Source organism: Streptomyces sp. NPDC037389 (genome assembly GCF_040636475.1).
In the GTDB taxonomy this organism is placed as follows: domain Bacteria; phylum Actinomycetota; class Actinomycetes; order Streptomycetales; family Streptomycetaceae; genus Streptomyces; species Streptomyces hesseae.
This window is the reverse complement of record NZ_JBEZUS010000008.1, coordinates 66,978-123,983: the sequence shown is the minus strand read 5'-3', so window position 1 is coordinate 123,983 and position 57,006 is coordinate 66,978. Positions and strand designations below refer to the sequence as shown.

General features: G+C 72.3%; 48 protein-coding genes, 3 pseudogenes and 1 riboswitch (1 of these 52 cut by a window edge). Of the genes and pseudogenes, 31 read left to right on the top strand and 20 right to left on the bottom strand.

All coding sequences use genetic code 11. The annotated features are described in order from the left end of the window. Positions 1 to 1,226, bottom strand: the 5' end (the start) of a protein-coding gene (locus AB0E98_RS19290; RefSeq protein ID WP_361703922.1) for an ATP-binding protein. The gene continues 2,449 nt to the left of window position 1, outside the view; 1,226 of the gene's 3,675 nt are visible here — the first part of the coding sequence; it begins with the start codon at positions 1,224 to 1,226; its stop codon lies off the left edge, out of view. A 321-nt stretch (positions 1,227 to 1,547) separates the two neighbouring features. Between AB0E98_RS19290 and AB0E98_RS19285 the strand changes: the two genes are divergently transcribed. Together AB0E98_RS19285 and AB0E98_RS19280 are read left to right on the top strand one after the other, a co-directional pair. Beyond that, on the top strand, positions 1,548 to 2,159 hold the full coding sequence (locus tag AB0E98_RS19285) for a hypothetical protein (protein WP_361703919.1): 612 nt from the start codon (positions 1,548 to 1,550) through the stop codon (positions 2,157 to 2,159). Positions 2,160 to 2,211: 52 nt separating this feature from the next. Next, positions 2,212 to 2,967, top strand: a complete 756-nt coding sequence (locus AB0E98_RS19280; RefSeq protein ID WP_361703917.1) for a hypothetical protein — start codon at positions 2,212 to 2,214, stop codon at positions 2,965 to 2,967. Here AB0E98_RS19280 and AB0E98_RS19275 read toward each other — a convergent pair. Then, a complete protein-coding gene (locus AB0E98_RS19275; protein WP_361703915.1) occupies positions 2,945 to 4,267 on the bottom strand; it encodes a cytochrome P450 in 1,323 nt (440 codons plus the stop codon). The two genes, AB0E98_RS19280 and AB0E98_RS19275, sit on opposite strands and share 23 nt — an antisense overlap. Positions 4,268 to 4,449: 182 nt before the next feature. Between AB0E98_RS19275 and egtA the strand changes: the two genes are divergently transcribed. The 9 genes from egtA to AB0E98_RS19230 all read left to right on the top strand — a co-directional run bounded on the left by egtA (position 4,450) and on the right by AB0E98_RS19230 (position 14,765). Further along, on the top strand, positions 4,450 to 5,733 hold the full coding sequence (gene egtA, locus AB0E98_RS19270) for an ergothioneine biosynthesis glutamate--cysteine ligase EgtA (protein WP_361703912.1): 1,284 nt from the start codon (positions 4,450 to 4,452) through the stop codon (positions 5,731 to 5,733). Continuing rightward, positions 5,676 to 7,061, top strand: a complete 1,386-nt coding sequence (gene egtB, locus AB0E98_RS19265) for an ergothioneine biosynthesis protein EgtB (protein WP_361703910.1) — start codon at positions 5,676 to 5,678, stop codon at positions 7,059 to 7,061. The genes egtA and egtB overlap by 58 nt, the downstream gene beginning before the upstream one ends. After that, positions 7,061 to 7,861, top strand: a complete 801-nt coding sequence (gene egtC, locus AB0E98_RS19260) for an ergothioneine biosynthesis protein EgtC (protein ID WP_361703907.1) — start codon at positions 7,061 to 7,063, stop codon at positions 7,859 to 7,861. Before egtB ends, egtC begins: the two co-directional genes overlap by 1 nt. Then, positions 7,858 to 8,820 carry an L-histidine N(alpha)-methyltransferase gene (gene egtD, locus AB0E98_RS19255; protein ID WP_361703905.1) on the top strand — a complete coding sequence of 321 codons (963 nt, stop codon included), beginning with the start codon at positions 7,858 to 7,860 and terminating at the stop codon, positions 8,818 to 8,820. Before egtC ends, egtD begins: the two co-directional genes overlap by 4 nt. A gap of 121 nt (positions 8,821 to 8,941) precedes the next feature. Continuing rightward, on the top strand, positions 8,942 to 10,900 hold the full coding sequence (locus AB0E98_RS19250; RefSeq protein ID WP_361703902.1) for a serine/threonine-protein kinase: 1,959 nt from the start codon (positions 8,942 to 8,944) through the stop codon (positions 10,898 to 10,900). Positions 10,901 to 10,952: 52 nt separating this feature from the next. Continuing rightward, positions 10,953 to 13,058 (top strand): serine/threonine-protein kinase, encoded by a 2,106-nt coding sequence (locus tag AB0E98_RS19245; protein WP_361703900.1) that lies wholly within the window; start codon positions 10,953 to 10,955, stop codon positions 13,056 to 13,058. A 91-nt stretch (positions 13,059 to 13,149) separates the two neighbouring features. Continuing rightward, the gene (locus AB0E98_RS19240) at positions 13,150 to 13,599 is read left to right on the top strand and encodes a universal stress protein (RefSeq protein WP_361704502.1); all 450 of its coding nucleotides are present in this window, start codon (positions 13,150 to 13,152) and stop codon (positions 13,597 to 13,599) included. 89 nt (positions 13,600 to 13,688) lie between these two features. Then, positions 13,689 to 14,174 (top strand): SgcJ/EcaC family oxidoreductase, encoded by a 486-nt coding sequence (locus AB0E98_RS19235; RefSeq protein ID WP_361703898.1) that lies wholly within the window; start codon positions 13,689 to 13,691, stop codon positions 14,172 to 14,174. Between the two features lie 15 nt (positions 14,175 to 14,189). Beyond that, positions 14,190 to 14,765, top strand: coding sequence for an isochorismatase family cysteine hydrolase (locus AB0E98_RS19230; protein WP_361703896.1), 576 nt, complete (start codon positions 14,190 to 14,192; stop codon positions 14,763 to 14,765). A 4-nt stretch (positions 14,766 to 14,769) separates the two neighbouring features. Here the strand turns inward: AB0E98_RS19230 and AB0E98_RS19225 are convergent, their stop codons facing one another. Then, entirely contained in the window at positions 14,770 to 15,555 is a 786-nt protein-coding gene (locus AB0E98_RS19225; RefSeq protein WP_361703893.1) for an SDR family NAD(P)-dependent oxidoreductase, read from the bottom strand. 118 nt (positions 15,556 to 15,673) lie between these two features. Here AB0E98_RS19225 and AB0E98_RS19220 point away from each other — a divergent pair. Continuing rightward, positions 15,674 to 15,865 (top strand): annotated as a pseudogene (locus tag AB0E98_RS19220) (helix-turn-helix domain-containing protein); the annotation flags it as partial. 120 nt (positions 15,866 to 15,985) lie between these two features. On the opposite strand, the gene AB0E98_RS19215 reads toward AB0E98_RS19220, so the two are convergent. Then, the gene (locus AB0E98_RS19215) at positions 15,986 to 16,171 is read right to left on the bottom strand and encodes a hypothetical protein (protein WP_361704533.1); all 186 of its coding nucleotides are present in this window, start codon (positions 16,169 to 16,171) and stop codon (positions 15,986 to 15,988) included. A 75-nt stretch (positions 16,172 to 16,246) separates the two neighbouring features. Here AB0E98_RS19215 and AB0E98_RS19210 point away from each other — a divergent pair, with 75 nt between their 5' ends. Beyond that, positions 16,247 to 16,459, top strand: coding sequence for a dodecin (locus AB0E98_RS19210; RefSeq protein ID WP_361703890.1), 213 nt, complete (start codon positions 16,247 to 16,249; stop codon positions 16,457 to 16,459). A gap of 21 nt (positions 16,460 to 16,480) precedes the next feature. Here AB0E98_RS19210 and AB0E98_RS19205 read toward each other — a convergent pair whose 3' ends face one another. The 3 genes from AB0E98_RS19205 to AB0E98_RS19195 form a co-directional block, all read right to left on the bottom strand. Further along, positions 16,481 to 17,392, bottom strand: a complete 912-nt coding sequence (locus tag AB0E98_RS19205) for a squalene/phytoene synthase family protein (RefSeq protein ID WP_361703887.1) — start codon at positions 17,390 to 17,392, stop codon at positions 16,481 to 16,483. Between the two features lie 78 nt (positions 17,393 to 17,470). Continuing rightward, positions 17,471 to 18,232, bottom strand: a complete 762-nt coding sequence (locus AB0E98_RS19200; RefSeq protein WP_361703885.1) for a lysophospholipid acyltransferase family protein — start codon at positions 18,230 to 18,232, stop codon at positions 17,471 to 17,473. A gap of 115 nt (positions 18,233 to 18,347) precedes the next feature. Beyond that, the gene (locus AB0E98_RS19195; protein ID WP_361704531.1) at positions 18,348 to 18,662 is read right to left on the bottom strand and encodes a hypothetical protein; all 315 of its coding nucleotides are present in this window, start codon (positions 18,660 to 18,662) and stop codon (positions 18,348 to 18,350) included. Positions 18,663 to 18,783: 121 nt separating this feature from the next. On the opposite strand from AB0E98_RS19195, the gene AB0E98_RS19190 reads away from it, so the two are divergent. Continuing rightward, positions 18,784 to 20,142, top strand: coding sequence for a tetratricopeptide repeat protein (locus AB0E98_RS19190; RefSeq protein WP_361703883.1), 1,359 nt, complete (start codon positions 18,784 to 18,786; stop codon positions 20,140 to 20,142). Between the two features lie 24 nt (positions 20,143 to 20,166). Beyond that, positions 20,167 to 20,844: a (2Fe-2S)-binding protein gene (locus AB0E98_RS19185; RefSeq protein ID WP_361703880.1), complete on the top strand. Its 678-nt coding sequence runs from the start codon at positions 20,167 to 20,169 to the stop codon at positions 20,842 to 20,844. Here the strand turns inward: AB0E98_RS19185 and AB0E98_RS19180 are convergent. Beyond that, complete coding sequence (locus AB0E98_RS19180) at positions 20,826 to 21,479, bottom strand: PAS domain-containing protein (RefSeq protein ID WP_361703878.1); 654 nt, start codon at positions 21,477 to 21,479, stop codon at positions 20,826 to 20,828. The genes AB0E98_RS19185 and AB0E98_RS19180 overlap by 19 nt on opposite strands. 130 nt (positions 21,480 to 21,609) lie before the next feature. On the opposite strand from AB0E98_RS19180, the gene AB0E98_RS19175 reads away from it, so the two are divergent. The 5 genes from AB0E98_RS19175 (at position 21,610) to AB0E98_RS19155 (ending at position 30,947) form a co-directional block, all read left to right on the top strand. Further along, a complete protein-coding gene (locus tag AB0E98_RS19175) occupies positions 21,610 to 24,816 on the top strand; it encodes a cytochrome P450 (RefSeq protein WP_361703876.1) in 3,207 nt (1,068 codons plus the stop codon). Positions 24,817 to 24,940: 124 nt separating this feature from the next. After that, on the top strand, positions 24,941 to 25,708 hold the full coding sequence (locus AB0E98_RS19170; protein WP_361703874.1) for a hypothetical protein: 768 nt from the start codon (positions 24,941 to 24,943) through the stop codon (positions 25,706 to 25,708). A gap of 83 nt (positions 25,709 to 25,791) precedes the next feature. Further along, on the top strand, positions 25,792 to 26,817 hold the full coding sequence (locus tag AB0E98_RS19165) for a phosphatidylinositol-specific phospholipase C domain-containing protein (protein WP_361703872.1): 1,026 nt from the start codon (positions 25,792 to 25,794) through the stop codon (positions 26,815 to 26,817). 272 nt (positions 26,818 to 27,089) lie between these two features. Then, a complete protein-coding gene (locus tag AB0E98_RS19160) occupies positions 27,090 to 29,381 on the top strand; it encodes a GH92 family glycosyl hydrolase (protein WP_361704499.1) in 2,292 nt (763 codons plus the stop codon). 123 nt (positions 29,382 to 29,504) lie between these two features. Continuing rightward, positions 29,505 to 30,947 carry an amino acid permease gene (locus AB0E98_RS19155; protein ID WP_361703869.1) on the top strand — a complete coding sequence of 481 codons (1,443 nt, stop codon included), beginning with the start codon at positions 29,505 to 29,507 and terminating at the stop codon, positions 30,945 to 30,947. Between the two features lie 16 nt (positions 30,948 to 30,963). On the opposite strand, the gene AB0E98_RS19150 is transcribed toward AB0E98_RS19155, so the two are convergent. From AB0E98_RS19150 to AB0E98_RS19135, 4 genes and pseudogenes are all read right to left on the bottom strand, one after another. Continuing rightward, entirely contained in the window at positions 30,964 to 31,914 is a 951-nt protein-coding gene (locus tag AB0E98_RS19150) for a hypothetical protein (RefSeq protein ID WP_361703866.1), read from the bottom strand. 81 nt (positions 31,915 to 31,995) lie between these two features. Continuing rightward, positions 31,996 to 32,217, bottom strand: a pseudogene (locus AB0E98_RS19145) (zinc ribbon domain-containing protein); the annotation flags it as partial. Continuing rightward, positions 32,207 to 32,512, bottom strand: a pseudogene (locus AB0E98_RS19140) (DNA-formamidopyrimidine glycosylase family protein); the annotation flags it as partial. The pseudogenes AB0E98_RS19140 and AB0E98_RS19145, both read right to left, overlap by 11 nt. Positions 32,513 to 32,586: 74 nt before the next feature. Beyond that, positions 32,587 to 33,789: an FAD-dependent monooxygenase gene (locus AB0E98_RS19135; RefSeq protein ID WP_361703865.1), complete on the bottom strand. Its 1,203-nt coding sequence runs from the start codon at positions 33,787 to 33,789 to the stop codon at positions 32,587 to 32,589. Positions 33,790 to 33,948: 159 nt separating this feature from the next. Here AB0E98_RS19135 and AB0E98_RS19130 point away from each other — a divergent pair, with 159 nt between their 5' ends. Further along, positions 33,949 to 34,197 (top strand): SCO4226 family nickel-binding protein, encoded by a 249-nt coding sequence (locus AB0E98_RS19130; protein ID WP_361703862.1) that lies wholly within the window; start codon positions 33,949 to 33,951, stop codon positions 34,195 to 34,197. A 42-nt stretch (positions 34,198 to 34,239) separates the two neighbouring features. On the opposite strand, the gene uvrA is transcribed toward AB0E98_RS19130, so the two are convergent. Next, entirely contained in the window at positions 34,240 to 36,648 is a 2,409-nt protein-coding gene (gene uvrA, locus AB0E98_RS19125; RefSeq protein ID WP_361703860.1) for an excinuclease ABC subunit UvrA, read from the bottom strand. Positions 36,649 to 36,814: 166 nt separating this feature from the next. On the opposite strand from uvrA, the gene AB0E98_RS19120 reads away from it, so the two are divergent. The 3 genes from AB0E98_RS19120 to AB0E98_RS19110 all read left to right on the top strand — a co-directional run bounded on the left by AB0E98_RS19120 (position 36,815) and on the right by AB0E98_RS19110 (position 38,960). Beyond that, positions 36,815 to 37,522 carry a response regulator transcription factor gene (locus AB0E98_RS19120; RefSeq protein WP_361703859.1) on the top strand — a complete coding sequence of 236 codons (708 nt, stop codon included), beginning with the start codon at positions 36,815 to 36,817 and terminating at the stop codon, positions 37,520 to 37,522. After that, positions 37,515 to 38,654, top strand: a complete 1,140-nt coding sequence (locus tag AB0E98_RS19115) for a HAMP domain-containing sensor histidine kinase (RefSeq protein ID WP_361703857.1) — start codon at positions 37,515 to 37,517, stop codon at positions 38,652 to 38,654. Before AB0E98_RS19120 ends, AB0E98_RS19115 begins: the two co-directional genes overlap by 8 nt. A 93-nt stretch (positions 38,655 to 38,747) precedes the next feature. Continuing rightward, entirely contained in the window at positions 38,748 to 38,960 is a 213-nt protein-coding gene (locus AB0E98_RS19110; protein WP_361703855.1) for a hypothetical protein, read from the top strand. A gap of 31 nt (positions 38,961 to 38,991) precedes the next feature. On the opposite strand, the gene AB0E98_RS19105 is transcribed toward AB0E98_RS19110, so the two are convergent. Continuing rightward, complete coding sequence (locus tag AB0E98_RS19105) at positions 38,992 to 40,110, bottom strand: HoxN/HupN/NixA family nickel/cobalt transporter (RefSeq protein ID WP_361703853.1); 1,119 nt, start codon at positions 40,108 to 40,110, stop codon at positions 38,992 to 38,994. Positions 40,111 to 40,139: 29 nt separating this feature from the next. After that, a riboswitch (cobalamin riboswitch) is annotated at positions 40,140 to 40,353 on the bottom strand. A 162-nt stretch (positions 40,354 to 40,515) separates the two neighbouring features. On the opposite strand from AB0E98_RS19105, the gene AB0E98_RS19100 reads away from it, so the two are divergent. Next, positions 40,516 to 42,120: an APC family permease gene (locus AB0E98_RS19100; protein ID WP_361703850.1), complete on the top strand. Its 1,605-nt coding sequence runs from the start codon at positions 40,516 to 40,518 to the stop codon at positions 42,118 to 42,120. A 72-nt stretch (positions 42,121 to 42,192) separates the two neighbouring features. Further along, positions 42,193 to 42,783, top strand: coding sequence for a YIP1 family protein (locus AB0E98_RS19095; RefSeq protein ID WP_361703848.1), 591 nt, complete (start codon positions 42,193 to 42,195; stop codon positions 42,781 to 42,783). A gap of 106 nt (positions 42,784 to 42,889) precedes the next feature. On the opposite strand, the gene AB0E98_RS19090 is transcribed toward AB0E98_RS19095, so the two are convergent. From AB0E98_RS19090 to AB0E98_RS19075, 4 genes are all read right to left on the bottom strand, one after another. Continuing rightward, positions 42,890 to 44,110: a cytochrome P450 gene (locus tag AB0E98_RS19090; RefSeq protein WP_361703846.1), complete on the bottom strand. Its 1,221-nt coding sequence runs from the start codon at positions 44,108 to 44,110 to the stop codon at positions 42,890 to 42,892. Positions 44,111 to 44,323: 213 nt separating this feature from the next. After that, positions 44,324 to 45,535 carry an MAB_1171c family putative transporter gene (locus AB0E98_RS19085; RefSeq protein WP_361703843.1) on the bottom strand — a complete coding sequence of 404 codons (1,212 nt, stop codon included), beginning with the start codon at positions 45,533 to 45,535 and terminating at the stop codon, positions 44,324 to 44,326. Then, a complete protein-coding gene (locus AB0E98_RS19080) occupies positions 45,528 to 46,178 on the bottom strand; it encodes a hypothetical protein (protein WP_361703840.1) in 651 nt (216 codons plus the stop codon). The genes AB0E98_RS19085 and AB0E98_RS19080 overlap by 8 nt, the downstream gene beginning before the upstream one ends. Then, complete coding sequence (locus AB0E98_RS19075; protein ID WP_361703837.1) at positions 46,175 to 46,663, bottom strand: helix-turn-helix transcriptional regulator; 489 nt, start codon at positions 46,661 to 46,663, stop codon at positions 46,175 to 46,177. The genes AB0E98_RS19080 and AB0E98_RS19075 overlap by 4 nt, the downstream gene beginning before the upstream one ends. A 423-nt stretch (positions 46,664 to 47,086) precedes the next feature. Here AB0E98_RS19075 and AB0E98_RS19070 point away from each other — a divergent pair, with 423 nt between their 5' ends. From AB0E98_RS19070 to AB0E98_RS19055, 4 genes are all read left to right on the top strand, one after another. Then, a complete protein-coding gene (locus AB0E98_RS19070; protein ID WP_361703835.1) occupies positions 47,087 to 48,727 on the top strand; it encodes a hypothetical protein in 1,641 nt (546 codons plus the stop codon). Between the two features lie 30 nt (positions 48,728 to 48,757). Then, on the top strand, positions 48,758 to 50,080 hold the full coding sequence (locus tag AB0E98_RS19065; protein WP_361703832.1) for an MFS transporter: 1,323 nt from the start codon (positions 48,758 to 48,760) through the stop codon (positions 50,078 to 50,080). Further along, on the top strand, positions 50,077 to 52,476 hold the full coding sequence (locus AB0E98_RS19060; RefSeq protein WP_361703829.1) for a phosphotransferase: 2,400 nt from the start codon (positions 50,077 to 50,079) through the stop codon (positions 52,474 to 52,476). The genes AB0E98_RS19065 and AB0E98_RS19060 overlap by 4 nt, the downstream gene beginning before the upstream one ends. Positions 52,477 to 52,638: 162 nt before the next feature. Further along, positions 52,639 to 52,980, top strand: a complete 342-nt coding sequence (locus AB0E98_RS19055; RefSeq protein WP_361703827.1) for a hypothetical protein — start codon at positions 52,639 to 52,641, stop codon at positions 52,978 to 52,980. Positions 52,981 to 53,047: 67 nt separating this feature from the next. On the opposite strand, the gene AB0E98_RS19050 is transcribed toward AB0E98_RS19055, so the two are convergent. Beyond that, the gene (locus tag AB0E98_RS19050; protein WP_361703824.1) at positions 53,048 to 55,156 is read right to left on the bottom strand and encodes a hypothetical protein; all 2,109 of its coding nucleotides are present in this window, start codon (positions 55,154 to 55,156) and stop codon (positions 53,048 to 53,050) included. After that, a complete protein-coding gene (locus AB0E98_RS19045; protein WP_361703822.1) occupies positions 55,146 to 55,532 on the bottom strand; it encodes a hypothetical protein in 387 nt (128 codons plus the stop codon). The genes AB0E98_RS19050 and AB0E98_RS19045 overlap by 11 nt, the downstream gene beginning before the upstream one ends. A 241-nt stretch (positions 55,533 to 55,773) precedes the next feature. On the opposite strand from AB0E98_RS19045, the gene AB0E98_RS19040 reads away from it, so the two are divergent. Next, the gene (locus AB0E98_RS19040; RefSeq protein ID WP_361703820.1) at positions 55,774 to 56,745 is read left to right on the top strand and encodes a trypsin-like serine protease; all 972 of its coding nucleotides are present in this window, start codon (positions 55,774 to 55,776) and stop codon (positions 56,743 to 56,745) included. Positions 56,746 to 57,006 lie beyond the last annotated feature (261 nt).

Sequence of the window (57,006 nt, the reverse complement as noted above, 5' to 3'; positions counted from 1 at the left end):
AGTTCGTCGAACCTGACCTCCAGCCGGTCCTGGAGCAGTCCTATCCCGGCCAGTGCGGAAATGACCTCGATGGTGGTCTCACGGTCCTCGGAGGACAGCGCGACATTGCCCCGGACATGCCCTGATCTCAGGGCGCTCCGCCAGGTCTCCAGCAGTTGCAACCGCAAGCCCGCCCGGTCGGAGTCGCGGGTGTCCAGTTTCTCCGAGCGCTTGGCTCCGCCCAGGTGGTCGAGCAGATGGCTGTCCCGTAGCTGTCGTGCGATCTGGAGGTACAGGGGGGATTCCGCCACGCACGCCGTTTCGACGATCCAGTCCAGCCGGTGGTCGTCCGGGTCGTCACTGTCCTTCTCCAGGTATTCCAGCGCCGCCTCCTCGCTGAGCGGTTCCAGATCGATGATCGCCGCCTGTGTGTTCTCCAGTGGCGAGTGGGGTCTGGAGGCGATGACCAGGGGGAGTCTCTGGCGCCGCGCCCGCTCGATCGCATGGCGGATCCGGATGTCCCGCTCCTTCTGTTCCTCCCCTTCGGCGAAGGTCTCCTCAAGGCCGTCGGCGAGGATCACCACCTTGTCGTCGATGCACAGTTGCCGCCACACCCGTTCGCTCTGGTGGCTGGACAGCACACCGCGGTCCACCAGCTCGGCGAAGCGCTTCATGCCCATCTCGCGGAAGTCCAGCCGTGCCCCGTCCAGTTCGGCGTCCCGCAGCCGTACCGGCACAGGGGTGACTCCCTTCCTGGCCAGCAGCTGGGTGAGCTGGACGAGCACCGACGTCTTTCCCGCCCCCACACCGCCTACCAGCAGGTAGGGCCGTCTGGTGCGCCGGTCGTGCAGTGCCCGCGCGATGATGAGGCACACCTCTTTCCGCCCGACCACATCCGCCATCGTCGGGCCGGCCGTCGGTACGAGCCGACGGGGCTCCTTCTTGGCCGCCCTGTTCAGCGGTCTCCGAACCGACCAGTACTGTCCGAGCAGAAAGATGCCGGTCGCGAGCCCGAGGCTCAGGAACGGCGCGAGGAAGCCGTACACCACCGTGCAGCCGTTGCTTCCACCCTGATCGCAGAATCCCTGCACGGGGGACTTGCTGTGGGTGAACATCCCGTACAGGCCTTCGGCGACCCAGCCCAGGAGGACCAGGGTGGCGATGTAGGACAGCCGCTGCAGGAGCATCGCGGTCGACGGCTTGGCCCACCAGCGCCGGGCCGGGGCCACCAGGCTGCGGGCGGCCATGCGGACGCGCAGTCTTCGGACGAACCGTTCGACGGCACAGACACTACGGAGGAGCCAGCGCCGGACACGGACCAGCGGCGGTCGAGTCGGCGGCGATACTTTTCCCTTGGGATGTCTGATGGCGTAGTTCATGGTGTCCCAGCCCTTGCTGATGGGCCCTGAACCGTCCGTCCCCTCCATCGTGCGCTGGGCCTCCGCCACTGTCGAACGCTGCCGAACGCCGGGTGTCACGGAAGCCGGGCCACCCCCACGCTCACCCGATCGGAGTAATTCCGCCGGACAGGTGGAAAACAGGGCCACCGCCCCCGCAAGATCCACGTCGTGAATGCATGGCGCCGAGCGGGACGGACCGGATGCGCGACCTTGGTGGTCGCCTTCGCGACGGTGGGGGCCGGGGTGCTCCCGGAGCCGCCCGACGCGGTGGGGCCCGCGAGCGGGATCGTCGTCACCGACGAGCTCGTCGAATCCCGCACCGCCGAAACCTTCGTGCACGCCGGGCCCGGCTGTCTGATCGCCCGTGCGGAAGGGACGCTCGGCGTGTCGTTCGCCGCGCTCTGCCCGGCGGCCCCGGCACCCGCACCGCCACCGCCCCCTCCCCCGTCGCCGTCCCCGACGCCCGACCCCCCGCTCCCGCTGAAGGCCGCGCCCGCGCCCCCGGCCGCGCCGCTCGCCTCCCCCGAGCCGCCGCCGGGCAAGGAGCCCCCGCCGCCGACGCCCGCTCCCCCGGCCCGGCCCGAGCCCGCGCCCACCCCGCCGCCACCGGCTCCCGCGCCCACGCCGCACATCGCGCGGCGGCCCTACCACCAGGCCGTCGCCAAGCCGGCCCAGAACGGGGCCTCGCTCGTCACGCTCACGCTGGTGATCACCGCCCCCGCCGTGCTCGCCGCCGCCCTGCTGCGTCCGCGCGGCAGCGGTGGCGGGGGCGGCAGCTGACCACCCGGTTCCAGGATCCGCCCCGCCGACCTACCCTCCTTGGAGGTATCCCTTGTCCGAGTGGCTGGTTCTGGCCCTCGCCATGGCCGCCGCGTGCGCGGTCGTCCTGTCCATCACCGTCCTCCGGCAGCGCCGGATCAGCGTGAACGACAACCCGCACGAGACCCCCGATGTCATCGAGTACATGACCATGATGGTCGGGGTGGTCTATGCCATCGTGCTCGGCCTGGCCATCGCCGGTGTCTGGGAGGCGCGCAACGGCGCGCAGGACACCGCCCGGGCCGAGGCCCAGGCCCTCCACGAGGTGAGCGAACGGGTCCAGGCCTACGCCCCGACCGAGCGCGAGCAGGTGCGCGCGGACGTGAACTCCTATGTGAGCTACACGGTCAAGAAGGAATGGCCGTCGATGCTCAAGACGGGCGAGCTCACCGACAAGGGCGCCGAGCTGCTCGACAAGGTGCGCGCCGACCTCACCTCGTACCAGCCGCGCGACGACCACGAGGGCCAGTCGTACCAGCCGCTGCTCGACCAGATCGGCGCGGCCGACGCGGCGCGCAACACGCGGGCGGCCAACGCCGGGCCGGCGATGCCGGGCGTGGTCTGGTTCGGGCTGATCGCGGGGGCGCTGGTGGCGGTGGGGCTGATCTTCACGCTCCAGATCCGGCGGTCGCCGCGCGAGCTGCTGCTCGCCGGGCTCTACAGCGCGCTGATCGCCTTCCTCCTCTTCCTCATCTGGGACTTCAACTCCCCCTTCGGCCATCACGTGGCCGACACGGCGGGCCCGTTCAGCGATCTGTTCTCCATCTGACGGGCAGGTGCTTGAGGCCGTTCTGGAAGTTGGACGTCAGCCGGACCGGTTCGCCCGCCCGTTCGAGGCCGGGCAGCCGGTCCAGCGTCGCCCGCAGCATGGCCCGGATCTGGGTGCGGGCGAGGTGGGCGCCCAGGCAGAAGTGCGGGCCGAAGCCGAAGCTGACGTGGTCGTTGGGGGTGCGGGTGATGTCGAAGCGGTCGGGGTCGGGGAAGACGCGCTCGTCGCGGTTGGCGGAGGCGTGGTAGACGACGACCTTCTCGCCGCGCCGGATCCGCTGCCCGCCGAGCTCGGTGTCGCGGGCGGCGGTGCGCCGGATGTCCAGCACGGGCGGCCAGTGGCGCAGCACCTCCTCGACGGCGGAGTCGGTCAGCTCGGGCCGGCGGCGTAACGCCTCGTACTGCCCGGGGTGGTCGAGGAGCGAGTGGAGGCCGCCGGGGATGCCGTTGCGGAGCGTTTCGTTCCCGGCGACGGCCAGGAGGAAGAACATCGTTTCGAACTCGTCGCCGGTGAGCCCGCCCTCGCGCATCCGGGCCATGACGCTGCCGGGCCGGGGCGCGTCGGCGAGCGCGTGGGCGTAGTGGAACATGTCGGTGAGCGCCTCGGGCGAGCGCGGGTTCAGCGGGGTGCCGTCGGGCCTGACGAGCGTGGCGGGCCGGTGGGCGAGGGCGGCCCGGCCGAGGGGGCTGAGGGCGTCCGGGTCGGCGGTGCTGGAACCGGCGTGGTCGGCGTCCTGGTAGCCGATCACCCGGTTGGACCAGTCGTAGAGCAGCCGCCGGTCCTCCTCGGGGACGCCCAGGATGTGGGCGAGGGTCCAGATCGGCAGGTCGGCGGCGAGCTCCACGTAGTCGGCCTCGCCCCGGTCGGCGGCTTCCTCGACGAGGGCGCGGGCCCGGGCCTCGATGGCGGTCTCCAGCTCCCGGGTGGCGCGCGGGGTGAAGGCGGCGGCGACGATACGGCGCAGCCGGACGTGGGCGGGCGGGTCCTGGTTGAGCATCATGGCCCGGACGAAGGCGAGGTCGCCCTCGGTGTCCGGGTCGCGGATCTGGGTGGCGCCGAGGTGCGAGGAGAAGGTCCCGGTGTCGCGCAGGACCTGTTTGACGTCGGCGTGCCGGAAGACCGCCCAGTAGCCGGGGCCCGCCGGCCACGGTCCGACGGCCGTCTCGGGCACCCGGCAGACGGGGGCGTGGTCGCGCAGCTCCCGGAAGAGGGCGTAGGGGACGCCGCGGGCGTAGGTCGCCGGGTCGAACACGGCGGCCGGGCCGGCGGGTGCCCCGGGGTGCGTCTGATGTGCGCTCACGGGCCGGACCGTACGTCGTCGGCTGGCGGGCCCGTCAAGGGGCCAACAGAATTGTCCGGATGCTCCTGGCTCCCACGCACCCCGGTCGTACCCCGGAATGACCGGTTCGGGGCTAGGTTCCCCGCGCGTCGACTGGTGCCGCCGGATTGGGGGTACTGAGGAACGGACGGGAGGTAGAGAGCGTGACTGACTGCTTTGCTGACAGGGAAGGCCTCACCCGGCCGGTCGGTGAATCGGAAGCCGACGCGTATGTGCGCGGCATCTCGTTCAAGACCGGACCACCTCGCCTTCTCGGTGTCGAACTGGAATGGCTCGTCCACGATCTGCACGATCCCACCCGCCCCGTCGCCGCCCACCGGCTGGCGGAGGCCGCCGACCGGGTGGGCGCACTGCCGCTGAGGTCGCTGTTCACGGTAGAACCCGGCGGCCAGCTGGAGTTCAGCTCCCAGCCCGCGGAGTCCCTCGCCGCCTGTGTGACGGACGTATCCGCCGATCTCTCCCTCGCCCGCGCGGAGCTCCGCACGCTGGGCCTGACCCTGGCCGGGTACGGCAAGGAGCCGTGGTACGAGCCCCCGAGGGTCCGCAGCACCCCTCGCTACAACGCGATGGAGGTGTACTACGACCGCATCAACGGCGCCGGGCGCAATGTGATGTGCCGCACGGCGTCGGTGCAGGTCTGTGTGGACGCCGGGTACGAGGGGCCGGGGCCGCTGGGGTATCTGCGGCGCTGGCGGCTCGCCCATCTGCTGGGCGCGGTGCTGTCGGCGGCGTTCGCCAACTCGCCGCTGGCGCACGGCCGTCCCAGTGGCTGGCGGTCGACCCGGCAGGCCTGCTACGCGCGGATGGACCCGGGGCGCACGCTGGCCCCGCCGGACTGGCACGACCCGCGGGCGGCCTGGGCGGCGTACGCGCTGGACGCGAAGGTGATGTTCGTACGGACCGAGGACGAGCCGTGGGCCGTGCAGCGGGCGCTGCCGCTGCGGCAGTGGACGCGCACCGGCTCGCCCCGGCAGGTCACGGCCGACGATGTGGCGTACCACCTGACCACGTTGTTCCCGCCGATAAGGCCGCGGGGTCATCTGGAGCTGCGGATGATCGACGCGCAGCCGGGCGAGGACGGCTGGGTGGTGCCGCTGGCGGTGACGGCGGCGCTGTTCGACGATCCGTCGGCGGCGGAGACCGCCTACCGGGCGGTCAAGGGGCTGGCCGACGTCCCGGGCCGGCAGCCTCCGCCGAGGAACGCGCTGTGGCGGCGGGCGGCCCGGCACGGGCTGGCCGACCCCGAGCTCCACGCGGCGGCGGTCGTGTGTTTCGCCGCCGCGCGGGAGGCGTTGCCCCGGCTGGGGGCGCCGCCCCGGGTGCTGGACGCCGTCGAGGAGTTCACCGGACGGTATGTGGAGCGGGGCCGATGTCCCGCCGACGACCTGCTGGATCTGGTCGGGGCGCGGCAGGGGGGCGGGTCGTGAGGCCCGCCCCCGGATCCGGCCCGGCCGCCCTGCGGGAGCGCGCCGCGAGTGCCCTGCTCGCCGCCCGCGCGCGCACCCGCACGCTGACGACCTGTGTGGACGAGCGTGAGCTCGTCGCCCAGCACTCCCCGCTGATGTCCCCGCTGGTGTGGGATCTCGCCCACATCGGCAATCAGGAGGAGCTGTGGCTGTTGCGCGCCGTGGCCGGGCAGGAGGCGCTGCGCCCCGAACTCGACCCGGTGTACGACGCCTTCGAGCATCCGCGGGCCGAGCGGCCGTCGCTGCCGCTGCTGCCCCCGCGCGAGGCGCACGCCTACGCGGCCGATGTGCGCGGCCGGGTGCTGGACGTGCTGGAGCGGACGCCCATGGAGGGCGGGGGGCCGCTGCTCGCGGACGACTTCGCCTTCGGCATGATCGCTCAGCATGAGCAGCAGCACGACGAGACGATGCTCATCACGCATCAGCTGCGGGCCGGCCCGGCGGCGCTGACGGCGCCCGAGCCGCCGGAGGCCGCGCCGGACGCGGCCCTGTTGCCGGCGGAAGTGCTGGTGGAGGGCGGCCCGTTCACCATGGGAACGTCCACGGAGCCCTGGGCGCTGGACAACGAACGCCCGGCCCATCCCCGGCTGGTGGCGTCGTTCTTCATCGACACGCTGCCGGTGAGCAACGGCGCGTACACGCGTTTTATCGAGGACGGCGGTTACTCGGACCCGCGCTGGTGGCGTCCGGAGGGCTGGGAGCAGGTGCGCCGCCATTCCCTTTCCGCCCCGCTGTTCTGGCGGCGCGAGGGCGGCGCGTGGGTGCGGCGGCGGTTCGGGGTGACCGAGCCCGTGCCGCCCGACGAGCCGGTGCTGCACGTGAGCTGGTACGAGGCCGCGGCCTACGCGGAGTGGGCCGGGCGGCGGCTGCCCACGGAGGTCGAGTGGGAGAAGGCCGCCCGCCACGACCCGGCCTCGGGGCGCTCCCGGCGCTATCCGTGGGGCGATGACGATCCCACCCCCGAGCACGCCAACCTCGGCCAGCGCCATCTGCGTCCGGCGCCGGTGGGCGCCTACGCGCGGGGCGCGTCCCCGCTGGGGGTGCGGCAGCTGATGGGGGACGTCTGGGAGTGGACGGCGAGCGACTTCCTGCCCTATCCGGGGTTCCGGGCGTTCCCGTACCGCGAGTACTCCGAGGTGTTCTTCGGCGACGGCCACAAGGTCCTGCGCGGTGGTTCCTTCGCCGTCGACCCGGTGGCCTGCCGGGGGACGTTCCGCAACTGGGACCTGCCCGTCCGCCGGCAGATCTTCTCCGGTTTCCGTACGGCGCGCGACGCGGAACCCGTCTGATGTGCCGCCACATCGCGGTCCTGGGCCCCGACGCCCCGCTCGCCGAAAGCCTGGCCGATCCGCCGTACTCGCTGGTCCGCCAGTCGTGGGCGCCGCGTCACCAGCGCAACGGGACCGTCAACGCGGACGGCTTCGGCGTGGGCTGGTACGCGCCGGGCGACCCGCTGCCCGCGCGCTACCGGAGGCCCGGGCCCATCTGGGGCGACGAGTCGTTCGCCGACATAGCCCGGGTGGTACGGACCCGGGCGCTGCTCGCCGCCGTGCGCGACGCGACGCGTCCGGGCGGGGACGGGGAGGCCGCCGCGGCGCCCTTCGCGGGCGGCCCCTGGCTGTTCAGCCACAACGGGGCCGTCGCCGGCTGGCCGGACACGGCGGAGACGCTGGTCCCCCTGCTGCCGCCGGGCGCGCTGCTGCGCCTCGTCGCCCGCTGCGACTCGGCGTTCGTCTGGGCGCTGGTGGAGCACCGGCTGCTGGGCGGCGAACCGCTGGGCCGGGCGCTGGCCGGGACCGTCACGGCCCTGGCGCGGGCCGCTCCCGGGTCGCGGCTCAATCTGCTGCTCACGGACGGCGCTTCGATCGCCGCCACGGCGTGGGGCGATTCGCTCTGGTACCGCGCCGGGCCCGGTGAGCGCACGGTCGTGGCCTCCGAGCCGTACGACGACGCCCCGGGCTGGACCGAGGTCCCCGACCGGTCGCTGCTGACGGCCGATCGCAGCGGCGTGTCCGTCTCTTCTCTCACCCCACCCACATCACGCAACGCACGCTTCCCGGATTCCCCGCGCAAGGAGCCCGTTCAGTGAGCCCGTTCGTCCTCACCCGTACCCTCCCCCTCGACGCGACGGCCGCCGCGCTGCGCGCGGACGTCTCCGAGGGCCTGACCCGCTCGCCGAAGGAGCTCCCTCCGAAGTGGTTCTACGACGCCCGGGGCAGTGAGCTGTTCGACGAGATCACCCTGCTGCCGGAGTACTACCCGACCCGTGCCGAGCGCGAGATCCTCATCGCCCGCTCCGAGGAGATCGCCGCCGCGACGGGGGCCCGTACGCTCGTCGAGCTCGGTTCGGGCTCCTCGGACAAGACCCGGCACCTCCTCGACGAACTGTCGTCGCTGGAGGTGTACGTCCCCGTCGACGTCAGCGAGTCCGCCCTGACCGGGGCCGCGGAGACGCTGCTGGCCGGGCATCCGTCGCTGACGGTGCACGCGCTGGTCGCCGACTTCCAGTACGGGCTCACGCTGCCGGACACTCCGGGGCCGCGGCTGGTCGCGTTCCTCGGCGGCACGATCGGCAATCTGCTGCCGCCCGAGCGGGCGGTGTTCCTCGCGGGCCTCCGCGCGGGGCTCGCCGAGGGCGACGCGCTGCTGCTGGGCACCGACCTGGTCAAGGACGAGAACGTGCTGGTGCCCGCCTACGACGACGCGCGCGGGGTGACCGCCGCGTTCAACAAGAACGTCCTCGCCGTCATCAACCGCGAGCTCGAAGCCGACTTCGACCCCGACGACTTCGACCACGTGGCGCTGTGGGACGCGCGGCGGGAGTGGATCGAGATGCGGCTGCGTGCCCGCGGCCCGGTGGTGGCGAAGATCCAGGCGCTGGACCTGGCGGTCACCTTCGAGCCGGGCGAGGAGCTGCGGACGGAGGTGTCGGCGAAGTTCCGTCAGGAGGGCGTGCGAAGGGAGCTGGCGGCGGCCGGCCTTGAGCTCACCCACTGGTGGACGGACCGGGCGGGACGCTTCGCCCTGTCACTCGCGGTACCGGTGTGATGGTCAGGGGCTGTGGCCGCCGGTGCCGGTGAGATCACCATCTCATCGCACCGGCACGCCGGGTCATGGTTCAATTCCGTGCGTGAAACCGCCCGTAGCCCCCCGCAGATTCGAGTAGCGCATGGTCGAGCCGCTGCGCCCCGGCGACCCCCGGCGTATTGGCCCGTACCGGCTGGAGGGCCGGCTGGGCGCGGGCGGCATGGGGCAGGTGTTCCTCGGCGCGTCACCGTCGGGCCGGAAGGTCGCGGTGAAGCTGATCCTGCCGGAGCTGGCCGCCGCCCCGCAGTTCCGGGCCCGTTTCAAGCGTGAGGTCGACGCGGCGCGCCAGGTCGGCGGCTTCCACACCGCCCAGGTCGTCGACGCCGACCCGGACGCGGCGTCGCCATGGCTGGTCACCGCGTTCATCCCCGGCCCCACCCTGCAACGGACCGTCACCGAACGTGGCCCGCTCGCCCCCGACGTCGTGCTCCGCCTCGGCGCCGGGCTCGCCGAGGGGCTCGCAGCCATCCACCGCTGCGGCCTCGTCCACCGCGACCTCAAACCCGGCAACGTCATCATGGCCGACGACGGCCCCCGCATCATCGACTTCGGCGTGGCCCACACCCCGGGCGACACGATGACCCGCACGGGCTCGGTCATCGGCACCTACGCCTATATGTCGCCGGAACAGATACGCGCCGAGACCGTCTCCCCCACCAGTGACGTGTTCGCGCTCGGCTCGGTCCTGGCCTTCGCCGCCACCGGGCGCAGCCCCTTCGACGCGACGTCCGTGCCGGCCATCGTCCACCGGGTCACCAGCGGAGAGCCCGTGCTGGACGGCCTGTCGGGCGAGCTGTACGAGCTGGTGGCCGCCTGCCTGGCCAAGGAGCCGGGCGACCGCCCGTCCACGGCGGACGTCCTCAGGCGGCTGTCGGTCACCGGCGGCTCACCCGGCACCGCGTCCGTCGTCCCCACCAAGCCGTTGCCCCGGCGCACCCTGCTGTTCGGAGGGGCGGCCGCCGCGACGGTGACGGTCGCCGGGGCCGCGTATCTCCTCTGGCCGGAGTCCGGCGCGAAGGCCTCGGCGAAGAACCGCCCGGCCGCCGCCCCGGCACCCGCCGCCCGGGACTTCACCAAGCCCGTCGCGAGCCTCACCGGCCACACCAGGGACATCGGCTGCCTCGTCTTCGGCCCGGACGGCAGGACCCTGGTCAGCGGCGGCTTCGACAAGACCGCGCGGCTGTGGGACGCCGTCACCGGCCGTGCGATCACGACGTTCAAGGGCCACACCGAGTGGGTCATGTCGCTGGCCTACAGCCGGGACGGCCGGACGCTGTTCACCGGAAGCTTCGACAAGACGCTGCGGCGCTGGGACGTACGCACGGGCGCGCCGCTGGACGTCGTCACTACATATGACGGCGAGTTCGACAGCGTCAACTGCCTGGCGCTCAGCCCGGACGGCGCGACGCTCGCCGTGGGCGTGGGCAGCCGGGTCGAGCTCGTGAAGCCGGACACGGGCCGCTCCTTCGCCACTCTCACCGGGCACACCGGCAGCATGGACCACATCGCGTTCAGCCCGGACGGCAAGACCGTCGCCACGGTGGCCGCCGACACCGGCAAGTACGGCACGGTCCGGCTCTGGGACGCCGGCACCGGACGCCCCACCGCGACGCTCACCTCCGATGTGGAGAAGAACTTCTCGACGACGGTGTTCAGCCCGGACGGGAAGACGGTCGCGGGTGCCGGACCCGGCGTCCGGCTCTGGGATGTAGCCACCGGACGCCCTACCGCGACGCTCACCGACGCCCACTCGTACATCCGCTCGGCGGCGTACCGCCCGGGCAAGGCGGTGATCGCGGGTGCCGGTTCCTCGCGCAAGGCCGACGTCGCGGACGGCACCGGCAAGGCCGTCAGTCTCTGGGACCTGTCCACCGGGCGCGTCGCCTCGACCCTGACAGGCACCGCGCCGCAGTCCAAGTACGACCCCTCGATCTCGGTACTGGCGTTCAGCCCGGACGGCGCGACCCTGGCGGCCGCCGTCAACATGACCTTCGGGCGTGACGAGTCCGCCCACACGATCCAGCTCTGGAAGCTTCCCTAGCTCACCGGTTTCCCGGCTCCCCGCCGAAGCCCCCTTCTCACGGACGGTACTCATGGACGCGTTGTGGCCCGACGACCCCCAGTGGGTCGGCCCCTATCGGCTGGAGGGCCGGCTGGGCGCGGGCGGCATGGGGCAGGTCTTCCTCGGTACGTCGCCGGGCGGCCGGAAGGTCGCGGTGAAGCTGATCCGCGCGGAACTGGCGGACTCCCCGCAGTTCCGGACCCGTTTCAAGCGCGAGGTCGACGCGGCACGCCAGGTCGGCGGCTTCCACACCGCCCAGGTCGTCGACGCCGACCCGGACGCCGCGTCGCCGTGGCTGGTGACCGCCTTCGTCCCGGGGCCCACCCTGCAAGAAGTGGTCGCCGAGGGAGGCCCGCTCGACCCGGACGCCGTGCTCCGCCTCGGCGCCGGGCTCGCCGAGGGACTCACCGCCATCCACCGCTGCGGCCTCGTCCACCGCGACCTCAAACCCGGCAACGTCATCCTCGCCGACGACGGGCCCCGCATCATCGACTTCGGAATCGCCCGTGCGGTGGACGCCAGTTCGCTGACGGCGACCGGCACGGTCATCGGTACGTACGCCTATATGTCGCCGGAGCAGATACGCGCCGACCGGGCCGGTCCGCCCAGCGACGTGTTCGCGCTGGGCTCGGTCCTGGCCTTCGCCGCCGCCGGCCGCAGCCCCTTCGACGCGCCCACCCTCCTGGCCGTCGTCCAGCGGATCCTGGACGACCCGCCGGAGCTCGGCGCCCTCGACGGCGAGCTCCGCCGCATCCTGACGGACTGCCTCGCCAAGGATCCCGCCGAACGGCCGCCCGTGGCCGGGCTCCCGGCCCGCTTCGCGGGTGCCTCCGCGGGCTCCGCAGGTGAAGCGGCCGCGCGCCCGGAGCGGACCGTGGTCCTGACCCCGGCGGAACGGGCGCGTGCCGTGCCGGCTCCCGAGCCGACGCGCCCCCTGCCCATGCCCCTGCCCCAGGCCGGGCAGGCGGCGGTGGCGGCGGTGGCCGGGGCGAGCGCCGGAGCGCCTCCGCACGCCGTAGCCGGAGCACCCCCGTACCCCGCCGCGCCTCCGGCCGCCGCCCCGCCCGCATCCGTGCCGGGCGCGGGCAAGGCGACGCGCAAGGTGTCGCGGCGCGGCATCCTCATCGGCACCTTCGGCGTCGCCGCCGTGGCCGCGTCGGCGGCCGTCCCCGCCTACTTGCTCGGAAAGGACAAGGAGCCGGACGCCCCGTCCAACGACCCGGGGCGGGGCGCGACGCGGAGTCCGGGGGCGGACGGCACCACCTTCGAGGGTGCCGTGAATGTGCGCGCGATCGCCTTCACACCGGACGGCGGAACGCTGCTCGCCTCCAGCGGCGACGGCAAGATCTGGCACTGGGACCTGTCCGCCAGGCGCGGCACGACCACGCTCGTCAGCACCGCCGAGTTCATCCAGGCCAACGCGTTCAGCCGGGACGGCAAGGTCCTGTTCATAGCGGACAAGAACAAGGTCCTGGCCTGGGACGTGGCCACGGGACGCGCCGTCGGTACCTTCACCGCCGCCACGGACTACAAGGACCAGGAGGGCCACATCTCCTCCATGAGCCAGAGCCCGGACGGCAGGACACTGGCCGCGAGCACCCAGAAGGGCCTGTACGTATGGGACGTGGCCTCCGGCCGTGGCCTCGCCGTCCACGAGGACGTGAAGGGCGGGCCGGCGGCCTTCAGCCCGGACGGCAAGCTGCTGGCCGGCGGAAACCCCGTCCAGCTGCGGCGGATGCCGGACGATCAGGCCCTGCTCACCATCGACGACAGCGCGGGATCGAGCAGGGCGGTGTTCAGCCCGGACGGCCAGATCCTGGCCATGACGGACACGCCCACCTCCATCCGGCTGTGGAACACCGCGTCCCGCCGGGACGTCATCACCCTCAAGGGCCACGAAGCCATCATCCAGACGCTGGTGTTCCACCCGGCGGGCCGGATGCTGGCCAGCGGCGACATGAAGGGCAAGCTCATTCTGTGGGACACGACCTCGGGGACGGCCACCGCCACCTATGACGCCCGCAGCTGGGTCGAAGCGGTGGCGTTCAGCCCGGACGGAAAGAGTCTCGCAGCGGGGCTGTTCGGCGGATCCAGCCCTTCCGGCAACGACACCGTCCGTATCTGGCCGGTGTCCTGAGCACGCCCGCGCGGCACGGTATTAGCCTGCTTGTGTGAGCGAAAACGTGAGCGAGGGCACCGACGGTACGAACGAGGGGCGGAGCGCCCCCCTGCCGGCCGGTTTCGAGCGCGGCACCGACGGCCCCAAGGTCATCGTCGTCGGTGTCGACGGCTCCGACACCTCCTGGCGCGCGGCCGCCTACGCGGCGGGCCTCGCCCGCCGGCAGAACGCCCTGCTGGCCGTCGTCTACGTCCAGCCCCTCCTCGTGGGCGGCGCCGCCCTGGGCGCCCCGGTGGCCGAGACGACCGAGCGGGTCGCCGAGGAGCTGCTGGCCGAGATCCGCGAGACGACCGAGCGGCTGCGCGGCGTCCACGAGGTCCGCTGGCAGTTCCACACCTTCCGCGGCGACCCCTACACCGGGCTGGTGGAGACGGCCGACCAGCTGAAGGCGGACGCGGTGGTCGTCGGGGCGTCGGAACAGGCGGGCCATCGCTTCGTCGGCTCGGTGGCGGTCCGTCTGGTGAAGGCGGGGCGGTGGCCGGTGACGGTGGTGCCGTAAGCACCATCCCGATGTGCCGGATCGGCGGTGCCGGGTGAGGCTGATGTGACACCCCCACTCGATCACCGACACCACACGGGAGGCGCCCCATGGGGCGACACACGTACACCGCCGGAGCCGCCGTCACCACCGTCGCCGTCCTGTTCGCCGGAACGGGCGCGGCGCAGGCGAGCGGCCGCCAGCCCGAGCGACCCACCGAGCGGCAGATCAGGGAATTGTTCGACCGGTGGAACGCCGCCCTGGCGACCCTCGACGCGAACCGCGTCGCCGACCTCTACGCCCCGGACGCCGTACTGCTGCCGACCGTCTCCGCCGAGATCCGCAAGACCCGGGCGGCGAGAGTCGACTACTTCAGGCACTTCCTGGAGAACAAGCCCGTCGGCAGGATCCAGGAGCGGGTCATCAATATCCTGAACCGCACCAGTGCCATCGACACGGGCCTCTACGAGTTCACGCTGACCGACAAGCACGGCCACAGGTCCAAGGTCGACGCGCGCTACACCTTCGTCTACAAGCTGCGCGGCGGCAGGTGGCTCATCATCAACCACCACTCCTCGAAGGTCCCCATGGACTGACGCTAGGGTCGGATGATGAACAGCGCCCTTCTCGTGATGGACGTCCAACGGGCCATCGTGGACATAGCCGATGACGGCTCCGGATATCTGCCACGCGTGCGCAGGGCGATCGACGGGGCCCGGGCGGCGGACATCCCCGTGATCTACGTGGTCATCGCCCTGCGTCCCGGCTTTCCGGAAGTCGGCACGCGCAACAGGCCCCTCGCCGCCATCGCCCGGGCCGGCCTCTTCGTCGAGGGCGCCCCGGGCACCGAGATCCACCCCGAGGTCGCGCCCCTGCCGGGCGACGTGGTGGTCACCAAGCGACGGGCGAGCGCGTTCTCGGGCAGCGACCTCGACGTGGTGCTGAGGGCACGCGGCATCGACAGCCTCGTGCTCACCGGCATCGCCACCAGCGCCGTGGTGCTGTCCACCCTGTGCCAGGCGAACGACCAGGACTTCGGCCTCACCGTCCTCTCCGACGCCTGCCTGGACACCGATCCGGAGCTGCACCGGGTCCTCACCGAGCGGCTGTTCCCGCAGTGGGCGGATGTCGTCACCGTCGACGACTGGCTCAAGACGCTCAAGACGCTCGAGACGCCGGGCGCGTAGCCGGTCACACGGTCTTGACCGCGCCCCCGTCGAGGGCGTGGTCGGCCCCGTGGATGCCGGCGGCCAGCGGGGAGGCCAGGTAGGCCACCAGGGCGCCGACGTGGCCGGGGTCGACGAAGGCGCCGGTGGTCGCGCCCATCTCGGCGGGGATCTCCCGCAGCAGCCGCTCCAGCGTGATCCCGCGGGCGGCCGCCAGCTTGGCGCCGAAGCCGTCGGGCCCGGCCCACTGCTCGGTGAGGACCGCGCCGGGCGAGACGGTGTTGACGCGCACGCCGCGCGGCCCGTACTCCTCCGCCAGCCCCTTGCCGAAGGTGTTCACCGCGCCCTTGGCGCAGGCGTACGGCAGCGGCGCCGTGTGAGGGAGGCGGCCGCTCATGGAGGACACGTTGACGATGGCGCCCCGGCGCTCCAGGAGGCTGGGCAGGGCGGCACGGGTGGTGCGGACCATGCTGAAGAAGTTCAGCTCGAACATGTCCGCCCACTGCTCGTCCGTGGACTCCAGGAACGTGGCGGGGTGCTCCTTGTCACCACCGCCGCCGAGGTTGTTGACGAGCAGGTCGATCCCGCCGAGCTCGGCCAGGGCCCGCTCGACGAACGACGCGGGGCCTTCGGGCGAGGCGAGGTCGACGGGCACGGCGATCGCGCCGCTGTCCCTCAGCCCCTCGGTGACGCCGCGCGCGCCGGCCACCACCCGTACGCCCTCGGCGAGGAGGGCCTTGGTGACGGCCAGGCCGATGCCGCGGCTCGCGCCGGTCACCACGGCGGTCGTTCCGGTCAGCTGAAGATCCACGGGAGGGCTCCGTTCGGGAGTGGGGGGTACGCGGCGGATTCCCGCACAGTTCGATCGTACGCAAGATTTCGTACAATCAAAATTGGCTCGGTACGAAATCTCTCGTACAATCGCTTCCATGGTCAGCTACCATCCCGACCTCGACCGGGTACCGGTCGAAGACGTCCTGGCCGCCCTCGGCAACCCCGTACGGCTGGTCATCGTCCGCGAGCTCGCGACCTCCACCCAGCCGCGCACCTGCGGCAGCCTGCCCGTGTCCGTCACCAAGGCCACCGCCACCCACCACTGGCGCGTCCTGCGGGAATCGGGCATCACGCGCGAGCGCCGCGAAGGGCGGACCAAGGTCGTGGAGCTGCGCCGCGCGGAGCTCCACGAGCGTTTCCCGGGCCTGCTCGACACGGTCCTGGCCGCACCCCCGCCGCGCGGGCCGTCAGAAGGCGCTCACCCCGGTGAGCTCGCGGGAGAGCTCCCACAGCCGTGACGCCGCCCCGGGGTCGACGGCCCAGGGCTTGACCCCGCCGACGAGCATGTCGTCGGGGGTCCCGGCCCTGCGGGCGGGGCCGAAGCGCCCTTCCAGGTCAAGGCGCGGCTCCCCCGCGCCGGAGGCACGTTCCAAGGCCCGTTCCGGGGCCCGTTCCTCCGATGGCCCACCCGCTTCGCGCCCGCCCCGACGCTGAGGCACGGTGGGGGCATGGGCAACCACACCTACCGGGTGACCGAGATCGTCGGCTCCTCACCGGAGAGCGTGGACGCGGCGATCCGCAACGGAATCAGCCGCGCCGCGCAGACTCTCCGCGAACTCGACTGGTTCGAGCTGACCGAGGTACGCGGGCACCTCGAGAATGGCGCGATCGCGCACTACCAGGTCGGGCTGAAGGTGGGCTTCCGGCTGGAGGACACCTGAGGCACCGGCCCCCGGCCCTCGTCAGCGACCGCGCCGCCGGTACTCGCGGATCAGGACGCCCAGAGCCGCGCGCGGAGACGGGCCGGCCGATTCGTGCAAGAGTCGGCCGCCCTTCGCCAGTGCCGCGTCGTTCGTGAGGACCTCCAGCGCGACGAAGGCCCGGACGAAGGCACGGTGGGCGGGCGGCGCCAGTTCCGGCAACGAACGGCTGGCGAGCAGGTCGCGACGGCTCTGTTCGAGGAGGTCCCGGAGCAGGGCGCGGCAGTGCGGGGTGTCCCGCTTCCGTTCGAGATCGGAGCGGGAGACCTCGTACCGCGTCAGGGTCTCCTCGGGAAGGGTGAGCCGGCCGTCCCCGAGGTCCTCGGCGAGGTCGTTGACGAAGTCCAGACGCTGACTGCCGTCGATGTAGGAGCGGCACAGCGCACGGCTGTCCTCGGCGTCGGCGTCGGGCGAGAGGACGAGGCACGCCACGAGCATGAAGGCCGGAAGCGAGTACGCGTCGACGTACCGCTGATAGCCCGCCTCATCAGCGAAACCACTGAAGTCCCTGTCCATCGGCGCCCCGGCGAGAAACCGCTCGACATGCTCGCGCAGGCCGGGGTGGACGGAGGCGGTGTGCAGCAGCGGGCGGAGCACGGGGTGAGCACTGTCACCGACAGCCAGCCCGTCGCGCACCTCCTTCTCCCAGACCGTGAACCGGTCATCGCCGCCCGACGGATCGGCGGAACTCCCCTCGGCGACGAGATCGGTGTGATGCATGAACGCCGTGGCCGCGATGACTTGCGGAACGAGCTCCGGGGGCAACAGCAGCCGTACGGCGATGTAGGCGTTCCGCTTGTAGCCCGACACGAGTTGCCGCTGCCGGGTGTAGTCGGCACGCAGACGTGGGTCGTGGATGCCTGCGGTGGTGAGCGTCCTGCCCCACGTGTGCATGCTGATCGCTCTCTCCGGGAAACGGCGATGACAGCCGAGCCTAGCCCCCTCGCCCGGGGCGCCCTCTCGGGGCAGGGCTCAGGCCGCCGCCGAGCGGCCGACGGCCGCCTGCTCGCGACCCGGCACCGAAACGGACGCCGGGCGCGCCCCGCCGCCGTCCACGGGCCGCAGGGCCGCCCTGGCCTCGGCCGCGTACGTGTCCACGTACTCCTGCTCGGACAGTCGCCAGATCGCGTACATGATCTCGTCCGTGACTGCCCGAAGAACGGCCCGGTGGTCCTCCATCCCCTCGTACCGCGAGAAGTCCAGCGGCTCACCGAAGCGGATCGTGATCGGGACGAGGCGCGGCAGCAGTTTCCCCGTCGGCTGGGCCTCGAACGTGCCGATCATCGCGCACGGGATCACCGGCGCCCCCGACTTGAGCGCCATGGCCGCCACGCCGACCTTGCCCTTGTACAGCCGCCCGTCGTGCGAACGGGTCCCCTCGGGGTAGATGCCCAGCAGCTCACCGCCGCCCAGCACGCCCAGCCCGGTGTCGAGGGCCGCCTGCGCCGCCTCCTTGCCCGAACGGTCCACCGGGATCGCCCCGATGCCCCGGAAGAACGCCGCGATGAGCTTGCCCTTGATGCCACGACCGGTGAAGTACTCCATCTTGCCGAGAAACCGGATCCGGCGCTTCACCATCGTCGGCATCAGGAAGTGGTCGGAGAACGACAGATGGTTCCCCGCGATGATGGCCGCCCCCTGCTGCGGCAGGTGGTGAAGCCCCTCGACCTTCGGCCGGAAGACCCACCGCAACAACGGTATCAACACCACGTTCTTGAAGAAGTAGTAGAACACCCAGCAAGCCCCTTGTCCGCTTGTTCGAGCGACCAGACCCCCGCGCCGACGCAGGCTAGTCGGCTGCGGGGATCATGGGGAGAGTGACTATTCGGCCACTCTCGGTTACCGCCGGTCAGTGCGCCTGGCGCTGATGGACGCCCATGCGCTCGGCCGCGTCGCGCATCCGCCGGATGTCGCCCTGGGCCTCCGCCTCGCGCCGCTGCTCCTTGATGCGCGCGCAGACGGCGCAGCGCGGGGCGGGCGGCCCGGCGGGCCGGGCGAGCAGCTCGGCGGGCTCGGCGGCCCGGATCGCATCCCTCGGGCAATCCCATTCGATCCCGCCGCGAACGGGGCGGAGTTGGTGGATGTCCGGCCCTTCACGCCCCATCAGCTGGCCGATCCTGCCGGTGCGCGTGTCCACGACGATGTCCCCGATGCGGAAAGCCATGGCCAAGCCCTCATTTCCTGTCGCGTTCGGTGATCTTCCTTGCACACCGGGCAACCGGTTGTCAGTGGGCGGCGGTACTGTGGGCGACGGTGGCCGGACTTAAACCCTTTAAACGGGGGCCATGGGCGAGGAGTTGAGTGCCTTGACGAACCGAGAGCCGAATACGGGTCTGGTGCGGCTGCACCACGAGGCCACGTGGACGCTGCGGCAGTTCGCCCGCGAGGTCAACCGCATAGGGACCGAGCGCGGCACCCCGCTCAGGTACCAGGAGCCTTCGGTCCACCAGTGGCTGAGGGGCTACGTGCCGAAGGAGGACGTCCGTCCGCTGATCCTGGAGGCGCTCTCCCGGCGCCTCAACCGCCCGGTGACGTACGCGGAGGCGGGGTTTCCGGCGCCGTCCCGGGACGAGTCCGGCGGCGACACGGTGGAGGGGCTCGTCGACCTCGGCCGCCAGGACATGGACCCGTCCCGCCGGAGCGTGCTCGGCTACAGCCTGTTCTCGGTGGCGTTGACGGTGCCGGGTTGGCCGGATGTGGTGGGGCGGATGGAGGCCGTCCAGAACAGAATGATCGGTCGCATCGGAATGCCCGACGTGGAGATGGTCATCGCGATGACCGAGCGCGTCTCCGAGCTGGACGACCAGTTCGGTGGGCGGCACGCCCGGCCGATGGCCGCGGCGTTCCTCGTGAATACGGTCGCGCCCTATCTGAAGGCCGACGGGCCCGAATCCGTGCGCAGAGCGATGATGTCCGCCGCTTCCGACCTCTGTTATCTCACGGGATATATGGCCGTGGATGAAGGACTTCACGGTCTCGCGCAGCAGTACTACCTCAAGGCCCTGCATCTGGCAGGTGCTTCGCAAGACCATCTGACATTCTGCACGACTCTGCGGGGAATGAGCGTCCAGGCCGTCGATCTGGGGCACGGTCCGCACGCCATGCGGCTGGCCGATGCCGCCGCAGCGGCGTCCCCGCAGGCCGGGCCGCGTATGCGGGCGTTCCTCGCCGGCCAGCAGGCGCATTCCGCCGCGCAGCTCGGGGATCGCAGCACGGCGCTGATGTATCTCAAGGAAGCGGAAATCGCCATGGACAAGGCCGAGTCCCAGGCGACGACTTTCGGCTCCTACAACCCGTCGTCTCTCACCTACCATGTCGGCCAAGTCCGTTACGAACTCGGCGACCTGCGCGGGTCCATCGAAGCGTTGGAGGAGTCCGACCGGCTGCGCCATCATTCCCTCTGGCGCAATCGCGTGCGCTACCTCGCCATGCTCGCCGAGCGGCAGTGCCAGATCGGGCATCTGGAAGCCGCGTGCGACACCTGGGGCAGGGCCTTGGACATCTATCCGCTGGTGCAGTCGGGGCAATGCGACGAGCGCATGACGGAGATGCTCACCCGGATCCGTCCCCACCTCAAGAACCCCCACGCCCGCCATCTCCACGAGCGTGCCCGGCTTGCCGTGCCGGCCACGCTGAGCGCCTGACCAGGGGGAAGATAGGGTGCGGCCATGCGCCTCGACGAGCTCGCCGACGTGGGGCCGTTCTTCGCCCTGCGCACCGGCGAAGGCGGCGACGGCCTTCCACTCCTCCATGAGGAGACCGTGCGACGGCGCGTGGCGACGGTCGCCGAGCGACTCGGCACCGACGACACTCGGGTCGCCGCGTCGATCGCCTTCCAGGGCATCGCCGGGCGGCTGTTGTCCGTCGGGCTCGGTTCCGCCGTGCTGACCGGCGAGGTGCCCGACCTCGCCGCAGGCGGCCTCCGCTGGGACACCGTCCGTACCGCACCCGACGACCTGTGGCTGCCCTCCCCCGCCGAGCTACCCGGCGACAGCCTCAGCCCAGCTGTCCTGCACGGGCTGCTCGTCCCGCTGCACGACCTCATCCGCACCGTCACCCCCATCTCTTCCTCTCTCCTCTGGGGCAACGCGGGTTCCTCCCTAGCGGGCTCCCTGCGCGTCCTGCACACCTGGTGCTTCAGCCGGAACCGGGCCGAGGACGCCGCCCGGGCCGTCGCCCTCACCCGCGACCTCTTCACCGACCCGCTCCTCCGCGACACCGGCGAGCTGAGCGACAACATCGCCTTCATCCGCCGTACGTGCTGCCTCTACTACCGCGTGCCCGGCGGCGGCACGTGCGGCGACTGCGTACTACGGCACCCGCCGCGTCACTCCGCCCGGCGCTGAGCCGGCGGCCACTGCCCCGGGGCGAGGACGCCGAGGACGTACGCCTTGGCCACCAGCGCAGTACGGTTCGGTACCCGCCAGCGGCGGCTGAGGCGGGTGAGGTGGTAGTTGACGCCGTCGACGGTCAGTCCGACCGCCTTGCCGATCGCCGCCGTCGTGGCCCCGGCGGCGGCGAGTTCCAGAATCCGCGCTTCCACAGCGCTCACCTCCATCCCCGGGCCGGACGGCGTCGAGATTTCGGCTGTCCGAACGCGCAGTACGGTCAGCAGCGCCGGATACGCCGGGGACGCGTCGCCGACCGGTTCGACGACCAGCTCGCCCTCACGTCTCACCCCGTCACCGCCGGCCGCCGTCCATCGCACGTCGATGGTGTAGCGGGACCGGCGGCCCAGGCGCAGTGCCTCGGTGAGCCGGTCGAGCTGGGGGGCCGCCGTGTCGCTGGGACGGAAGAGGTCCAGGAGGTTGCGGCCGCGTACCTGTCCGGGGACGAGGCCCCATTCGGCGGCCATGGCCGGGTTGACGATGGTCACCTCGCCGTTCGCACGGCAGATGGCGATGGGGACGGGCAGCCGGTCCAGCAGCATCAGGAAGTAGTTGCGCCAGGTGAAGTACGCCTCGTGCTCCGCGCTGTTCACGGTTCCCGGTCCCCGTCCCCTCGTTCGTACGGCACTCGCCGTCGGCGCAAGAGCGACACGCCGCGAGTCACTGCACAATCATGCAGTGGCACGTACCGGCGGTTCGGCCCGGGGAGGTGACTCTGAAGTCATGACAGCGACGTCCCTCACCACCGCCATCCCCCTGGTCGACATCACCGCCGTCGGGGCCGGCGACACCCCGCTTCAGCAGATCATGCGCCTGGCCCGGCACCACGGGCCGATATTCACCCGGCGGCTGCACGACTCGGACCGGCTCTTCGTCACCTCCCTCGATCTCGTCTCCGAGCTGGCGGACGAGCAGCGGTTCACCAAGTCCGTGGGCCCGGCGCTGGAGAACGTCCGGGAGTTCACCGCCGACGGGCTGTTCACCGCCTACAACCACGAGGCGAACTGGGCGAAGGCGCACGACATCCTGATGCCCGCCTTCGCTCTGGGCTCGATGCGCGCCTACCACCCGGCCATGCTGCGCGTCGCGCGCCGGCTGATCGACTCATGGGACGAGCGGCTGGCCCTGGGGGTGCCGGTCGATGTGCCCGAAGACATGACGCGGATGACCCTCGACACCATCGGGCTCGCGGGGTTCGGCTACGACTTCGAGTCGTTCGCCCGTCCCGAGCCGCACCCGTTCGTCGGGGCGATGGTGCGCTGTCTGGACTGGGCGATGAACAAGCTGGGCCGCGATCCCGAGGGGGACTTCGCCGCCGAGGACGCGGCGTTCCGGGAGGACGCCGCGTTCCTGGCCGGTGTCGTCGACGAGGTCATCGCCGCCCGTACGGCGTCCGGTGACACCCGCACCGACGATCTGCTGGGGCTGATGCTGGGCGCCCCGCACCCGTCCGACGGGACCACCCTGGACGCCGCCAACATCCGCAACCAGGTCATCACCTTCCTGATCGCCGGGCACGAGACGACGTCCGGCGCCCTGTCGTTCGCCCTCCACCACCTCCTCAAGGACCCCGTCTCGCTGCGGCTGGCGCAGCGGGAGACGGACGAGCTGTGGGGCGACACCGAGAACCCCGAGCCGACGTTCGAGGACGTCGGTCGGCTGCGCTGGACCCGGCAGGTGCTGCTGGAGGCGCTGCGGCTGTGGCCGACGGCGGCGGCGTTCACGCGTGAGGCCCGGGAGGACACGGTGCTCGGCGGCCGCTATCCGCTGCGCGCCGGGGAGGGGGTCACCGTGCTCACGCCGATGCTGCACCGGGACCCGGTGTGGGGCGACAACCCCGAGCTGTTCGACCCCACGCGTTTCGACCCGGCCGTCGAGGCCGCTCGCTCGCCGCACGCGTACAAGCCGTTCGGCACCGGGGAACGGGCCTGCATCGGGCGGCAGTTCGCGCTGCACGAGGCGACGATGCTGCTGGGGATGCTGATCCACCGGTACCGGTTCGCCGACACCGCCGGCACCACCGGCTACCGGCTGCGGATCAAGGAGACCCTCACCCTCAAGCCGGACGGCTTCACCCTCACGCTCGTCCGCCGTACGGCCGCCGACCGGGCCGTGAACCGGGCGGCGCTGCCGACCTCGGCGCGGACGGAGGGCGTCCGCGCGGAGCCGGGCGGCGGCGACGCCACGACGCCCACCCGCGCCCGCGCCGGGACCGGTCTCCTCGTCCTGCACGGTTCCAACTACGGCACGTGCCGCGAGCTGGCCCGGGATCTCACCGACGAGGCCGCGCGGCTGGGCTTCGACGCGTCCGCCGCCCCGCTCGACGAACGCGCGGGCGAGCTGCCCACGGACACGCCCGTGGTGCTCGTCGCCGCCTCGTACAACGGCCGCCCCACCGACGACGCGGCCCGTTTCATGGAGTGGGCCGAGCGTACGGCCGGGCCGGGTGCCGCCGATGGCGTCCACTACGCCGTCCTCGGCGTCGGCGACCGCAACTGGGCCGCCACCTACCAGCGCGTTCCCACCCTCCTCGACGAGCGGCTCGCCGCGCTCGGCGGCACCCGGTTGCTGCCGCGCGCCGAGGCCGACGCGTCCGGTGATCTCACCGGTTCCGTCGAGGGCTTCACCCGTTCGCTGCTCCGGACGCTGCTGGAGCGCTACGGCGACCCGGAGAGCGCGGGGGCTGTCGCGGCCCCGCAGGACACCGACGGCCCCGCCTACGAGGTCGCCGAGGTCTCCGGCGGTCCGCTGGCCGCCCTGGCCGAGCGCCACGGGATGCTGCCGATGACCGTCACCGAGGCGTACGAGCTCACCGACCCGGCCCATCCGCGCACCAAGCGTTTCCTGCGGCTGGCGCTGCCGGAGGGGGTCGCCTACCGCACCGCCGACCATCTGGCCGTGCTGCCCGCCAACGACGCGGAGCTCGTCGCACGCGCCGCCGCGCTCTTCGGCGCGGACCTCGACACGGTCCTGTCGCTGCGGCCGCGCCGCGCCGGCCGCGACACGCTCCCCGTCGACCGCCCGCTGACCGTACGCGAACTCCTCACCCACCACCTGGAACTGGCCCAACGCCCCACAGCCCGGCAGCTGGCGACGCTGGTGGAGCGCAACCCCTGCCCGCCCGAGCGGGCCGCCCTGGAGTCCCTCTCCCCCGACGACCCTCGTACGCTCCTGGAGCTGATCGAGGACCACCCCGCCCTGCGCGGCGCCCTGGGCGCGGCGGCCCTGCCCGAGCTGCTGTCGCCGCTGCGCCCGCGTACCTACTCCATCTCCTCCTCCCCGGCCGTGGACGCCCGTCACGCCGACCTGATGGTGTCCGTGCTGGAGGCCCCGGCCCGTTCCGGCCGGGGTGTCTTCCGGGGGACGGGCTCGGGCCACCTCGCCGCGCTGCGGCCGGGCGACACGGTGCTCGCCCGCGTCCAGCCGTGCCGCGAGGCATTCCGGATCGCGGCGGACGAGCGGACGCCGGTGGTGATGGTCGCCGCCGGAACGGGACTGGCCCCCTTCCGGGGGACGATCGCCGACCGTGCCGCCCTCGCGGCGACGGGCACCGAACTCGCCCCGGCACTGCTCTACTTCGGCTGTGACGCACCGGAAGCGGACTTCCTCCACTCGGCCGAGTTCCGCGCCGCCGAGGACGCGGGAGTCGTCTCCGTACGCCCGGCGTTCAGCGAACGCCCGGAAGCGGGCGGCGGCCCGTACGTCCAGCACCGGCTCGCCGCCGAGGGCGACGAGGTCTGGTCGCTGCTGGAGGCGGGGGCGCGGGTGTACGTCTGCGGTGACGGCGCCCGTATGGCACCGGGCGTCCGGGCCGCGCTGCGCGACCTCTGCGCCCGCCGGACGGGCGCGGACGCCCGGGCCGCCGACGCGTGGCTGCGCGAGCTGACGGACGCGGGCCGGTATGTGGAGGACGTGTACGCGGCGGGGTGAGACCCGCGCGTCCGGCTCCGTCCCGAACTCCCCCGCGACGAGGCACGGTCGCAGCGGCTACGCTGCGGCCTGGGCCGCGCGGCGCGCGCGGCCGAGAGCTGCTTCACGGGGGACAGGGGGGTCGGTGAGCGGTACGACCGAGACCACGGACACGGCCACGGACACGGCCATGACCACGAGCGGGGGCCCGACCCGTATCGGCCGCCGCCGGGTACTGGCCGTCCTGGCCGGCACGGCCCTGCTGCCGGTGACGGGTTGCGGGAGCGACTCGGGGCCGCGGGCGGCGGGGCCCTCGGATCCGCCGCCCGACGGCCGGTCCGGCCCCGACGCCACAATCATGATCATCCGGCATGGGGAGAAGCCGCGCGGCGGTACGCGCGGGATGGACGAGAACGGCGAGCCGGACAAGAAGTCGCTGACGCAGCGGGGCTGGGAGCGCGCCCGGGCCCTCCCGAAGCTGTTCGCCCCCGCGGCGGGCATCTCCGGAACGGACGCCTCCGGACGGACCGCGCTGCCCCGGCCCTCCACCCTCTTCGCCGCCGCCGACTACGGCCCCAACGCGGGCTCCCGCCGCATGCGGCAGACCGTCACCCCACTGGCCGAGGAGCTCAAGCTGCCGGTCAACACCTCCTTCTCCGAGACGGAGGAGGCGAAGCTGGCCGGCGCCGCACTCATATCTCCACAGCCCGTGCTCATCTGCTGGGAGCACTCCAGGATCGCGGACATCGTCAAGGCGCTGGGCGCGGCCAAGGCGCCCGGGGTGCCGAAGTCCTGGCCGGACCGTTTCGACCTGGTCTGGGTACTGACCCGGCACGGCGGAACCTGGTCCTTCCGGTCCGTTCCACAGCACCTGCTGGACGGCGACGCGGCGGCCACCCGGCCAAGTAGGTGACTCTTCATCAGTTCCCGTACCCTACCGACCGTTCACATCGGCACATGGACGGGGACGAACGGAAGATGACCATACGCAGCGGAATGATCACGTCCGTAACGGCGGCGCTCCTGGCGCTACCGGCCGCGACGACGGACGCGGCAGCCGCGGAGCCCTCCGCCTCCGCGTCGTACGCGGCCACCACGTCCGTGGGGGTGCACAACGCCTACGAGAAGGCCAAGTACCCCTACCTCGCCGACGCCCTCGACTCCGGGGCCGCCCTCCTCGAACTGGACGTGTGGTCCAATGGCTTCGGCGGCCGCGCCTTCCGCGTCTCCCACTCCAACCCGGTCGCGAACGACAACAACTGCGAAGGCGCCACCTCCGCCGCCCGGCTCCGCACCGGCTCCCGCAACCAGCCGCTGTCAGGCTGCCTCGCCGACATCCGCGCCTGGCACGACGCCCACCCGGACCACCGGCCGGTGCTGCTCAAGGTCGAGATGAAGGACGGCTTCAACGCCAACAGCGGGCGCGGTCCGGCGGAGCTCGACGCGCTGCTGACGGCGAAGCTCGGCGACGCGCTCTACCGCCCGGGCGATCTGCTCGGCAAGCACGCGAACCTCGACGAGGCCGTACGGGCCGGCGGCTGGCCCGCGCGCTCGGCGCTCGCGGGCAAGTTCATCGTCGAGCTCATCCCCGGCACGGTCGAGGAGCGCAACCCGGCGGACCGGCTGTGGACCGACCGCGAGTACGCCACGCACCTGCGTGACCTGGCCGCCGCGGGGCGGATCGGGTCGGCCGCGGCGTTTCCGGCGGTGCACGGAGCCGTGGTGGGCGACCCTCGGTCGCGCTATGCCGATCCTTCCGTCCGGCCGTGGTTCGTCCTCTTCGACGGGGACGCGAGCGCGTATGTGAGCGGCGGGATCGACACGGGGTGGTACGACAGCCGGCACTATCTCGTCGTGATGACGGATGCGCACAAGGTTTCGCCGGGGATTGACGGCACTCGGCCTACCGAGGCGCAGGCGGGGGAGCGGGTTGCGCTCATGGCGCGGGCGCATGCCAGTTTTGCCACCGCCGACTGGTATCCGCTGCCGCGGGTGCTTTCCACGGTGGTGTCGCGCGGCTGACCGCCGGTGGGTTTTCCGCGCCTTCGGCGCGGGATTTCGCCCACCCTCCCCCAGCTACCGCTGGGAGGTGCCCCCACTCCGCCCCACCCCGCCCCGGCCCACCACCCACACCGTCACCCGATCGGCCTGTCCGGAACACCACGCCCACCATCCGCCGCATCCTTGACTCCCCCACCCGCCCACGCGAGCCTCGGCGCTGACACCACTGTCACCTGAGGGGTCGTGGGCGTATGAGGCGTCGTAGGAGAGTATGGGTGCTCGCCTTGGCGGCGATGCTGGGTGCCACCGCCGCCGCTCCCGCCGGGCCACCGGCGACGGCCCCCGACGGCGACCTCACCGGCCTCGTCAATCCTTTCATCGGCACCGAGAACGAAGGCAACACCTTCCCCGGCGCCGCCGTGCCCTTCGGCATGGTGCAGCTCTCCCCCGACACCGGTCACAACACCGGCTACGACTACAAGGACCACCACATCCGTGGCTTCAGCACGGTCCACCTCTCAGGCGTCGGCTGCCGCATCGGCGGCGACCTCCCCGTGCTGCCGACCACGGGCGAGGTGGCACAGACGGACAACGCCCGCTACGCCGCCGAGTTCAGCCACCGGGACGAGACGGCCCGCCCGGGCTACTACCGGGTGCGGCTCGGCTCGTACGGCGGGATCACCGCCGAGCTGACGGCCACCGCCCGCACCGGACGGCAGCGCTACACGTTCCCCGCGACCGAGCAGGCGAACGTCCTGCTCAACGCGGGCCAGTCGCTGCACCGGACGGTCTCCAGCTCCGTCCAGGTCGTCGACAGCCGCACGGTGCGCACCACCGTCACCGGACGCGGCTTCTGCCAGGACACCCGCCCGTACACCGTGTACACGGTCACCCGCTTCGACCGTCCGTTCCACTCCTACGGGACCTGGAAGGACGACCGGGTGACAAAGGGCTCGCGGTCCTCGTCCGCGGCCACCGGCCGCAACGGCGCGTGGGTGCGCTTCGACACCACCGACGACCGGGAGGTGGAGGCCACCACGGCGATCAGCTATGTGGACGCGGCGGGCGCGGAGCGCAATCTGCGCGCGGAGGAGGACGACTTCGACCGTACGGCGGACGCGGCGCAGGAGGCGTGGGAGCGACGGCTGCGGGACGTCGAGACCCAGGGCGGCACCCGGACGCTGCGCCGCACCTTCTACTCCTCCCTCTACCGCTCCTTCCTCTCCCCCAACATCGGCAGCGACACGGACGGCCGCTACACCGGCTGGGACCAGAAAACGCACCGCACGCGGGGCTTCACCTACTACCAGAACTGGTCCCTGTGGGACACCTACCGCACACAAGCCCAGCTACTGGCCCTGCTCGCTCCCCGCGAGGCGCGGGACATGGCCCTGTCGGTACTACGCGTCGACGCCGAGGGCGGCTGGCTGCCGAAGTGGGGCTACGGGACGGTCGAGACGAACATCATGACCGGTGACCCGGTGACGCCGTACCTCACCAACGCCTTCCACCACGGGCTGCTGTCGGGCCACGAGGAGGAGGCGTACCGCGTGCTCAAGAGGAACGCGGACGGGGTGCCTCCGCCCACGAACCCGGCGGTCGGCCGGGAGGGCAACGCCCAGTACCTCAAGAACGGTTACGTCCCGTACCTGCCGGACCGGGCGCGGAGCAAGCCGGGGGACTCGGACTTCCACGAGGGCGCCTCGGCGACGCTGGAGTACGCGCTGGCCGACGGGGCGCTGGCGAGGATGGCGCGGGCCCTGGGGCATCGCGAGGACGCGCGGCGCTACACGGCCCGTTCCCGCAACTACCGCACCCTCTACGACCGGGAAACGGGCTTCTTCCGGCCGCGCGGGGCCGACGGGGCGTTCGCGGGGTCGGCCGACCCGGCGAAGAGCCCGGGCTTCCACGAGGGCACGGCCTGGCAGTACCAGTGGCTGGTGCCGCAGGACCTGCCGGGGCTGGTGGAGCTGATCGGCGGCAAGGACAAGGCGGACCGGCGGCTGGACTCCTTCTTCGCCTACGACAAGCTGCTGGCCGACCCGGCGCGCACCGCCCGCGAGGTGTGGGTGAACGGCCCGTACGACTACTACAACGCCGACAAGTACAACCCGCAGAACGAGCCGGACCTCATCGCGCCGTACACGTATCTGTCCACCGGGCGGCCGTGGAAGACGACGGACGTGGTGCACGCCGCGCTGACGCTCTTCACGGACACGCCGGACGGGATGACGGGCAACGACGACCTGGGGACGATGTCGGCGTGGATGGTGTTGTCGGCCATCGGGGTGTATCCGGTGCAGCCGGGGGCGGATGTGTGGGGCCTGAGCACACCGGTGTTCGAGCGGGTGGAGCTGCGGCTGGACCGGCGCTGGTATCCGAAGGGGCGGTTCACGGTGAGCGCGCCGGGCACCTCGCACACGGACCGGTATGTGCGCTCGGTGCGGCTGGACGGGGAGGCGTACGACCGGACGTATGTGACGACGCAGGCGATTCGCGAGGGCGGGCAGCTGGACTTCCGGGTCGGGCCGCGGCCCGGTGACTGGGGCACGGGCACGGCGGCGGTGCCGCCCGCCATCGGCTGACCCATCGGCTGATACCCGGGGCCGGTGCGGGGCGGCGGCTTCCTTCGGCGCCCGCGCTCGGCCATGATGACGGCGATTCGCCCGAGGGGCGAGCCGCCCCCGGGCCGACGAGAGGACGAGGCTATGGCCGGGCTCGGGATGGGGCGCGGTGTGCTGCGCCGCAAGCCGATCGAGACGATCGAGGAGGCGGAGGAAGCGGAGGCGCACGGCGAGCGGCTGTCCCGGACCCTGGGGTTGTGGCAGCTGACCGCGATCGGCGTCGGCGGCATCATCGGCGCGGGCATCTTCAGTCTGGCGGGCACCATCGCCAACGGTGTGGCGGGCCCGGCCGTGCTGGTCTCGTTCCTGATCGCGGGTGTCGCGAGCGCGGCGGCGGCGTTCTCGTACGCGGAGTTCGCGGGGCTCATCCCCCGGGCGGGCTCGGCCTATACGTACGGTTACGCGGTCCTGGGCGAGCTGGGCGGCTGGTTCATCGGCTGGGACCTGCTGCTGGAGTACACGGCGATCGTGGCGGTCGTGGCCATCGGCATCTCGGGGTACATCAACTTCCTGCTCGGGGAGACGAACGCCCAGTTGCCCGCCTGGATGCTGGGGGCGCCGGGGACGGGGCACGGGCACCGGGTGGACCTGTTCGCGATGGTGCTGTGCCTGCTGATCGCCTATCTGCTGACCTTGGGCATCAAGAACGCGGCCCGGTTCGAGACCGTGGTGGTGGGCCTGAAGATCATCGTGGTGCTGCTGGTGGTCGTCGTGGGGTTCTTTCACATCAAGAGCGCCAACTACCACCCCTTCTTCCCGTTCGGGCTGAGCGGCGCGTTCACGGGCGCGGCCACGGTCTTCTTCGCGGTCTTCGGCTATGACGCGATGTCCACGGCGGCCGAGGAGTCCAAGGACGCGCAGCGCCACATGCCGAGGGCGATCATGTACTCGCTGGCGATCTCGATGGTGCTGTACGTGCTGGCCTGCCTGGTGCTGACGGGCATGCAGAACTACAAGGACATCGACAAGGCGAGCGGTTTCTCCACGGCCTTCAAGTCGGTCGGGCTGGAAGGGATCGCGGACGTGATCGCGGTGGGCGCGATCATCGGCATTCTCACGGTGATGTTCACCTTCATGCTGGGAGTGACCCGGGTCTGGTTCGCGATGAGCCGGGACGGGCTGCTGCCGAAGTGGTTCGCGCACACCCACCCGACGCGGCACGTACCGACGCGGGTGACGTGGATCGTGGGCGGCGCCTCGGCGCTGATCGCGGGGCTGGTCCCGATCGGCGAGGCGGCGGAGCTCACCAACATCGGCATCCTGCTGGCCTTCGCGGTGGTGTGCACGGCGGTGATCGTGCTCCGCTACAAGCGGCCGGACCTGCCGCGCTCCTTCCGCTGCCCGGGAATGCCGGTGGTGCCGGCGATCGGGGTGGCGGCGTCGATCTGGCTGATCACCTATCTGGCGTGGCAGACGTGGGTGCGGTTCGCGGTGTGGTTCGTGATCGGGCTGGCGGTGTACTTCAGCTACTCGTACAAGCACTCGGAGCTGGCCCACGCGGACGAGCGCGGGATTCCGCAGGAGTAGCGGGAGCCGGTCTGCCTCATACGGGCTCCGACGCGGGGGCGCCGCCACGCCGGCCGCCCGGGGCCGACAGACCGACCGCCGCGGTGAGCAGGACCACCACGGTGCCGGCCGTGAGGAACGCGCCCGCAGGGGAGGCGTCGACGAGCGGCGGGAGAAGGAGTATCGCGGACACGGTGCCCGCGCGTGTGGCGGTGTGTTCGACGGCCATCAGCCGCAGTCGTTCCGCCGGTGGGTACGTCCCCAGGCGCGCCCGCATCGTGACGGTCCCCACGGGCACCGCCAGTCCCGACAGCAGGCACAGCGATCCCAGCGCCAGGTCGGAACGCGCCGCCGCCATACTGGCGGTCGCCAGGCCGTCGACCGCCCAGGCGGCGCAGCAGACGGCGAGCCAGGCGCGCGGCCGCAGGCCGCCGGCGACGGGGTTGCCGATGAGCGCGCCGATGCCGGAGACGGCGGTGATCAGCCCGTAGGCGCCCGCGCGGGTGTCGTGCCCGTGGGCGAGCAGCGCGGGCAGCCCGATGGTCGTCGCGGCGACGCACAGTGGCAGGGCGCCGTGCACTCCGATCGCCAGGCCGATGTCGGGCCGTTCCCGTACCAGCGCGGTGACGCGCACGGCCCGGCTCTGCTCGGCGGGGGCACGGCCGGGCGGCGGCGGCAGACGCCGGGCCATGCCGCCGAGCGCCGCCGCGGAGACGGCGAACGCGGCGCCCACGCAGGTGAAGAGCTCGCTCTTGGAGATCACCAGCAGCAGCGCACACACGCAGGCGTGCCCGGTGGTACGGGCCACGCGGCTGGTGAGGTCGAACAGCCCGGTGAGGGACTGGATCTGCCCGGCCCGTCCGAGACCGGGCACCAGCGCCTCGAAGTTCGGGTCGAAGAGCGCCCCGAGCACCCCGAGAACGCATACGCCGCCCAGCACGACGGCCGTGCCCCGGGCGTCGGGCGACCAGACGAACGGCAGGGCCACGGCGACGCCCGCGCGCAGCGCGTCGACCGCGCACAGCGCTCCTTGACATCCTCCGCCCCGTGAACGGGGCGGAATCCCATCTCAGGCCGCGTGCGGCTTGGTGGGTGATTGGCGCTTCACGGACCAGGTATCCCCGAGGTCTCCACGTCCTGACACCGCCTGCCCGGCGGCGTGATCTATGTTGCTGCTCGCGTTGGTGTCCGCGTTCGCCTCGAACCCGCAGCCGTCCGCCTTGCAGACGAAGCGGGCCTGCGTCTCCCGACTGCCGGGGGTGATGAACCCGCAGGCCGAGCAGCGCCAGCGGCCCCTTGCCGGGGCGCGGCGGCGCGGCGGGGAGCGTGTCGTACCAGCGCAGCCAGCCCGCGCGGGCCAGGTGGAGGACGAGGTGGGGGCCGTGGCCGCCGTCGCCGGTGGCCACGGCGAGGAACTTGCCGTACCGGCGCACGGCCGTGACCGTGCGGCCCTCCAGGGCGGACGGCGGCGGGTCGTAGGTCTTCAGGACGCTCACCGCGACCGGCAGGACCCGCTCGACCGTACGGCCGACGAGGCTCTCGGTGAGGAAGCCCGCGAGGGCCTCGACCTCGGGCAGCTCCGGGATGGGTCCAGTCTGCCGCGACTTGCCTGGTCGGCAACTCCGCGACGGCCCGTGCCGGGCGGTGGGGCCGCGCCGCGTCAGTGGACCGGCGCGGCCCAGTCGATGCGGTAGCCGGTGAGCCAGTCGCGGACCGGGCGCCCGGACCTGGCCAGCCTGCGCTCCACCTCGGCGTCGCGGGCGCGCCGCTCCTCGGCGGTCACCGGTCTGCGGCGGGCGAGGGAGGCGCTCAGGGCGACGACGCGCTCGACGCGCTCGCGCCGCAGCCGCTCGTACCCGGCGAACGCCCGCCCCGTGCCCGGCAGGTCGCGCAGGCAGCGGGCGAGGACCACGCCGTCCTCGATGGCGAGGGAGGCGCCCTGGGCGGCGTTGGGCGCGGTGGCGTGGGCGGCGTCGCCGATGAGGACGGTCCGTTCGTCGTGCCACACGGGCGTGCTGGGCAGGTCGTAGCAGTTGACGCCCACGACGTCGTCGCCGGTGGCGGCCGCGATGGCGGCGGCTGGGGTGCCGTCGGCGGCGAAGACCTCCTCGACCCGGCGGCGCCACCCGCCGGGGGTGGCGGCGGCGAGAAAGGCCCGGGGCAGCTCCGGCCCGGGGACGTTGGCGAACCAGAAGGTGCTGCCGTCCGGGACCGTGGTGCAGCCGAAGAAGCCGCCCCGCCCGTAGTACATGCGGTAGGTGCGCGGCGGGGCCGGTTCGGCGCCGCCGACGGTGGTGCGGGGCCCGGTGCGCCCGGAGACGGAGAACTGGCCGGTGTGACGGGGCGGTGGCGAGGCCGGGTCGAGAAGGGCGCGGACCCGGGAGCGGATGCCGTCGGCGCCGATCACCAGGGAGCCCTCGGCGTGGGTGCCGTCCGCGAAGGACGCCACCATCCGGCCGCGGGAGCGGGTGGTGAGGCCGACGAGCCGCTTGCCCTGCTCGACGCGGATGCCCCGGCGGGCCGCCTCCTCCCGCAGCACCCGGCAGAGCACGGCCCGGGGGACGGTACGGGGGCTCAGCCCGGCCTCGCCCGAGCCGGACATGGGCCGCCGGCCGAGGAGCCGGCCGGTCTCGCTGTAGGACTCGACCGTGTCGGCCGCGCAGGAGACCGCGCGGACGGGCTCGTCGGCGCCGATGGCGCGCAGGGCCGCGAGCCCGTTGGCGAAGAGGGTGAGGAACGAGCCGGACGGCCCGGCTCCGGCCGGGACCGCCTCGTAGACGGTCGCGTCGAGGCCGGCCCGGCACAGGGCCATCGCGGCCACCGGTCCGGCGACGCCACCACCGATGATCAGGGCATGGGCCATGGTCCGGTTCCGTCCCCCCACGTCGCGTCCGTTCGAACATGCGACTAGAACGTGCCTGTGACTAGGACGAAACCAGACGGGGTGGAAGGCGTCCAGAGCGCGTGGCCCGCGTCCGGCGCATGATGAGAGAGAACCCCGGCACGAGGGAGGTGCTGGCACATGACGAAGTTCATGGACGTCCACCACGGGATGAAGGGCATCACCGAGGAGCAGCTCGCGGCCGCCCACCGCGCCGACCAGGCGATCGAGCGGGAGGAGGGCGTGCGCTTCGAGAAGGCGTGGGCGGACCCGGAATCCGGGACGGTCTTCTGCCTCTCCGAGGCGCCCTCGGCGGACGCGGTCAAGCGCGTCCACGAGCGGGCGGGCCATCCGGTCTCCGAGGTCCACGCCCTGCCGTACTCGGTCTGACGGTTCCCGGTCGGCTTCCCGGCCCGCGGAAACCGCGCCGCCTCAGGCGGCGCGGCTAGCCAGGGCGGCGGCGAGATACCGCGCGGTGGCGCTCCCGGCGGCCCGCGCCACCTGTCCGGGGGTGCCGGCGGCGACGATCCGGCCGCCCTCCGCTCCCCCGCCGGGCCCGAGGTCCACGACGTGGTCGGCGCCGGCCACCACGGCCATGTCGTGCTCGACGACCACCACCGAATGGCCCGCGTCCACCAGGCCGTGCAGCTGACGCAGCAGCACCTCGGTGTCGGCGGGGTGCAGCCCGGTCGTCGGCTCGTCCAGGACGTACAGGGTGTGGCCACGGTGGGCGCGCTGGAGTTCGGCGGCGAGCTTGATGCGCTGCGCCTCGCCGCCGGACAGCTCGGTCGCGGGCTGGCCGAGCCGCAGATAGCCCAGGCCGACGTCCTGGAGGGTGCGCAGGCCGCGCACGGCGGCCGGCACGTCGGCGAGGAACCCGGCGGCCGCGTCGACGGTCATGTCGAGGACGTCCGCGATGGTGGCGCCCCGGTGGGTGACCTCCAGCGTCTCGGGGTTGTAGCGGGCGCCGTGGCACGCGGTGCACGGCGTATAGGTGCCGGGCAGGAACAGCAGCTCGACGGCGACGAACCCCTCGCCCTGGCAGACCTCGCAGCGCCCCGCGACGACGTTGAAGGAGAACCGCCCGGCGGTGTAGCCACGGGCCCGGGCCTCGTCGGTGGCCGCGAAGACCTTGCGGACGGCGTCGAACAGCCCGGTGTAGGTGGCGAGGTTGGAGCGCGGGGTGCGACCGATGGGCTTCTGGTCGACGCGTACGAGCCGGCTGACGGCCTCCAGCCCGTCGGCCCTCCCGGCCGGTCCGCCAACGGGTTCCGTGCCGTCGAGGTGCGCGGCGACGGTCCCCGCCAGCGCCTGGCCGACGAGCGTCGACTTGCCCGAGCCGGACACGCCCGTGACGGCCGTGAAGACGCCGAGCGGGAAGTCCACGTCGAGGTCGCGGAGGTTGTGCCGGTTCACCCCGCGCAGCCGCAGCGCGCCGGACGGCTCCCGGGGCGTCCGGGCGGGAGCGGGGGCGGCCTCGGGGAAGACGAACCGGCGGGTCGCCGACCCGGGTACGTCCGCGAGCCCCTCGACGGGCCCGCTGTAGAGCACCTGCCCGCCGTGCTCGCCGGCCCGGGGGCCGACGTCGACGATCCAGTCGGCGCGGCGCACGACGTCCATGTGGTGCTCGACGACGAACAGCGAGTTGCCCGCCGCCTTCAGCCGGTCCAGCACGGTCAGCAGGGCGGCGCTGTCGGCGGGGTGCAGCCCGGCGGACGGCTCGTCCAGGACGTACACCACCCCGAACAGCCCCGAGCGCAGCTGGGTGGCGAGCCGCAGCCGCTGGAGCTCGCCGGCGGAGAGGGTGGGGGTGGGGCGGTCGGTGCTGAGGTAGCCGAGGCCGAGCTCGGTGAGCACCTCGATACGGGCGATCAGGTCGCGGGCGAGGGCGGCGGCCACGCCGTCGCCCTCGCGGGCCGGGCGCAGCGTCTCCGCCAACGCGGCCAGCGGCAGGGCGGCGAGCCCGGCGATGTCCCGCCCGGCGAAGGTGACGGCGAGCGCCTCGGGGCGCAGCCGCCGCCCCGCGCAGGCCGGGCAGTCCGCGCTCACCAGGTGCCGCTCGGCGCGGGCCCGCAGGGCGGCGCTCTTGGAGTCGGCGAAGGTGTGGAGGACATAGCGGCGGGCGCTCATGTACGTGCCCTTGTAGGGCCGCTGGATGCGCTCGGCCTCCCGGACGGGGTGCACGGTGACGACGGGCTGCTCGTCGGTGAAGAGGATCCAGTCGCGGTCGGCCCGCGGCAGCTCGCGCCAGGGCCGGTCGATGTCGTGGCCCAGCGTGTCGAGGATGTCCCGCAGATTCTTGCCCTGCCAGGCGCCGGGCCAGGCGGCGATGGCGCCGTCGCGGACGGACAGCGACGGGTCGGGGACGAGGGAGTCCTCGGTGACGGTGTGGACCCGGCCCAGGCCATGGCACTCGGGGCACGCGCCGGCGGGCGTGTTCGGCGAGAAGGCGTCGGAGTCGAGCCGCCCGGCGCCCTCGGGGTAGGTCCCGGCACGGGAGAAGAGCATGCGCAGGGAGTTGGAGAGCGTGGTGACCGTGCCGACGGAGGACCGCGAGGTCGGCGCGGAGCGCCGCTGCTCCAGCGCGACGGCGGGCGGCAGCCCGCTGACCTCCTCCACCTTCGGCGCGCCGACCTGGTGGATCAGCCGGCGGGCGTAGGGGGCGACGGACTCGAAGTACCGCCGCTGGGCCTCGGCGTACAGGGTCCCGAAGGCGAGCGAGCTCTTGCCGGATCCGGAGACACCGGTGAAGACGACGAGGGCATCGCGGGGGATGTCGACGTCGACGCCTTTGAGGTTGTGCGTCTTCGCTCCGCGGACGCGAACGTGGGGGTCGTGCATCAGCCCGATACTAGGCGCTCCGCGGGAGGTGAGGCGCGTCATCCGCGGGCCGGTGGCGGCTGGTCGCGCCCACGCGGCGGCAGCCGCATGCCGATGCTGCCCCGCGCCCCTTCGGGGCGCGGACCCGCACCGCACGCCGCCTCCCGCATGCTGCGAAGCTGACCGCATGCACCACATCCTCGTCGTCGACGACGACCCCACCGTCGCCGAGGTCGTCACCGGCTACCTGCAGAAGGCGGGCCACACCGTCACCAGTGTCGAAGACGGCCCCACCGCACTGGCCGAGGCCGCCGCGGCCCGCCCCGACCTCGTCGTCCTCGACCTCATGCTCCCCGGCGGCCTGGACGGCCTGGAGGTCTGCCGCCGCCTGCGCGAGGCGCACGACCGGCTCCCGGTCATCATGCTCACGGCCCGCGGCGACGAGGAGGACCGCGTCCTGGGCCTGGAAGTCGGCGCGGACGACTACGTCACCAAGCCGTTCAGCCCCCGCGAGCTCGTCCTCCGCGTGGAGTCCGTCCTCCGCCGTACCCGTGCGGCGGCGCCCGCGAGCGCCCCGCCGCTGCGGGCCGCCGGGCTGGCCCTGGACACCATGGGCCGCCGCGCCACCCGGAACGGCACCGACCTCGCCCTCACCCTCCGCGAGTTCGACCTGCTCGCCTTCCTCCTGCGCCATCCAGGGCGCGCCTGCACCCGCGAGGAGTTGATGCGCGAGGTGTGGGGCTGGGACTTCGGGGACGTGTCGACGGTGACCGTGCACGTACGCCGGCTGCGCGCCAAGATCGAGGACGACCCGGCGAATCCCGCGCTGATCCGGACCGTATGGGGCGTCGGCTACCGCTTCGAGGAGCCCGGGGAGGCGGCCGGGAATGGGTGACACGCTGCTCATCGCCCTGTTCGCGTTCCTCGGCGCGGCCGCCGCCGGGCTGCTGGGCGCGCTGGCGCTGCGGCTCCTGCGCCACCGGTCGGTGACGGTCTCCCTCGCCGTGGTGGCCGCCGTGTCGGTGACCGCGATGCTGGCCGGGACGCTGGCCGTGGCCCAGGCGATGTTCCTGTCCGCGCACGACCTGACGGTCGTGACGACGGTGTGCGCGATGGCCGCCGTGGTCTCGCTCGCCACGGCCCTGCTGCTCGGCCGCTGGGTGGTGGCCCGTAGCGCCGCGCTGACCCGCGCGGCCCGGTCCCTCGGCGGGGGCGGCACCTTCGCCGCCCCCGGCGGCGGCGCCACGGCGGAACTCGACGCGCTGTCCCGGGAGCTCGCCGCCACCAGCGCCAAACTCGCCGAGTCCCGGGAGCGCGAACGCGCCCTCGACGCCTCGCGGCGCGAACTGGTGGCCTGGATCTCCCACGACCTGCGCACCCCGCTGGCCGGGCTGCGCGCCATGTCCGAGGCCCTGGAGGACGGCGTCGCCGAGGACCCCGCGCGCTACCACCGGCAGATCCGCACCGAGGTCGACCGGATCGACACCATGGTGGGCGATCTCTTCGAGCTCTCCCGCATCCACGCCGGCGTTCTGCCGCTGCGCCCGAGCCGGATGTCGGTGTACGACCTGGTGGACGAGGCCCTGGCGGGCGCCGGGCCGCTGGCGCGCGAGCACGGGGTGCGGCTGGTGGGGGACGGTGTGGACGCCGCGCCGGTGGAGGTGGACGGCAAGGAGATGACCCGGGTCCTGGGGAACCTCCTGGTGAACGCGATCCGGCGGACCCCGCCCGACGGCACGGTCGCGGTGGCCGCGCGGCGCGAGGCGGACGCGGTGGTGGTGTCGGTGACGGACGGCTGCGGCGGCATCCCGGAGGAGGATCTGCCCCGGGTCTTCGAGACGGGCTGGCGGGGCTCGGCGGCCCGGACCCGGCCGGGGGGCGCGGGGCTGGGCCTGGCGATCGTCCGTGGCATCGTCGAGGCCCACGCGGGCCGGGCGTCGGTCCACAACGTGCCCGGCGGCTGCCGGTTCGAGGTGACGCTCCCGACGGCCGTCAGCGCGGGGGCCGCGCCACCCCGTGAAGGGTGATCACGGCCCAACACGCTGACGTGATCAGGGGTCGTGCGTCACGATGCACCCGCCGGCAGAGCGAGCAGCGACGACCGTGGAGCGGGATGGCCCATGTCCGACACCGGAGCCGAGTCAGATGTCGACGCCGACCCCCTGCGCAGGATCGCCGCGGCGATCGAGCGGGAGTGGGATCCCTCGGCCCGGACGTGCCTGACCTGCGGCGGGCCGGCCCTGGTGGTGGTGCGGGAGGAGCCGGCCGGGAGCAGCCCCCCGGTGATCAGCGCCCGGAAGGCGTGCGCGGACCAGGGCTGCGAACGCCCCTGATCCCCCGGCCGTAACCCCCGTTGCCGCCCGCTCAGCCGTCCGCGCCCGCCCCGGCGGCAGCCGTCCGTGCCGCCCAGCGCTGTTCGACCTTGGCGAAGCGCCAGTAGCCGAGGGCGATGGCCCAGACCACCACGAACAGCCCGACGATGACGAAACCGACGTTGTCGAGGTTCAGCCCCGCGATCCAGCCGGTCACCCCGTCGTCCAGACCGAGCTTCTCGTGGAGCACGCCCACCAGCTCGATGGTGCCGATGAGGAAGGCTACGGCGATGGACAGCCCGGTGATGGTGAGGTTGTAGTAGACCTTTCTGACGGGGTTGGAGAACGCCCACTGGTAGGCGAAGTTCATGAACGTGCCGTCGAGCGTGTCGAACAGGCTCATGCCGGCCGCGAACAGCAGCGGCAGGCACAGGATCGCGTACCAGGGCAGCCCGGCGGCGGCGCCGCTGCCCGCCATGACCATCAGCGTGACCTCGGTGGCGGTGTCGAAGCCCAGGCCGAAGAGGAAGCCCAGCGGGTACATCTGGCCGGGGCGGCTGATGGAGCGGGTGAAACGGCCGAGGAGGCGGTTCATGAAGCCGCGCGAGTCGAGCTGCTTCTCCAGTTCGGCCTCGTCGTAGCGGCCCTCGCGCATGGCGCGGAAGACCCTCATGATGCCGGCGAGGGCGACGAGGTTGAGGATGGCGATGAGGTAGAGGAAGCCGCCGGAGACCGAGGTGCCGACGACGCCGAGGGCCTGATGGGTGGTGGAGTCCTCGTTCATCAGCGTCCCGGCCAGCCGGGTGCCGCCGGTGACCAGCAACGCCATCAGGACGACGACGCTGGAGTGGCCGAGGGCGAACCAGAAGCCGACGGAGACCGGGCGTTGCCCGTCCGCCATCAGCTTGCGGGTGGTGTTGTCGATGGCGGCGATGTGGTCGGCGTCGAAGGCGTGCCGCATGCCGAGGGTGTAGGCGGTGACGCCGAGGCCGACGCCGAAGGCCTTGGAGCCGACGGTGTAGTGGTTCGGCACGACCAGCAGGAAGAGCACGCCGAACGCGACGACGTGGAGGGCGACGACGACGGCCAGCAGGCCGGCGGTCCGCAGGGTGTCCTCACGCCGCCAGCGGAAGGCGGGCGGGGACGGTTCGGTGGATGTGGATATGGACATCTTGGGGTGAACGCTCCAGCACCTCGTGGATCATTTCGAGATGCCGTGGCCGGTCTCCTGGCTTACGGGTGACTGGCGTTACCGTCCCGCCTTCCCGGCAGCCGGACGCTGCCAGTGGCTCCACGTACCGGGGCACGCGGAAGAGGACGGTCACTCCCCGATCACAGTGGCGAGGGCCGCTCCGGAATCGGCCCACGAGGGGCCTCACCGGTCTTCCCGAACACCACGGCCGGGCAACCATAACGTCCCGGCCGGGCTCCAGGGCGAGAATGTGGCACTTGCCATCTTCTCGCAGCAAGGCCCGACACTCCGCAGGTGATGGACGCGCCGGGCGGCCCGGTGTACGAGTGCAGGAAGACCTCGCAGGAAGACCTCGACGGACGACCGAGAGAGGGCTGAGCGCCAATGGCGGACACGGCAGGGGACATCGAGCGGGGGCCCGGGGCACCGGAGCCCGTGGTGCCGGAAGAGCGGGCGGCGTTCGTCCGCCGTATCGGGCTGTTCCAGGCCACCGCCATCAACATGAGCCAGATGTGCGGCATAGGACCGTTCGTCACCATTCCACTGATGGTGGCCTCCTTCGGCGGGCCGCAGGCGGTCATCGGCTTCGTCGCCGGGGCCGTGCTGGCCCTCGCCGACGGGCTGGTGTGGGCCGAGCTGGGCGCGGCGATGCCCGGCGCGGGCGGCAGCTATGTCTATCTGCGGCAGGCGTTCCAGTACCGGACCGGAAGACTGGTGCCGTTCCTGTTCGTGTGGACGGCGATGCTCTTCATCCCGCTGGCCATGGCCACGGGTGTGATCGGCTTCGTCCAGTACCTGGGCTATCTCTGGCCGGGCATGACGCAGACCCAGGGCGATCTGACGGGCCTGGCGTTCGTCGTGGTGGTCGTCGGGCTGCTGTGGCGGCGGGTGGAGAGCATCGCGCGGATCACGGCCGTGCTGTGGTGCGTGATGATCGCCTCGGTCGCCCTGGTCATCGTCGCCGCGTTCACCCACTTCAGCCCGGACCGGGCCTTCACCTACCCGGCGGGCGCCTTCGACCTCACGACCGGTCAGTTCTGGCTGGGCTTCGCGGCGGGCCTGACCATCGGCATCTACGACTACGGGGGCTACAGCACCGTCGCCTACATGGGTGCCGAGATCAAGGACCCCGGGCGCGTCATGCCACGGTCCATCATCTACTCGATCCTCGGCATCATGGCCATCTATCTGCTGCTCCAGATCGGCACCCTGGGCGTCGTCGACTGGCGGGAGATGCTGGACCCCGACTCCACGGCCGGGTCCTCCGTGGCCTCTGCGGTCATGGAGCAGACGTGGGGCAAGGGCGCGGCGGACGTCGTCACCGTGCTGATCCTCGTCACGGCCTTCGCGTCGGTCTTCACCGGGCTCCTGGGCGGCTCGCGCATCCCCGTGGACGCCGCGCGGGAGAACGTCTTCTTCCGCCGCTTCGGCGCCCTCCACCCTCGGCTGCGCTTCCCGGTGCTGCCCCTGGCGACGATGGGGCTGGTCTCGGCCGTCGGCTTTCTGATTGGCCGTCATACCGACCTGGCGACGATCATCCAGTTGCTGATGGCGGTCATGGTGATCCTTCAGGCGCTGTCGCAGATCCTGGCCTTGACCGTGCTGCGGCGCCGGCAGCCGGGGCTGCCGCGCCCGTACCGGACGTGGCTCTATCCGCTGCCGAGCCTGGTGGCGCTGGCGGGCTGGCTGGTGATCTACGGCTTCGCCGACCGGAACTCCCCCGGCCGCCACCCCATCGAGTGGTCGCTGGCCTGGGTGGGCGCCGGGTGCGTGGCCTTCGTGCTGTGGGCGGCGAGGGAGAAGGTGTGGCCGTTCGGGCCACGGGAGATCAGCGAGGACTACCTGCCCGGAGGGGTCTCCGCCGTCGGGCTCGCCGAGCCCGTGACGGCCGTCTCCGACCGGCCTGTCGCCGACGCGGGGGACGACGATCCGGACCCCGGCACGGACCCCGGTACGGGCCCCGGCGGCGTGGCGCCCACCCCGGCCTGACGGGGCGTCCGCTCCATCGGCCGGGCCGCCCGGACTCCTGCGGTCCGGCCGAACGGTGATAAAACGGCACCCATGCCTGTGACCACTGCCCCTCCCCCACGCACCCCCGGTGCCCAGCCGCGCAAGCTGCTCTGGCACCGCCTCATATTCGGGCTCTGGTACCGGCCCGTCGAGGTCCTCGACGAGGCGCGGGACCGGAGCGTCTGGGGAGCGGCGGCCTTCCTGTCCCTGCTGTGCGGGGCGCTGGGGACGCTGGCCAACGACTCCTTCTGGGTGCAGTGGGGGGTCAGCCCCCTGCTGGCGCTGGAGGCCATGGCCATCGGCTCGCTGGTGATGATGCTCGCCAGCCTGCTGCTGGGTGCCGCCACGCACGCCATCGCCCGTCGGCTCGGCGGCAACGGCAGGTTCGCCCCCACGGCGAGCCTGTTCGTCGTGCTGTTCTGGGCGAGCGATCTGCCCCGGCTGGTCCTCGACACCTGGTTGCCGTCCGGTTCGGCGCCGGTGCGTGCCGCCGCGTCGGTGACGGCGGCCTTCGGCTACGCGCTCGCCACGCTGCTGATACGGGGTCAGCACCATCTGCCCACCCACAAGGCGGTGGCGGCGGTGAGTCTCCAGATGCTGGCCGCGGTGACGCTGCTCAAGTTCCCGCCCGGCAGCGCCTGAGCGGGCCCGGGCGACGGGGTGACGACGAAGGCCCGCCCGGTGCGACGGGGGATGCACACCGGGCGGGCTCGAGGACAGTTCTACCTCATCAAGGATGGGTTATGCATCAAAAACCTGTTCGGACGACCGAAGACCAGCGAACGGGGAGCGATTTCAGGCCACGCGCCCGGATGGCCGGACGCCAGGTCAGCTCCTCCCTCGAAACGTCCAGTTCCAGATTTTCGAAGCGCTCCAGCAGCGCGGCGAGCGCGGTCTCCGTCTCCATCCGGCCCAGCGCGGCACCCAGGCAGTAGTGGATGCCATGACCCAGCGCGAGGTTCCCCGAGCGGTCCCGTCCCAGGTCGAAGCGGTCGGGGTCGGGGAATCGGGCCGGGTCGCGATTGGCCGAGGCCAGCGACAGCAGCACGGTCTCGCCCGCCGGGACCGTCACTCCGCCGATCTCGATGTCCTCCACCGGGAAGCGCCGGATCGCCACCGGAGTGGGCCCGTCCCACCGGCTGGCCTCGTCCACGAGGGCCGCGAGACCGTCCGGATCCTTACGCACCGTCTGAAGCAGTTCAGGACGGTCCAGCAGGGCGAGCACCGTGTTGCCGATGAGGTGGGTCACGTTCTCGTATCCGGCGAACACGATGAGGAACGCCAGGGACGTCAGCTCGTCCTGGGAGAGCGTGTCCCCGGCCTCCTGCACCGCGATCAGGTCCGAGAGCAGATCGTCGCCGGGCTCGGCGCGCTTGGTCTCGATGAGCCCGGTGAAGAAGGCCATCAGGGAGGCGACCGCCTCCTTCATCAGATGGGGCCGCGTCCGGTCGGGGGTGATCATGGCGTCCGTCCAGGACCGGAAGTCGACCCGGTCCGTCTGGGGAACGCCGAGCAGATGACAGATCACGACGACCGGCAGCGGGCCCGCGAAGGACTCCAGCAGATCCGCCCGCCCCGCCGGCTCGACGGCGTCCAGCAGTTCGTCGGCGAACCTCCGCACCGGGCCGCGCAACTTCTCCACCCGGCCCGGGGTGAACGCCTTCACCACCAGCCGACGCAGCCGGGTGTGGTCGGGCGGGTCCATGTTCAGCAGGTTGGCGTCGAGCGCCGGGGGAAGGGAGAAGCCGCTGTAGTTGCCGGGCAGGGCGTTGCTCCGGTCGAGGGAGAGCCGGGGGTCGGCGAGGGCGGCCCGTACGTCGTCGTAACGGGTCACCAGCCAGGCGTGCTTGCCGTCGGGGCCCTCGAACCGGTGCACGGGGCCGCTCTCACGGAGCCGGGCATAGGAGCCGTAGGGGTCGGATATCAGGTCCGCCGTCGTGGGTGGGGGTGGGGTGTCGGTCGATCGCATGGGATCCGACTCTAGACCGGACCGTCCGGTCCTTTTGTCCAGATCGGGGTGCCGGAGATCTCGATCGGGACACCGGAAAGAAGTAGGGGCGGAATCGCACAAGCGGCGCCGGATTCCGATGGATCGTCCGATCCGTCGGAATCCGGCGCCGGCCTGTGTCGTAGGCGGCCTTGACCCCCGTCCAGGGCCGCCTCGTCCATGGGCCGCGCGCCGTCAGGGGCGGCGCGCCGCGCTGAGCTCCCGTAGTTCGGCGAGCACCGCGTCGACCAGTGGATCGTGGAAGACGTCGGCGACGCGTGCCAAGTGCTCGTGCTCCTCCGCCGGGTCGGCACTCACGGTCATCACCACGCTGTCGGCGGACGGCCGTGCCACATGCCCCACGACCTGGTTGCCCAGGCCCCTGCGGAGCGCGGCGGCCTCCACCACCGCGGCGGTGCGGTGCTCGTCGAGGGCGGCGGCGCCGGCCTTCTCCCGGGCGATCTCCAGGGTGACGGGCTCGACGTGGCGGCGGACGCCGCGCTGGATGTCGCGGATCTCGGCCATCTGCCGGTTGGCCCGCCACTCCAGGTCCGCGAGCGGCCAGCGGGCCGTCCAACGGGACTCGGGGATGGTGACCTCGGGAGCATGGGCGGTGACCTCCCGCCACAGCGGCTCCAGCCGGCGCAGCCGGCGCCAGGCGGCGGCCCGGGGGCCGACGGCCGGCAGCGAGAAGCCGAGCAGGACCAGGAGCGCGGCCACCGAGGCGGTCATCGGAGCCACCCCGTTGGACAGCCAGTACTGCTCGTGACCGGCCCAGCTCAGGGCGAACCCGGCGAGCTTGCAGGCGCAGTACACCAGGCCCAGCCAGCAGCCCGCGGCCAGGGTCCGCAGCCCCCTGGCGAGCCAGGAGCGGCCCAGTTGGGCGGCGTAGCGCGGGCAGAGCGTACCGAGCCCGGCGAGGCTCACCCCGAAGATCAGCAGATAGATCACCAGGAAGGCGACGACGCCGGGGGCGTCGGCGTAGGCGGTGCTGAAGTCGCGCGGGTGCTCCACGTCGTCCGGGCGACCGACGAGGAAGCAGACGATGGCCACGGCCCAGGCCAGCCCCACCGCCCACACCGCGAGACGGCTGCGGGCGGCGGCGCGGGCGTGGACGCCCTCGTCGCCCCGGCTGGTCCAGCGCAGCAGCAGGACGGTGGCGCCGGAGGCGAACAGCACGACGGCCGAGTAGAGGAAGACCATCGCCAGGTTCGCGACGCCCGTCAGCCGGTCGAAGGCGCGGTAGACGCTGGGCGCGGAGAACAGGAAGACGATCGGCACGCCGGAGGTCATCAGGGCGGTCAGGCCCAGATCGACATTGCCTCGGTCACGGAACCAGGCCCGGGCCTTGTAGCCGACGATGGCCCAGGTGACGGCGCTGAAGCTCAGATAGAGGGCGTCAAACACCGGCGCCCCTTCCGCCGGCGGACCCGTCCTGGATCTTCTGCCGGACGTGCTGGAGCGCGGGCCCCAGCGACGCGGCGAGCTCGGCGGCCTGACCCTCCAGCAGGACGTCCTGGCCCGGCGGCGGAGGCACCACCTTCGCCATGAGGAGGGTGCCGAGGACCTCCGTCTCGCGCTCGGTGAGGTTGTCGTAGCAGTGGTGCCGCGCCAGGCCCATGGTCAGGCCCATGCGCCGCATGGCGGTGGCCACGTCGACCGAGGGCGTCCACACCTTGAGGGCGTCCTCGGTGACGGCGGGGTCCTGGTCGTGACCCAGCAGCAGATGGCCGATCTCGTGCAGCACGATGTGGACCTGGTGCCACGGGGAGGTCTTCTGCTCGTAGATGACCCAGTACGCGTCGTCCGTGGTGGCCGTCATACCGGAGACGACCCCGTCCAGGCTCATGGGCACCAGATGGATGGGCCGGCCCACATGGCGCGCGACGGCGGCGCACATGCCCTGGAGATCGGTCGACGCGGGCAGGGCGAGCTCATGGATGAGCTGCTTGCACCGGCGACGTATCCGTCCCACGCGCATGCTTGCACCGTCCTCGTCCTCGGTACGCCGCCAGTTGGTGAAGAGGCCGTCTTCCGCTGTCACGGTCACTGGCGCTCCACACCCCCCGCGTCGGGCGGGTCGGACGGAAGGTTCATCTGCTGCCGGAACTGACTGATGATCGTGGTCAGGCTGTCCTGCACCTCGGGGGGCAGGCCCACCGAGCGCAGGGCGATGGCCCGGACGCGCTGGTCCCTCATCGCGACGAGGAAGCGGACCTCCTCCTCCACGCGCTCGGCCTGGGAGGCCGACAGATCGCCCATCAGATACCCCACCGGCACGGCGAAGAACTTCGCCAGCGCCCGCAGGACGTCCGGGCTGGGGTTGGCGCGCTTGCCGTTGCGCAGCATCGACAGATACTGCTCGGTGAGCGTGACGCCGCCGTACTCCTCCCCGCGGCTGATCTCCTCGGCCACGTGCCCGTTGGTGTACGGCGCGCCGGGCGGGTGCATGTTCGCGAACAGGTAGTTGAGCCGCTGCGCGAGCGGGCTGCCCGCGTCACCGGCCGTTGCCGGCCTGTCCCCCCCGTTTGTCATCTGCCCCGTTCCTTCACGCGCGCTGTGTCCCGCGGCCGCATGGCCTGGTACGACATACGACCAATTACTGCCTTTCACGGCCAGTTAAGTCCGTGGCGACTACGAGTGGCATCCTGCCATGACCGGAACTCCACGCACTAGTCCGCCGGGCATCACAAGCGGATGACGGACTTAACCACGGGTTGAGCCAGGCGGGACCGGCCGGATTCGCCTACCGTGGGGGCGGCAGCGGTAGCGGGGGCGCAGTGGCGCAAAAGGGTTGCGGGGGCGGCATGGCAGGCGGTAAAGACGGCGGGAGCATAGGGAGCCGGGAGCCGGGAGCCGGGAGCCGGGAGCCGGGAGCCGGGAGCCGGGAGCCGGGAGCCGGGAGCCGGGAGCCGGGAGCCGGGCAGACCGGGTGAACCGGGCGATCTTCGCGTCCCGGTGGGGCCGGACGCCCGCCGGTGGCGGACGTTCCAGGGCGAACGGATCCTGGTCGCGGCGGCCCGTACCGTCACCTCCACCGTCCGGCTGCTGGACACCCTCCCCGCGCTGTGCCGCTCCGACCCGCGCGTCGACGTCGTCTTCGCCTTCGACCCCACCTCCGCCTTCAACGACGGCGTCCACGACCTCCTCCACTCCGCGGGCGTCCGGGTCATGCCCTGGGGGCAGCTGGCCCGGACGGAGTGCCACCTCGTCGTCTCCGCCAGCGAGAACATCGACCTGACCCCCGTCCCCGCCGACTGCCCCGTCCTCGTCCTGCCGCACGGCGTCGGCTTCCACAAGCTGGTCCCGGACGCGCGCGGCACCGGCCGGCGACTCTCAGGGGTCATGGACGACGAGCGCGCCTGGCACGCCGTCTCCCACCCCGACCAGATCACGCAACTCGCCGAGCACCACCCCGGACCGGCGGCCCGCGCCCGGCTGGTCGGGGACCCCTGTCACGACCAGCTCACGGCGTCCCGGCCGCTGCGCGACCGCTACCGCGCGGCGCTGGGGGTCGGGGACGGACAGCGGCTGGTGCTGCTGAGCTCCACCTGGGGCCCGCAGTCCCTGCTGGGCACCGACCCCGGCCTGCCCGCCCGGCTGACGGCCGGGCTCTCCCCCGACGACCACCGCGTCGCCGCGGTCGCCCACCCCAACGTCTGGTCCGCGCACGGCTCCTGGCAGGTCCGCCAGGTCCAGGCTGCGGCCCTGGACGCCGGGCTGCTGCTCGTCCCGCCACAGCGCGGCTGGCAGGCCGCGCTCGTCGCGGCGGACATCCTCGTCGGCGACCACGGCTCGGTGACCTTCTACGGCGCGGCGCTCGGCACGCCGCTGCTGTTCGCCGCGTTCGGCGAGGAGTCGGTGCCGGGGACACCGATGGCGGAGCTGGGACGCGTCGTGCCGCGCCTCGACCCCTACGCGCCGTTCGCCCCGCAGCTGGAGCGGGCCGTGGCCGAGCACGACGCCGAACGCGTGGTCAAGGTGGCGTCGGGCGCCTTCGTCGAGCCCGGGCGGGCGCTGGAGCGCTTGCGGTCGCTGGTCTACGGCCTGTTGGCGCTCCCGGAACCCGCCCTCGCCGGGCCGCCGCCCTTGTACGCGGCGCCCGAACCGCGCGCCGAGGGACGGGAGGTGACGGCGCTGTGGGTCAGCGCGAGCGTGACCGCTGACGGCGCGGTGGAGGTGACCCGGCTGCCGGCCGTCGCCGGGGGCCCCGAACCCGTCGAGGACGATGACGTATTCGTCCACCTGGCGTGCGACGAGCGGGAATGGGATCTGCGGCTGCTGGGCAGCGCGTCCGTGCTCACGTCCGACAGCGGGCACACGTCGGTCACGGCGGCCGCGGCCTGGGCCCGCGAGACGCTCGCCCGGTGGCCGGGGTGCCGCCTGGCGACGGCGGGCTTTCCGGGCGGGTGTGTGAGCGCGTTGCGGGACGGCCGGGTGGTGGAGTCCCGGGCGACCGGCCCCGTGTGCGAGCCGGGGCTGCATGCGGCCGTCGTGTACGGGCTGTTGCGGGCCGATAGGGAGCTGGGTGGGGTGGTCACGGTACGGGTCGGAGTGCGGGAGGAGGACGTGGTGATTACCCCTTGGTCCCCGCCCTAACCCTTTCCCGTGCGGATCGTTGTCGTAGGTATGACGGTACGACGCAGCCTCTGGCGGCATCCGGACTTCGTCCGGTACTGGAGCGCGAACGCCGTCGACCTCGTGGGCAGCGGTGTCACGCAGGTGGCGCTTCCGCTGATCGCGGTGGTGGCACTGCACGCCTCCGTCTGGCAGGTCGCGCTGCTGTCGTTCGCGCAGAAACTTCCGCCCTTGCTGGTGTCGCTCCCCGCCGGGGTGCTCGCGGACCGGCACCGCAAGCGTCCCGTGATGGTGGGCGCGGCGCTGGCCAGTGGTGCCGCGTTCCTCGTCGTCCCGCTTGCCGATGCCTCGGGCCGGCTGTCTCTGGGGCTGCTGTACGGGGTGGCGCTGGTGAGCGCGGTTTCGGAAGTGTTCAGCTCCACCGCCCGTATCAGCTTCCTTCCCTCGCTGTTGCCCCGTTCGCGGCTGCTGGAAGCCAACTCCAAGCTGAGCGGCGTCAATTCCCTGGCCGACAGCGCCGGCTCTCAGCTCGGCGGCACCTTGGTCACCGCTCTCGGTGCCACCCATGCCATCTACCTGGACGTCGCCTCCTATCTGGCCTGCGCCCTCCTCCTCACGCGCGTCCGCGCCTCCGAAGCGGCCGCTGCCCGGTCCACGAGGAGCACGACCTTCCGGGCCGAGATCGCCGAGGGCATGCGCTATGTGTGGTCCCATCCCACGATCCGGCCGTTGGTGCTCGCCGCCACCGCGTACGTCGCCGTCATGGCTTTCCTCACCACGCTGTGGTCCGTCTACTTGCTGCGTCAACTGCACTATTCTAGTGCGGCATTGGGCACGACGCTCAGCGTGGGCGCGCTCGGCGGGTTATGCGGCGCGCTCGTCGTCCGCCCGGTGGTCACGCGCTACGGACCGGTGCCCGTGATGCTCACCTCCCTGGCTCTGGCCCCGTTCACCGAGGTGCCGCTCCTGCTCGCCACGCCCGGCCGCCCCTGGCAAGTGGCGGTCGGTCTGGGGATGTTCGTCCAGTTGGGGTGCGCCGTCGTCCAGGGCTCCACCCAGCGCACCGTCCGTCAGGCCGTCTGCGACCCCCCGCTACAGGGCCGCATGCTCGCCACGAGTCGTTGGGTCGTCTACGGCTCCCAGCCGGTGGCCGCCCTCCTCGCCGGTGCCGTCGGGACCTGGCTCGGGCTGTGGAACGGCCTGGCCGTCGGCACTCTCGCCCTGGCCGTCCCGTTCCTCGTGCTGCGATCTTCCTCGCTCCACGAGGTGCCCGAAATGCCCGACGGCACCGCCGCCCCGAAGAAGCCCATCGGGCACGTGCGCCCGCAAGAAGAAGAACACGTGTGCCCACAAAAGGAAAGTGATGCCGCATGAGCCCTGGAGGACTTCCAGGCCAGTCCCGTCAGTCCCGCCCCGTCGGACGGTACGTTCCCGCCAGGGGGATCTACACGGAGTCGGCGCGCCTTCAGCGGCTCGGCTGGCTTCGCTCCATCACCCGGCTGGGGCTGGACTCCTTGCAGCACACACAGCTCGACGCCAGGAAACTCACCGGGAACGTCGAGGGATTCGTCGGTGCCGTCGAGATCCCGGTCGGTGTGGCCGGGCCCTTGCTGTTCTGCGGGGAGAATCTCCAGGGCGAGGTCTACGCCCCCATGGCGACCACGGAGGGCGCCCTCGTGTCGTCGGCGACACGGGGAGCCCTGGCCGTCACCATGGCAGGTGGCGTCAGCACCCGCGCCGTCTCACAGGCGATGACGCGCGCACCCGTTTTCGCCTTTCCCCGGCTGTCGGCCGCCGGCCGTTTCGCCTCGGCGATTCTCCGGCACCTCGGCGACCTTCGCACGGCCGTCCGGCACGTCTCCAACCATGCCGAGCTCGTCTCGATCGAACCCGTGGTGCTGGGCAGGACCGTTCATCTGAGATTCAGGTATACCACCGGGAACGCGGCAGGGCAGAACATGACCACTGCCTGTACCTGGCACGCCTGTCAGTGGATTCTGGAGCAGCGGCATCTGGTCGGAGACGGGGAACTCGAATCGTTCATCATCGAGGGGAACACCTCGGGCGACAAGAAGGCATCGTCCCAGGCGATGGTGGAAGGCCGTGGAATCAGAGTGTCCGCTGACTGCCTCCTGCCAGGGGGCATTGTCGAGCGGGTCCTGAAGACCACCCCCGACGAACTGGTCAGGGGCTATCAGCACATCGCGGCCGGGGCTGTGCACAGCGGAGTGCTGGGCTCGAACGCGAACACCGCCAACATCGTGGCGGCGATTTTCACCGCGACGGGTCAGGACATCGCCTGCGTTCACGAGTCGAGCGTGGGACAGTTCATCCTCGAACGGACACCGGACGGCGTCTACGCGAGCATGACCCTCCCCGGGCTGGCAGTCGGCACGGTCGGCGGCGGCACCCACCTCCCCGCGCAGCACGAACTCCTGGAAGCGATGGGCTGTACGGGCCGGGGAAGCGCGTCCCGGCTGGCGGAAATCATCGCCGGCTTCGCACTGGCCCTGGACCTCTCGACGGTCTCGGCCGCTGTTTCCGGGCAGTTCGCCAGTGCCCATGAACGCCTCGGGCGCAACAGGCCTGTGCGCTGGTTCCAGCTCGACGAGCTGGACGCCCAGTTCTTCGAGTCGGCGCTGGGCCATTCCACCATGCCGGGCGTCAAGGTCACCGGCGTCGAGACCGTTCACATTCCCATGGGGCCCAGCGTCCTGTCGGAGCTGACGTCGCGGACGGTGAAGAAAGCCGTCGGGCTCTTTCCGATGCAGCTGAGGGTCGACCACGACGACGTGGAGCAGAAGCTCGACGTCATGGTCAAGGTCAAGCCCACCGACCGGGAGGTCATCAAGATGGCCGGACTGGCGGCCGCCCTGTGCGGCGGCCCGGTGGCGACCCACTACCGCAGGTTCGACCAGCGCCTTGGATTCGTCGGATGCGATGTACGGGAACTGGCCCTGTACGAGCAGACCGACACCCGCTTCACCAGCCTGGTGCCGAAGCAGTACCGAACCTACCGTGATGACCGGCGAGAGGCATATGTCATCGTCATGGAGTGCCTCGGCGACATGGCGCGGATGGACACGTCGGACCAGGCACTCGGCTGGTCACGCCGGCATCTCGACATCGCCCTGCGCGACCTCGGGCAACTCCACTCCGTCTGGTACGGCAAGGAATCGGCGCTCCGCCGGATGCCATGGATCGGGCACATTCCCAATGCCGGGGACATGGTGGAGATGCGGGACCTGTGGCTGGCCCTGGCCGACCACTCGGCGCAGGAGTTCCCCGAACTCGTCGACGGACCCCACCACGACCGGCTGGTTTCCTCCATCGGGACCATCGACCGCTGGTGGCCGCGGATCGAGGCGATGCCGCGGACCCTCGTGCACAACGACTTCAATCCCCGCAACCTCGCCATCCGAACGGACGGCAGGCTGTGCGCCTACGACTGGGAACTCGCCACCTTGCACATTCCCCAGCGCGATCTGGCGGAACTGCTCTGCACCGCCCTGGAACCCGCTGACATCAATGCCACGACAGTCGGGGAGCTTTCGGAAGTCCACCGACGGTCGCTCGAGGCCCATGCCCGGACCGTCATCGACAGGGACCGGTGGGAAACCGGGTACCGCCTCGCCCTCAGGGACCTGGCGGTCAACCGCTTCGGGCTCTACTTCGTGGCGCACACCGTTCGTCACTACGGCTTTCTCGAGCAGTGGTGGCGGAACCTCTGGGCCTTGATCGATCTGGCGGAAGCGGTCGGCGAAATCTGATACCACTGCGTATTTCGTCGGACCGTAACTCCGGCCACGCTGTCGCGTTGAGCCAAGCGGGTGAGAGCCGGAAGCAGTACTTCCCCTCTCATCGCGCCGTATCCATCGCAAAGACAAGGCTGACAAGTGGGTTCTCTGAAGCGATTCGCAGTTCTGTCCGGCATGGCCGTGGCCGTCCTGGCCTCCCCCGCCTGCATCGGGGCCGCGAGCGCCGACACGATCGACCTGGGGGCGGGCGGTCTGCTCTCCAACGTCGGAAGCAAGAACTCTGCGGCGCACTCCAACCTGTGCGGCGCCAGCAGGGTGGGCCTCCTCAACGACCGTACCTGTGTGGCCCGGCACGACTCCCACCACCGCCACAACGACGACCGTCAGGTGACCGGGCCGAGCGGCGGCCTGCTCTCCAACATCGACTCCCGCAACGCCTCCGGATTCAGCAACAACTGCGGGACGGACACCGTGGGAATCCTCAACCACACCACCTGCGTCACCGAAGAGAAGTAGGGCACACAGGCGGGCCTGCCGCACCCGGCACCGAGGGCCTTGGCCCCGGTTCCGGGAAGGGGCGGGATCAGGGCAGAGCCAACAGCCGTTCCCGCAGCTCCTCCGCCCTCGGGCCGCCCCCGGCGTCCAGCAGTTCGACGGCCCGCGCGAGGTGCGCCCGCGCACCCGCCCCGTCCCCGGCACGCTCCAGCAGCCCCGCCAGTTCTTCCCGCACCTCCGCCTCGTAATACGCCGCCCGCGTCTCCCGCAGCATCTCGGCCGCCCGCCCCAACGCCTCCGCGTCCTCCGCGAGCCGCCCCACGGCCGCCAGGGCGCGCCCCGCCATCCGTACGTCGCCGAGCGCGCTCAGCTGTTCGTACGCCTCCGTGAGGGCCGCGAGGCCCGCCTCGTGGTCGCCGGAGGCGGCGAGGGCGCCGCCCAGGAAGAGGCGGGCCAGGGCGGCGCCGCGCGGCTCGCCCGCCGCGAGGTTGAGGGCGAGGGAGTCCTCGTAGACCCGTACGGCGCGGGCGGGGTCGAAGCGGTCCCAGTAGCGGCCGGAGAACTCCCGGACGGACGCGCGGAGCACCGGGTGCCCCGAGGCATCGGCGAGGGCGACGGCGGCCTCCAGTTCCACGCGGGCGCGGTCGTGCCGGCCCGTGTCCATCAGCGGGCGGGAGAGGAGGCTGCGCAGCCGGGCCTCGGCGGCGGTGTCGCCGGTACGGGCGGCGGCCGCGGCGCCGAGGGTGCCGGACTCGATCCAGTCGGCGAGGTGGCGGTGGTGGAGGTAGAGGGCGGTGAGGGACTCCGCGAGCTGCCAGGCCCGACGGTCCAGGCCGTGTTCGGCGGCGGAGCGCAGCACGGCCAGCGCGTCGGCTCGTTCGGCCTCCAGCCAGTCGAGGGCGGCGGCGCGGGCGTCCGGACCGGTGAAGGGGTCGTCGTGGCCGGTCAGCAGCTCGTCGTGGTCGGTGAGGCGCAGCCGGTTACCCATCACGGCACGGTCGGCGAAGGCGGCGCGGACGGTGTAGTGGTCGACGATCCGGCGCAGGGCCGCCTCCCGTTCGGCCGCCGGCTCGTCGGCCTCGGCCAGGTCGCGGGCGTGGCGCCGGACGAGGTCGTGGAGCCGGTGGCGGTCGGGCACAGTGTCCTCGTCGGGCACCGTGTCCTCCAGGAGGCTGGCCGTCTCCAGGACGTCGAGGAGCCGCCGCGCGGTGGCGGGGTCGCTGCCGTCGGCCGCGGCGGCGGTCTCCGCGTCGAAGCCGCGGCCGGGCAGCAGGCCGAGGCGCCGGTAGAGGCGCAGGGCGTCGGCGGGCAGGTCGCGGCAGGCGGCGGCGAGGAGTACGGACATGCCGTTCGCGGAGTCCAGGGACAGGGCGTCGAGTCCGCCGCTCTCCTTCTCCAGCTCGGCGACGAGCGCCGCGATGGTGAGCCGACGGTGGGTCAGCAACCGGGCGGCGGCGAGGTGCAGGGCGACGGGCAGTCCGCCGCAGCCCTCGACGAGCCGGGCGGCCGCCTCGGGTTCGGCCGCCACCCGTTCCGCGCCGCAGAGGTCCGCGAGGAGTCTGCTGCCGCTGTCGGTGTGAAGGGGTTCGAGGGGCAGCAGGCGGGCGCCGTCGAGGACCAGTTCGCCCAGGCGGCGGCCGCTGGTGGCGAGTACGGCGCTGCCGGGCGCGCCGGGGAGGAACGTGCTGACATGGGCGGGGTGCGTGACGTTGTCCAGGACGACCAGGACGCCGCGCCCGGCGGTGCGGGTGCGGTAGAGCCCTACGAGCTCGCCGAGGGTCGTGGGGAGATAGCGGTCGTCCGTGCCGAGGCTGCGCAGCAGGCCGGTGAGCGCGGCGGAGACGTCGGCGCCGCCGCCCGACGGGCCGCGCAGCTCGGCGAAGTCGACGTAGAGCTCGCCGCCGGGGTACCGGCCGCGGGTGTCCTCCACCCAGCGCCGTGCGGTGTTCCTCTTGCCGACGCCCGGTAATCCGGTGAGCAGCGCGATCCGGGGCGGTCCGCCCGCGTCGGGGTCCAACCAGCCACTGAGGCGGGCCAGGTCGCGGGTGCGGTTGACGAACCAGGGCGTGCTCGACGGCACTTGGTGCGGGTCCGGGACCGGGGGCGGCTCGGGTGCCTGGTGGTACGTCACGTCGCGGGCCTGGATGACCGTCTCCGCGCGGCCCGCGAAGTGATTGGCAGTCGTCTCACCGCCCAATGTTGAAGTCCCTGCCCTGGTAGAGGTGGGTGGCATGGCCGCCGGAGAAGGTGTTGTTGACCGTACTGTTGTCCACGGACACGCGTACGGCCTCGGCCTGCTCGGCCCACCGGCGGTACTCCTCGGCGAACGCGGTGTCCTGGTAGACGCGCCCGAAGATCAGCGCGGCCAGCGACTGGACCTGCTGCTCGTCGCCCGGGTCGAGCGGCAGTACCGCCGTGCTCGCCTCGTCCTCGCCGGCGGGGCCCCGGCCGAACGCGCGGCGGGCCAGCTGCACCAGTGATCCCCAGACCTGGCGCCCCGCCTCCGTACCGACGGATCCCGCGGCGGCGGTGACCGCGCTCGTGATCGCCCCCAACGACACCGGATCAACCATCAGTCGACTCCCCCCTCGTGGGCCGGCGGACCGGACGTCCGCCCGTCCGCGACAGGCTACCTCCCGCCTCCGACAGTCACGCCCCAAGTGCCGGGGTCACTGTGCGGCGTCCCGGTGAATCCTGTCGCGTCGGCGACTCACCCCTCGCGCCCCCGCCGTAGGACGATGACACGCTCACCTCGTACGTGTCCCCCGCGCATCCGGCCCCCGTGGCCGTGCGCACACCAGGGAGGAACCGCTCATGGACAGACCCGGATCCAGACCGTTCGCCATACGCGGCGCCGTGGCGCTGCTGTCCGGCCTGATGGCGGTGGCGGCGTCCGTCGCCCTGCCGGGACCGGCGCTGGCGGCGGGCGCCCCGCACGCCGGGCACCGCGCGTCGGCCGCGTCGGCCGACGCCTACTGGACGCCCGCGCGGATGCGGGCCGCCCTCCCCGCCGTGGCCGACGCCAAGCGGCAGGACGCCCCGGCCCCGGCCGCCGGGCCCGTGCCGCCCAGCCATCCCTTCGACGGACTGCCGCAGGTGGGGACGTTCTTCTGGACGGACGGGCACAACACCGGCCGGTTCTGCGGCGGTACGGTCGTCCGCAGCCCGCACCGCGACCTCGTGGTCAGCGCCGCCCACTGCCTGCGCTCACCGGACCCGAAGAAGCAGTTCTCGTTCGTGCCGCAGTACCACGACGGCCTGAAGCCGCACGGCGTCTTCCCGGTCGAGGAGATCTACCTCGACCAGCGCTACTACGACCTGGGCACGAACGGCGGGGCGCGCTGGGACTACGCGGTGGTGCGGCTGGGCGACCGGGCGGACGGCACCCCGGTCCAGCGGGCCGTCGGCGGCTTCGGCCTGGGCATCCGGCCGGGGTACTCCCACGACGTGGTGCGACTGATCGGCTACCCGGGCAACAGCGACGCCGTCTACCCCAAGCCGCTCGACTGCACCTCCTCCACGCACCGCTACACCAGTACGGATCCGGCCGCTCCCGGCGACTTCCTGGAGATCGCCTGCGCGGGGTACGTCGGCGGCACCTCGGGCGGGCCGTTCCTGGTGCCCGGTGACGGCGGGTACGAGGTGATCGGCGTCATCGGCGGCTATCACACCGGCGGTGACACCCCCGATATCTCCTACAGCTCCTACTTCGGCGACGATCTGGTCGACCTGTACTCGGACGCGGTCGAGGGTGCGGCGCCGGCGGAGCCGGGGGGCGGGCGCTGACGTTCACGAAGCGGACGGCGGCGCCGCCGGACGTTTCTGGACGTCCGGGGGCGCCGCCGGGTGGGTCCGGCTGATCCGCGGGCCGGTGGGGGCTGGTCGCGCCCACGCGGCGGCAGCCGCATATCGACGCTGTCCCGGGGGCCGGGCGGGGGGGGGGGCCCCCGCCCGCCCCCCCGGGGGGGGGGGGGGCGGGGGGGCGCCCGCCCCCCCGCGGGCCCCCCCCCCCCCCCCCCCCCCCCGCCCCCCCCCCCCCCCCCGCCC

Coding starts and splice junctions, on each gene's coding strand:
- AB0E98_RS19195 (WP_361704531.1), bottom strand. CDS start 18,662: ATGGCTTTCCGCATCGGGGACATCGTCGTGGACACGCGCACCGGCAGG.
- AB0E98_RS19090 (WP_361703846.1), bottom strand. CDS start 44,110: ATGCGATCGACCGACACCCCACCCCCACCCACGACGGCGGACCTGATA.
- AB0E98_RS19160 (WP_361704499.1), top strand. CDS start 27,090: ATGCTGGGTGCCACCGCCGCCGCTCCCGCCGGGCCACCGGCGACGGCC.
- AB0E98_RS19060 (WP_361703829.1), top strand. CDS start 50,077: ATGAGCCCTGGAGGACTTCCAGGCCAGTCCCGTCAGTCCCGCCCCGTC.
- AB0E98_RS19155 (WP_361703869.1), top strand. CDS start 29,505: ATGGCCGGGCTCGGGATGGGGCGCGGTGTGCTGCGCCGCAAGCCGATC.
- AB0E98_RS19115 (WP_361703857.1), top strand. CDS start 37,515: ATGGGTGACACGCTGCTCATCGCCCTGTTCGCGTTCCTCGGCGCGGCC.
- AB0E98_RS19130 (WP_361703862.1), top strand. CDS start 33,949: ATGACGAAGTTCATGGACGTCCACCACGGGATGAAGGGCATCACCGAG.
- AB0E98_RS19165 (WP_361703872.1), top strand. CDS start 25,792: ATGATCACGTCCGTAACGGCGGCGCTCCTGGCGCTACCGGCCGCGACG.
- AB0E98_RS19055 (WP_361703827.1), top strand. CDS start 52,639: ATGGCCGTGGCCGTCCTGGCCTCCCCCGCCTGCATCGGGGCCGCGAGC.
- AB0E98_RS19135 (WP_361703865.1), bottom strand. CDS start 33,789: ATGGCCCATGCCCTGATCATCGGTGGTGGCGTCGCCGGACCGGTGGCC.
- egtB (WP_361703910.1), top strand. CDS start 5,676: ATGTCCCGCCGACGACCTGCTGGATCTGGTCGGGGCGCGGCAGGGGGG.
- AB0E98_RS19230 (WP_361703896.1), top strand. CDS start 14,190: ATGAACAGCGCCCTTCTCGTGATGGACGTCCAACGGGCCATCGTGGAC.
- AB0E98_RS19095 (WP_361703848.1), top strand. CDS start 42,193: ATGCCTGTGACCACTGCCCCTCCCCCACGCACCCCCGGTGCCCAGCCG.
- AB0E98_RS19205 (WP_361703887.1), bottom strand. CDS start 17,392: ATGCACACGTGGGGCAGGACGCTCACCACCGCAGGCATCCACGACCCA.
- AB0E98_RS19040 (WP_361703820.1), top strand. CDS start 55,774: ATGGACAGACCCGGATCCAGACCGTTCGCCATACGCGGCGCCGTGGCG.
- AB0E98_RS19075 (WP_361703837.1), bottom strand. CDS start 46,663: ATGACAAACGGGGGGGACAGGCCGGCAACGGCCGGTGACGCGGGCAGC.
- AB0E98_RS19210 (WP_361703890.1), top strand. CDS start 16,247: ATGGGCAACCACACCTACCGGGTGACCGAGATCGTCGGCTCCTCACCG.
- egtC (WP_361703907.1), top strand. CDS start 7,061: ATGTGCCGCCACATCGCGGTCCTGGGCCCCGACGCCCCGCTCGCCGAA.
- AB0E98_RS19235 (WP_361703898.1), top strand. CDS start 13,689: ATGGGGCGACACACGTACACCGCCGGAGCCGCCGTCACCACCGTCGCC.
- AB0E98_RS19065 (WP_361703832.1), top strand. CDS start 48,758: ATGACGGTACGACGCAGCCTCTGGCGGCATCCGGACTTCGTCCGGTAC.
- AB0E98_RS19190 (WP_361703883.1), top strand. CDS start 18,784: ATGGGCGAGGAGTTGAGTGCCTTGACGAACCGAGAGCCGAATACGGGT.
- AB0E98_RS19110 (WP_361703855.1), top strand. CDS start 38,748: ATGTCCGACACCGGAGCCGAGTCAGATGTCGACGCCGACCCCCTGCGC.
- AB0E98_RS19045 (WP_361703822.1), bottom strand. CDS start 55,532: ATGGTTGATCCGGTGTCGTTGGGGGCGATCACGAGCGCGGTCACCGCC.
- AB0E98_RS19120 (WP_361703859.1), top strand. CDS start 36,815: ATGCACCACATCCTCGTCGTCGACGACGACCCCACCGTCGCCGAGGTC.
- uvrA (WP_361703860.1), bottom strand. CDS start 36,648: ATGCACGACCCCCACGTTCGCGTCCGCGGAGCGAAGACGCACAACCTC.
- AB0E98_RS19185 (WP_361703880.1), top strand. CDS start 20,167: ATGCGCCTCGACGAGCTCGCCGACGTGGGGCCGTTCTTCGCCCTGCGC.
- AB0E98_RS19245 (WP_361703900.1), top strand. CDS start 10,953: ATGGACGCGTTGTGGCCCGACGACCCCCAGTGGGTCGGCCCCTATCGG.
- AB0E98_RS19105 (WP_361703853.1), bottom strand. CDS start 40,110: ATGTCCATATCCACATCCACCGAACCGTCCCCGCCCGCCTTCCGCTGG.
- AB0E98_RS19175 (WP_361703876.1), top strand. CDS start 21,610: ATGACAGCGACGTCCCTCACCACCGCCATCCCCCTGGTCGACATCACC.
- AB0E98_RS19250 (WP_361703902.1), top strand. CDS start 8,942: ATGGTCGAGCCGCTGCGCCCCGGCGACCCCCGGCGTATTGGCCCGTAC.
- AB0E98_RS19100 (WP_361703850.1), top strand. CDS start 40,516: ATGGCGGACACGGCAGGGGACATCGAGCGGGGGCCCGGGGCACCGGAG.